This is a genomic window from Ruegeria sp. CL5, assembly GCF_056536485.1.
This window is the reverse complement of sequence record NZ_JBQFPS010000003.1, coordinates 288,358-345,538: the sequence shown is the minus strand read 5'-3', so window position 1 is coordinate 345,538 and position 57,181 is coordinate 288,358. Positions and strand designations below refer to the sequence as shown.

The 57,181-nt window shown below is 54.7% G+C and carries 54 protein-coding genes (2 of these 54 running past the window's edge); 27 read left to right on the top strand and 27 right to left on the bottom strand.

Features of this window, described 5'->3' with window-relative positions:
- A protein-coding gene (locus ACR0IU_RS07675; protein WP_480715833.1) for an adenylate/guanylate cyclase domain-containing protein crosses the window boundary here: on the top strand, positions 1-1,056 show its 3' portion. The gene continues 1,002 nt to the left of window position 1, outside the view; 1,056 of the gene's 2,058 nt are visible here — the last part of the coding sequence; its start codon lies off the left edge, out of view; its stop codon occupies positions 1,054-1,056.
- Between the two features lie 266 nt (positions 1,057-1,322).
- Here the strand turns inward: ACR0IU_RS07675 and pta are convergent, their stop codons facing one another.
- The 9 genes from pta to ACR0IU_RS07630 all read right to left on the bottom strand — a co-directional run bounded on the left by pta (position 1,323) and on the right by ACR0IU_RS07630 (position 9,721).
- Positions 1,323-2,330, bottom strand: coding sequence for a phosphate acetyltransferase (gene pta / locus ACR0IU_RS07670; protein WP_480715832.1), 1,008 nt, complete (start codon positions 2,328-2,330; stop codon positions 1,323-1,325).
- Between the two features lie 207 nt (positions 2,331-2,537).
- Positions 2,538-3,602, bottom strand: a complete 1,065-nt coding sequence (locus ACR0IU_RS07665) for an aldolase/citrate lyase family protein (protein WP_480715831.1) — start codon at positions 3,600-3,602, stop codon at positions 2,538-2,540.
- 13 nt (positions 3,603-3,615) lie between these two features.
- Entirely contained in the window at positions 3,616-4,416 is an 801-nt protein-coding gene (gene hpaH / locus ACR0IU_RS07660; RefSeq protein ID WP_480715830.1) for a 2-oxo-hept-4-ene-1,7-dioate hydratase, read from the bottom strand.
- Positions 4,413-5,267, bottom strand: coding sequence for a fumarylacetoacetate hydrolase family protein (locus tag ACR0IU_RS07655; protein WP_480715829.1), 855 nt, complete (start codon positions 5,265-5,267; stop codon positions 4,413-4,415). Before ACR0IU_RS07655 ends, hpaH begins: the two co-directional genes overlap by 4 nt.
- Positions 5,268-5,357: 90 nt before the next feature.
- Positions 5,358-6,209 (bottom strand): 3,4-dihydroxyphenylacetate 2,3-dioxygenase, encoded by an 852-nt coding sequence (gene hpaD / locus ACR0IU_RS07650; protein WP_480715828.1) that lies wholly within the window; start codon positions 6,207-6,209, stop codon positions 5,358-5,360.
- 42 nt (positions 6,210-6,251) lie between these two features.
- The gene (hpaE, locus tag ACR0IU_RS07645; RefSeq protein WP_480715827.1) at positions 6,252-7,763 is read right to left on the bottom strand and encodes a 5-carboxymethyl-2-hydroxymuconate semialdehyde dehydrogenase; all 1,512 of its coding nucleotides are present in this window, start codon (positions 7,761-7,763) and stop codon (positions 6,252-6,254) included.
- Between the two features lie 3 nt (positions 7,764-7,766).
- Positions 7,767-8,165 carry a 5-carboxymethyl-2-hydroxymuconate Delta-isomerase gene (locus ACR0IU_RS07640; RefSeq protein WP_480715826.1) on the bottom strand — a complete coding sequence of 133 codons (399 nt, stop codon included), beginning with the start codon at positions 8,163-8,165 and terminating at the stop codon, positions 7,767-7,769.
- 126 nt (positions 8,166-8,291) lie between these two features.
- Positions 8,292-9,020 (bottom strand): aspartate/glutamate racemase family protein, encoded by a 729-nt coding sequence (locus ACR0IU_RS07635; RefSeq protein WP_480715825.1) that lies wholly within the window; start codon positions 9,018-9,020, stop codon positions 8,292-8,294.
- On the bottom strand, positions 9,017-9,721 hold the full coding sequence (locus ACR0IU_RS07630; protein WP_170475285.1) for a GntR family transcriptional regulator: 705 nt from the start codon (positions 9,719-9,721) through the stop codon (positions 9,017-9,019). The genes ACR0IU_RS07635 and ACR0IU_RS07630 overlap by 4 nt, the downstream gene beginning before the upstream one ends.
- A gap of 103 nt (positions 9,722-9,824) precedes the next feature.
- Between ACR0IU_RS07630 and ACR0IU_RS07625 the strand changes: the two genes are divergently transcribed.
- Entirely contained in the window at positions 9,825-11,519 is a 1,695-nt protein-coding gene (locus tag ACR0IU_RS07625) for a thiamine pyrophosphate-binding protein (RefSeq protein WP_480715824.1), read from the top strand.
- On the opposite strand, the gene ACR0IU_RS07620 is transcribed toward ACR0IU_RS07625, so the two are convergent.
- Positions 11,480-12,400: a LysR family transcriptional regulator gene (locus ACR0IU_RS07620; RefSeq protein ID WP_170475281.1), complete on the bottom strand. Its 921-nt coding sequence runs from the start codon at positions 12,398-12,400 to the stop codon at positions 11,480-11,482. The genes ACR0IU_RS07625 and ACR0IU_RS07620 overlap by 40 nt on opposite strands.
- 97 nt (positions 12,401-12,497) lie before the next feature.
- On the opposite strand from ACR0IU_RS07620, the gene ACR0IU_RS07615 reads away from it, so the two are divergent.
- From ACR0IU_RS07615 to ACR0IU_RS07590, 6 genes are all read left to right on the top strand, one after another.
- Positions 12,498-13,631 carry an enolase C-terminal domain-like protein gene (locus ACR0IU_RS07615; protein ID WP_480715823.1) on the top strand — a complete coding sequence of 378 codons (1,134 nt, stop codon included), beginning with the start codon at positions 12,498-12,500 and terminating at the stop codon, positions 13,629-13,631.
- Complete coding sequence (locus ACR0IU_RS07610; protein WP_170774411.1) at positions 13,628-14,878, top strand: NAD(P)/FAD-dependent oxidoreductase; 1,251 nt, start codon at positions 13,628-13,630, stop codon at positions 14,876-14,878. The genes ACR0IU_RS07615 and ACR0IU_RS07610 overlap by 4 nt, the downstream gene beginning before the upstream one ends.
- Positions 14,879-14,930: 52 nt before the next feature.
- Positions 14,931-15,905 (top strand): TRAP transporter substrate-binding protein, encoded by a 975-nt coding sequence (locus ACR0IU_RS07605; protein WP_170543997.1) that lies wholly within the window; start codon positions 14,931-14,933, stop codon positions 15,903-15,905.
- Positions 15,906-15,975: 70 nt separating this feature from the next.
- Positions 15,976-16,509 (top strand): TRAP transporter small permease subunit, encoded by a 534-nt coding sequence (locus tag ACR0IU_RS07600; protein WP_170587148.1) that lies wholly within the window; start codon positions 15,976-15,978, stop codon positions 16,507-16,509.
- Between the two features lie 4 nt (positions 16,510-16,513).
- Positions 16,514-17,827, top strand: coding sequence for a TRAP transporter large permease (locus ACR0IU_RS07595; RefSeq protein ID WP_010441588.1), 1,314 nt, complete (start codon positions 16,514-16,516; stop codon positions 17,825-17,827).
- Positions 17,828-17,905: 78 nt separating this feature from the next.
- On the top strand, positions 17,906-18,766 hold the full coding sequence (locus ACR0IU_RS07590) for a hypothetical protein (RefSeq protein ID WP_480715822.1): 861 nt from the start codon (positions 17,906-17,908) through the stop codon (positions 18,764-18,766).
- Between the two features lie 609 nt (positions 18,767-19,375).
- Here ACR0IU_RS07590 and ACR0IU_RS07585 read toward each other — a convergent pair.
- Both ACR0IU_RS07585 and ACR0IU_RS07580 read right to left on the bottom strand, forming a co-directional pair.
- A complete protein-coding gene (locus tag ACR0IU_RS07585; protein WP_480715821.1) occupies positions 19,376-20,698 on the bottom strand; it encodes a UDP-glucose dehydrogenase family protein in 1,323 nt (440 codons plus the stop codon).
- A 354-nt stretch (positions 20,699-21,052) separates the two neighbouring features.
- Entirely contained in the window at positions 21,053-21,934 is an 882-nt protein-coding gene (locus ACR0IU_RS07580; protein WP_480715820.1) for a LysR substrate-binding domain-containing protein, read from the bottom strand.
- A 189-nt stretch (positions 21,935-22,123) separates the two neighbouring features.
- On the opposite strand from ACR0IU_RS07580, the gene ACR0IU_RS07575 reads away from it, so the two are divergent.
- From ACR0IU_RS07575 to ACR0IU_RS07560, 4 genes are read left to right on the top strand one after another with little or no spacing between them, the layout of a single operon-like run.
- The gene (locus ACR0IU_RS07575) at positions 22,124-24,577 is read left to right on the top strand and encodes a GcvT family protein (protein ID WP_480715819.1); all 2,454 of its coding nucleotides are present in this window, start codon (positions 22,124-22,126) and stop codon (positions 24,575-24,577) included.
- Positions 24,578-24,592: 15 nt separating this feature from the next.
- Positions 24,593-26,113: a trimethylamine methyltransferase family protein gene (locus ACR0IU_RS07570; protein ID WP_480715818.1), complete on the top strand. Its 1,521-nt coding sequence runs from the start codon at positions 24,593-24,595 to the stop codon at positions 26,111-26,113.
- A gap of 60 nt (positions 26,114-26,173) precedes the next feature.
- Entirely contained in the window at positions 26,174-27,187 is a 1,014-nt protein-coding gene (locus ACR0IU_RS07565) for an Ldh family oxidoreductase (RefSeq protein WP_480715817.1), read from the top strand.
- 11 nt (positions 27,188-27,198) lie between these two features.
- On the top strand, positions 27,199-28,437 hold the full coding sequence (locus ACR0IU_RS07560; protein WP_480715816.1) for an NAD(P)/FAD-dependent oxidoreductase: 1,239 nt from the start codon (positions 27,199-27,201) through the stop codon (positions 28,435-28,437).
- On the opposite strand, the gene ACR0IU_RS07555 is transcribed toward ACR0IU_RS07560, so the two are convergent.
- The 3 genes from ACR0IU_RS07555 to ACR0IU_RS07545 are packed head-to-tail and all read right to left on the bottom strand — an operon-like array spanning position 28,418 to position 30,996.
- Positions 28,418-29,806 carry an MATE family efflux transporter gene (locus ACR0IU_RS07555; RefSeq protein WP_480715815.1) on the bottom strand — a complete coding sequence of 463 codons (1,389 nt, stop codon included), beginning with the start codon at positions 29,804-29,806 and terminating at the stop codon, positions 28,418-28,420. The genes ACR0IU_RS07560 and ACR0IU_RS07555 overlap by 20 nt on opposite strands.
- A gap of 12 nt (positions 29,807-29,818) precedes the next feature.
- Positions 29,819-30,406 (bottom strand): helix-turn-helix domain-containing protein, encoded by a 588-nt coding sequence (locus tag ACR0IU_RS07550; RefSeq protein ID WP_010441577.1) that lies wholly within the window; start codon positions 30,404-30,406, stop codon positions 29,819-29,821.
- A gap of 11 nt (positions 30,407-30,417) precedes the next feature.
- Positions 30,418-30,996: a carboxymuconolactone decarboxylase family protein gene (locus ACR0IU_RS07545; RefSeq protein ID WP_480715814.1), complete on the bottom strand. Its 579-nt coding sequence runs from the start codon at positions 30,994-30,996 to the stop codon at positions 30,418-30,420.
- A gap of 316 nt (positions 30,997-31,312) precedes the next feature.
- Between ACR0IU_RS07545 and ACR0IU_RS07540 the strand changes: the two genes are divergently transcribed.
- The 4 genes from ACR0IU_RS07540 to ACR0IU_RS07525 are packed head-to-tail and all read left to right on the top strand — an operon-like array spanning position 31,313 to position 34,709.
- The gene (locus tag ACR0IU_RS07540; protein ID WP_311201795.1) at positions 31,313-32,059 is read left to right on the top strand and encodes an amino acid ABC transporter ATP-binding protein; all 747 of its coding nucleotides are present in this window, start codon (positions 31,313-31,315) and stop codon (positions 32,057-32,059) included.
- Position 32,060: 1 nt separating this feature from the next.
- Positions 32,061-32,903, top strand: coding sequence for an amino acid ABC transporter permease (locus ACR0IU_RS07535; protein ID WP_010441574.1), 843 nt, complete (start codon positions 32,061-32,063; stop codon positions 32,901-32,903).
- Positions 32,904-32,939: 36 nt separating this feature from the next.
- Entirely contained in the window at positions 32,940-33,773 is an 834-nt protein-coding gene (locus ACR0IU_RS07530; protein WP_010441573.1) for a transporter substrate-binding domain-containing protein, read from the top strand.
- Between the two features lie 54 nt (positions 33,774-33,827).
- Positions 33,828-34,709: an amino acid ABC transporter permease gene (locus tag ACR0IU_RS07525; RefSeq protein ID WP_480715813.1), complete on the top strand. Its 882-nt coding sequence runs from the start codon at positions 33,828-33,830 to the stop codon at positions 34,707-34,709.
- 7 nt (positions 34,710-34,716) lie between these two features.
- Here ACR0IU_RS07525 and ACR0IU_RS07520 read toward each other — a convergent pair whose 3' ends face one another.
- From ACR0IU_RS07520 to ACR0IU_RS07510, 3 genes are all read right to left on the bottom strand, one after another.
- The gene (locus ACR0IU_RS07520) at positions 34,717-35,034 is read right to left on the bottom strand and encodes a non-heme iron oxygenase ferredoxin subunit (RefSeq protein WP_480715812.1); all 318 of its coding nucleotides are present in this window, start codon (positions 35,032-35,034) and stop codon (positions 34,717-34,719) included.
- A 3-nt stretch (positions 35,035-35,037) separates the two neighbouring features.
- Positions 35,038-35,982 carry a fatty acid desaturase family protein gene (locus ACR0IU_RS07515; protein WP_170544015.1) on the bottom strand — a complete coding sequence of 315 codons (945 nt, stop codon included), beginning with the start codon at positions 35,980-35,982 and terminating at the stop codon, positions 35,038-35,040.
- A 153-nt stretch (positions 35,983-36,135) separates the two neighbouring features.
- On the bottom strand, positions 36,136-37,221 hold the full coding sequence (locus tag ACR0IU_RS07510; protein WP_480715811.1) for a hypothetical protein: 1,086 nt from the start codon (positions 37,219-37,221) through the stop codon (positions 36,136-36,138).
- Positions 37,222-37,316: 95 nt separating this feature from the next.
- Here ACR0IU_RS07510 and ACR0IU_RS07505 point away from each other — a divergent pair, with 95 nt between their 5' ends.
- Entirely contained in the window at positions 37,317-38,246 is a 930-nt protein-coding gene (locus ACR0IU_RS07505) for a LysR substrate-binding domain-containing protein (protein WP_480608038.1), read from the top strand.
- Between the two features lie 95 nt (positions 38,247-38,341).
- Positions 38,342-39,391, top strand: coding sequence for an aromatic ring-hydroxylating dioxygenase subunit alpha (locus tag ACR0IU_RS07500; protein ID WP_480715810.1), 1,050 nt, complete (start codon positions 38,342-38,344; stop codon positions 39,389-39,391).
- 35 nt (positions 39,392-39,426) lie between these two features.
- Here ACR0IU_RS07500 and ACR0IU_RS07495 read toward each other — a convergent pair whose 3' ends face one another.
- Positions 39,427-40,215, bottom strand: a complete 789-nt coding sequence (locus ACR0IU_RS07495) for a phytanoyl-CoA dioxygenase family protein (RefSeq protein ID WP_480608035.1) — start codon at positions 40,213-40,215, stop codon at positions 39,427-39,429.
- Positions 40,216-40,501: 286 nt separating this feature from the next.
- On the opposite strand from ACR0IU_RS07495, the gene ACR0IU_RS07490 reads away from it, so the two are divergent.
- The 6 genes from ACR0IU_RS07490 to ACR0IU_RS07465 all read left to right on the top strand — a co-directional run bounded on the left by ACR0IU_RS07490 (position 40,502) and on the right by ACR0IU_RS07465 (position 46,817).
- Entirely contained in the window at positions 40,502-41,752 is a 1,251-nt protein-coding gene (locus ACR0IU_RS07490; RefSeq protein WP_480715809.1) for an FAD-dependent oxidoreductase, read from the top strand.
- Between the two features lie 13 nt (positions 41,753-41,765).
- The gene (locus ACR0IU_RS07485) at positions 41,766-42,023 is read left to right on the top strand and encodes a sarcosine oxidase subunit delta (protein ID WP_319544537.1); all 258 of its coding nucleotides are present in this window, start codon (positions 41,766-41,768) and stop codon (positions 42,021-42,023) included.
- Positions 42,010-44,877, top strand: a complete 2,868-nt coding sequence (locus ACR0IU_RS07480; RefSeq protein ID WP_480715808.1) for a 2Fe-2S iron-sulfur cluster-binding protein — start codon at positions 42,010-42,012, stop codon at positions 44,875-44,877. The genes ACR0IU_RS07485 and ACR0IU_RS07480 overlap by 14 nt, the downstream gene beginning before the upstream one ends.
- 1 nt (position 44,878) lies before the next feature.
- Positions 44,879-45,376, top strand: coding sequence for a sarcosine oxidase subunit gamma (locus ACR0IU_RS07475; protein WP_480715807.1), 498 nt, complete (start codon positions 44,879-44,881; stop codon positions 45,374-45,376).
- Between the two features lie 14 nt (positions 45,377-45,390).
- Positions 45,391-45,804, top strand: a complete 414-nt coding sequence (locus ACR0IU_RS07470; RefSeq protein ID WP_480715806.1) for a RidA family protein — start codon at positions 45,391-45,393, stop codon at positions 45,802-45,804.
- A gap of 80 nt (positions 45,805-45,884) precedes the next feature.
- Positions 45,885-46,817 (top strand): AEC family transporter, encoded by a 933-nt coding sequence (locus ACR0IU_RS07465; protein WP_170774369.1) that lies wholly within the window; start codon positions 45,885-45,887, stop codon positions 46,815-46,817.
- Between the two features lie 15 nt (positions 46,818-46,832).
- Here ACR0IU_RS07465 and ACR0IU_RS07460 read toward each other — a convergent pair whose 3' ends face one another.
- From ACR0IU_RS07460 to ACR0IU_RS07430, 7 genes are all read right to left on the bottom strand, one after another.
- Positions 46,833-48,122 carry an amidase gene (locus ACR0IU_RS07460; protein ID WP_480715805.1) on the bottom strand — a complete coding sequence of 430 codons (1,290 nt, stop codon included), beginning with the start codon at positions 48,120-48,122 and terminating at the stop codon, positions 46,833-46,835.
- Entirely contained in the window at positions 48,119-49,312 is a 1,194-nt protein-coding gene (locus tag ACR0IU_RS07455; RefSeq protein ID WP_170780480.1) for a YlbE family protein, read from the bottom strand. The genes ACR0IU_RS07460 and ACR0IU_RS07455 overlap by 4 nt, the downstream gene beginning before the upstream one ends.
- Positions 49,309-49,935 carry a hypothetical protein gene (locus ACR0IU_RS07450; protein ID WP_480715804.1) on the bottom strand — a complete coding sequence of 209 codons (627 nt, stop codon included), beginning with the start codon at positions 49,933-49,935 and terminating at the stop codon, positions 49,309-49,311. The genes ACR0IU_RS07455 and ACR0IU_RS07450 overlap by 4 nt, the downstream gene beginning before the upstream one ends.
- Complete coding sequence (locus ACR0IU_RS07445) at positions 49,935-50,567, bottom strand: hypothetical protein (RefSeq protein WP_170780478.1); 633 nt, start codon at positions 50,565-50,567, stop codon at positions 49,935-49,937. Before ACR0IU_RS07445 ends, ACR0IU_RS07450 begins: the two co-directional genes overlap by 1 nt.
- Positions 50,564-51,946: a Rieske 2Fe-2S domain-containing protein gene (locus ACR0IU_RS07440; RefSeq protein WP_480715803.1), complete on the bottom strand. Its 1,383-nt coding sequence runs from the start codon at positions 51,944-51,946 to the stop codon at positions 50,564-50,566. The genes ACR0IU_RS07445 and ACR0IU_RS07440 overlap by 4 nt, the downstream gene beginning before the upstream one ends.
- Before the next feature lie 243 nt (positions 51,947-52,189).
- Entirely contained in the window at positions 52,190-53,650 is a 1,461-nt protein-coding gene (locus tag ACR0IU_RS07435; protein WP_480715802.1) for an aldehyde dehydrogenase family protein, read from the bottom strand.
- Positions 53,651-54,673 carry a succinylglutamate desuccinylase/aspartoacylase family protein gene (locus ACR0IU_RS07430; RefSeq protein WP_480715801.1) on the bottom strand — a complete coding sequence of 341 codons (1,023 nt, stop codon included), beginning with the start codon at positions 54,671-54,673 and terminating at the stop codon, positions 53,651-53,653. It lies immediately after the preceding gene.
- 125 nt (positions 54,674-54,798) lie between these two features.
- Here ACR0IU_RS07430 and ACR0IU_RS07425 point away from each other — a divergent pair, with 125 nt between their 5' ends.
- Genes ACR0IU_RS07425 through ACR0IU_RS07415 form a run of 3 tightly spaced genes read left to right on the top strand, consistent with a single transcriptional unit; the run spans position 54,799 to position 57,010 of the window.
- Entirely contained in the window at positions 54,799-55,893 is a 1,095-nt protein-coding gene (locus ACR0IU_RS07425) for a pyridoxal phosphate-dependent aminotransferase (RefSeq protein WP_480715800.1), read from the top strand.
- Positions 55,893-56,441, top strand: a complete 549-nt coding sequence (locus ACR0IU_RS07420; protein ID WP_170544048.1) for a decarboxylase — start codon at positions 55,893-55,895, stop codon at positions 56,439-56,441. Before ACR0IU_RS07425 ends, ACR0IU_RS07420 begins: the two co-directional genes overlap by 1 nt.
- A complete protein-coding gene (locus ACR0IU_RS07415; RefSeq protein WP_170475204.1) occupies positions 56,438-57,010 on the top strand; it encodes a thiamine pyrophosphate-dependent enzyme in 573 nt (190 codons plus the stop codon). The genes ACR0IU_RS07420 and ACR0IU_RS07415 overlap by 4 nt, the downstream gene beginning before the upstream one ends.
- Here the strand turns inward: ACR0IU_RS07415 and ACR0IU_RS07410 are convergent.
- On the bottom strand, positions 56,997-57,181 hold the end of the coding sequence (locus ACR0IU_RS07410; protein WP_170774352.1) for a LysR substrate-binding domain-containing protein. It continues 706 nt past the right edge of the window; 185 of the gene's 891 nt are visible here — the last part of the coding sequence; its start codon lies off the right edge, out of view; the stop codon is at positions 56,997-56,999. The genes ACR0IU_RS07415 and ACR0IU_RS07410 overlap by 14 nt on opposite strands.

Sequence of the window (57,181 nt, the reverse complement as noted above, 5' to 3'; positions counted from 1 at the left end):
ATTCTGATCGGAGTTGTCGTCGTTGCAACGGCGCTGGCAATTTGGCTTGTCCGAACGGTTGTCGCAAATCCTTTGGCACGCATCGTCGAAGACCTGAGCCGCGTTGAAAGATTTGATACTGAAAAGATCACCCGCAGACCCTCAAAGCTTCGCGAACTTTCGAATCTTTCAGCGGCAACCGCGAATATGGCGGCAGGCCTATCGGCCTTTCGCAAATATGTACCAACTGATCTTGTTCGGATGTTGGTTGCAGAGGGGATCAAAACGCAGCCGGGCGGAGACCTAAAGCGAATTTCAGTTCTGTTTTGTGATGTGGCTGGTTTTACAGGGCTTTCGGAAAAGCTGGGCCCCGAAATTGTTCAGTTAATGGCGCCGTTCTTTAGCGCTGCATCTTCCGCTATCGCCCGACATGATGGGACGATTGATAAGTTTATGGGTGATGCTGTCATGGCCTTCTGGGGTGCCCCGCGTGCCGACGCCGATCACGCCGAACATGCCTGCAGGGCGTCTTTGGATCTTGTCGAATCCGTTGCCGCAACAGGTATCAAAGATGATGAGGGGCGCCCCCTGAGCATACGTGTGGGACTAAATACAGGCGATGCGCTGGTCGGGAATATCGGTTCAGAAGAGCGATTGAATTATACAGCGATAGGCGACGCTGTTAATATTGCCAGCCGTCTGGAAGGTGCCAACAAGATTTATGGAACTTCGGTTCTGATCGGCCCGGAAACGCGCCGTGCTGCAGGTGATTCAATTGTGGTACGCGAGCTCGACACCTTGGCAGTTTATGGTCGAACAGGTGGTCTGGTGATTTATGAGTTAATCGAAATGGCCGACAGTTCTACGGGATCGCATTCATGGATAAAAGCTTACGAAGAAGGACTTGAGCACTACCGAAACCTCCGTTTCGAAGCGGCGATCCGGGCTTTCGAAGCTGCAGAACGAGGCCGGGGCGGTGATCAGGCTTCAGCTATTATGATAGAGCGCTCAAACACCTATCTGGTGTCGCCACCACCGGCAGACTGGAACGGGGTTGCTATAGCGGACTCCAAATGAATTGACCGGCTCGGGCGATCATCAAGAAATCGTGCTTACACCGCAGTTTCCAGCGCCGCCGAACTATACACCACGGTGCTGACACCAAGGTTTCGGATTTATCAGATTTCCAGCGTGCAAAATGCGACACGAAGGAGATCGTCTCCCGATGTTTCATTTTCAGGTAGGTGAGGGAGAGACGCATTGGCGGAGACCATTCAGACAGGTCCTTCAAGTGTCTTGAATGGGTCGCTAGCCAGTCAAAACTGAAGGCCAGGTGCCTGATTTTAGGATTCAAGCGCCTGAAGGATGGTCACAGCGATAATCTGTGTCACATCCTCTGCACTACAGCCCCGCGAGAGGTCGTTGGCTGGTTTGGCTAGGCCCTGAAGAACCGGGCCAATTGCCAGATAACCGCCTAAACGCTGCGTCATCTTATAACCGATATTCCCGGCATCCAGATTTGGGAAAATCTTGATGTTTGCCTGCCCGGCAACTGTCGATCCGGGTGATTTGCGTTCGCCGATCGATGGAACAAATGCGGCGTCAAATTGCAATTCCCCATCAACATTCAATTCCGGGTGTTTCGCGCGGAGTATTTCTGTTGCGTTGACTACTTTGTCGACCGATGGGTGGCGTGCGCTGCCCTTGGTTGAAAAGCTCAGCATCGCGATTTTTGGTTCTTCCCGCAGCAAGGCGCGCGCGGAAACCGCCGATGCAGCAGCAATACTCGCCAATTCTTCCGAATTCGGGTCTATTACTAATCCGCAGTCAGAATACAGCATCGCACGTGCACCGGGTTGTGCGTTTTCGGGCGGGTACATCAGAAAAAAGGATGACACCATTCCAGCGCCAGGTTTCATGCCAATGACCTGAATTGCAGTTCTGACAACATCGCCAGTTGTATGTACCGCTCCTCCCACTGTGCCTGATGCGTGTCCGAGTCTCACCAGCATCGCCGCATAGACCAATGGCGTTTCCGCCGCCTGCCGCGCCTTGGCTTCGTCAACACCCTTGTGTTTTCGCAGGTTATAATACTCGGCTGCAAAAGCCTCAGTCAGGGAAGATCGGGCCGGGTCGTGGATCGAGATACCGTCGCCTGCTGATGCGCCCGCGGCGTGCAATGCGGCTTCAACCTCTGTTTTTGGTCCGACCAGAATGATATCGGCGACACCCGCACTATGTGCCGCCAGCGCCCCTGCTACTATCCGCGGGTCTGCTCCTTCGCTCAGCGCTACAACAGGGCGGGTTGTCGGCGCATTCGCCCTCAGCAGCTCGATTGGCGTCAAGGTCATCGGTATCCGTCCTTCTCCACTAGAATTGGCAGCAACGCTCGGTTGAGGACATTGGAGTACACCAATTGGCTTGCCCGTAGTTGCACTGCGCCGGTTCGTCTCACAAACAATGGTTTTGTTCAATGCGTCAAACGGCGCGACGCTGCCGGTAAGCGACCAGAAGTGGGCCAGTTGCTGGCTCGTTGCTGTCAAATCTGCGTGAACGGATCAGGAAGAACTCTGATCCCAGATCGGCGTGCAGTCTTCGCGGAAGGCGAAGCGTAGGAGGTGTTGTTCAATAATCTGTTTCCAATGCTCCAGATCACCGCGCGCGCCCGTTGTAGCGACAATCGACAGATAGTCTTGGGTCGCCGACATCTCGACAGATTTGCCATCCGAAAAGTTGATCCGGCCGTGCGTCTCGTTGAATTCAACCTCGGCCTTGTGCGACCAGTGCTTGCAGAGTTGTTGCAGATATTTGCTGCTGTTGGCCGAGGTCATCCGCCCCGATGCTGTCTGGTCAGGAAGCAGGCTCAACGCTTGTTGCGCGCTCGTGCGAATAGCACTAGCAAATCGGGTTACATCAATGTCGGTGGCTACAAAGGTTGCACCCAGATCAAGACATTGGCGTTGCATCTCGGGGTCCGTGGTCAGAATACCTGCCGCCTTGCCAGCAGCCACTGTGCGTTTTATGGCATCAAGCACGGCGGCTTTGACCTCTGGGTGTCCCGCCTGGCCGATGTGGCCCATATCAGCAGCCAGATCTGCTGGTCCAATAAAGACCCCGTCAACCTCGGTCTCCAGAATTCCGTCAAGTGCCGCCATGCCGGCACGGTTTTCAACCTGAACGATCAGACATATCTGGTCATCTGCAGTGGTGAGATAGTCGTCGATTGCAGCGAACATCGACGCCCTAGCTAAAGACGAACCGACACCGCGTGACCCAATAGGCGGATACCGAACCGCCCGAACCAGTTCTTCTGCCTGATCCTTACTCTCAACCATTGGTACAAGGAGACTTTGAATACCCGCATCCAGATATTGCTTGATCAACCATGTTTCGCCGATCGGCAAGCGGGCGAGTGGTATGCTGTCGGAGGCTTCAATCACGCGCACCTGTTCCAGTATCGAGCGCAGATCATTCGGCGCATGTTCGCCATCTACCAGCAGCCAATCAAATCCGGCGGTTGCCGAGATTTCGGCGGCGTATGGACTTGCCAAGCCAATCCAGCAGCCCATTTGGGGGCGTTTTTCTTTTAGCGCGATCTTAAAGCGGTTTGTTGGGGCAGGCATGGCGAACTCTCTTTTAAGCGAAGCGAATGTCAACGGACCCAAACACGCCGAAATCAGCATGGATTTCGGTCCCGGAAGGGCATTCGACCGGTCGGATAAAACTACCGGACAGGATAATCTGGCCGGGCTCAATGCTTTGGCCATATGTGGCCATGCGGCGCGCCAGCCAAACAACGCTTTCGATTGGGTCGTTCAGCACACCCGCTCCCAGTCCGGTTTCTTCGATTTCACCGTTGCGGAATGTCAGAGCTCCGACCCATCGCAGATCGGCAGCATCGATCTTATGACGCGCGGCACCCAACACAATGCCAGCATTGGCCGCATTGTCACTGATGGTATCGAACACGGTTCGGGTCTTGCCGGTCTCGGGGTCTACACGCTGGATCCGCGTATCGAGAATTTCGATGGCAGGTGCGACATGGTCAGTGGCTGCAATCACATCTTCTCGGCTCACGTTGTTTCCACCCAACGGAGATTTGGTGACAAAGGCGATCTCAGCTTCGACGCGGGGCTGAATGAATCGGTCGGCAGGCACGGTTGCGCCATTGTCAAAGATCATGTCGTCAAACAGGATACCGCTGTCAGGGATATCGATGTTTAGCGCGTATTGCATCGCTTTCGAGGTTAGGCCGATCTTCCAACCAACCACTCTGCGACCCTCGGCCAACTTGGCGCGGTAGATAGCGTTTTGTACCTCATAAGCATCATCCATCCCCATCTCAGGATGACGCAAAGACAGAAGGCCGATCTGATTGCCGCAGCGTTCGGCGTCAAGCAAGTCTGCAGCGGCTTTTGCGTGCTCGGCGGGCGTCATACAATTTCATCCTCGATGCCATTGCGCAAAGTCCCAATGCCTTCGACTTCGATTTCGACCACGTCACCTGGCTTGAGGTATTTAGGCGGATCAAACCGCGCACCCGCGCCTGTGGGCGTGCCAGTGACGATGATATCACCGGGCTGTAGGGTCATGAAGGTCGAGATATATTCGATCTCGCGTCGGACCGGAAACATCATGCGGTTCAGCGTATCGTCCTGACGTACCTCTCCGTTGACGCGGGTGACGATACGGGCGTCATCCAGCTGAGAGGCGTTGGTAAATGGCACCAGCCACGGCCCGATGGACCCAGAACGATCCCAGTTCTTGCCTTGCGTGACGTTAAATTTCGCGTGCCGGACCCAATCGCGGATCGTGCCTTCGTTGCACAGTGTCAGCGCTGCAATATGGTCATAGGCCTGATCCTGAGGGATACGTCGCCCCGTTTTGCCGATGACAATCGCAACCTCGCCTTCGTAGTCCAATGTGTGGTTTTCGGGAGGACGAACGAGGTTTTGTTCATGGCCCGTAAATCCACTGGCGAAACGTGGAAACAGCGACATGTATTTCGGTTGCGCGCTGCCATCTTTGTACTCGGCATTCCGATCAGGGAAATTTACTCCAACGCACAGGATGCGCCGTGCACTGGGCATGACCATTTCATACGTGAACTCGGTGTGTGTCACAGGTTTGCCTTTGGCAACCGCCCCTAGCTGGTCCAATGCACCTGCAGCAATAACATCATACAGAGATGGCCAGTGGGGAAAATCCGGCGAAAGAGCGATCATGCCCTCATCGGTAACAGCCCCGTAGAATAGTTCTTCATTGGCTGTGTAAGTTGCATAGCGCATTGATTTTTGTCCTCGTCAGCGGGGTCCGGTCTCATGCTGAAATTCAACTGTTAGCCGCCACACTCAGGTTCTGATTCAGCAATTCGAGGGTCAAACAGGGAAGATGACATTGGTCTGTCCGGTGCCCGAGCTGGGGAAGTACTCAGTCACGACCTCGCACTTCTTGTCATAGGCATCCCATCCCAGTGCGCCATACAGCATCGCCGTGTCGTGCATCGAACCTTCACCACAGCAGAAATTGGCATAGTCGCCCAGCATTTTGAGGAATGTGGCGTGGTCGCCGTTCTTCCACATTTTAAGAACGTGCAAGTCCATCTGGCGGTTGAATTCCGAGCTGATGGTAAATGTGCCGTTATTGGCAGCGTAATCCTTGTTGGCCCAGATTTTGTGCGACAGGGAACCGGACGCGACCAGCAGCACCTTCTCATCGCTGGCCTCGACCGCCTCGCGAATGGCTTCACCGATGATCCGACTTTCGTCGTGATCGTGAACCGTGGCCCAAGCAGCGACGGAGACGACCTTCATGTCATGCTCGCGGCTCATGAACCGCATCGGGACCAAAGTGCCATATTCCAGTTCAAGACTGTCCAGATGATGCGCAAGCGTATAGGCGCCCTTATCCGATGCGATTTTGGCAATCGCATCCCCCATTTCCGGGTTGCCCCGATACGAATAAGGCAGGTTTTGAATGAACTGAGGGAATTCGTTTGAGGTGAACAGCCCCTCAAACTTCTCGTTCGCATTGATGTGGAACCCGGCATTGATAACCCAGTGGGTGTCACAAATAACCACTGTGGTTGCACCCAGCTCTTTCGCGCGACGTGCGATTTCGCGGTGACCGTCAATGGCTGGCTGACGTTTGCCTTTTATCGGCCCTTCCTGCTCGGACATAAGCAGCGTGGGTACGTGGGTCATCTTTGCAGCAAGAACGATTTCGCCCATGATCTCCTCCTGAATTTTCAGTCTTTCGAGCGGGTTGGCCAATTATAGCTTACCCAATTGCATGATTTTGTGTTGCCCTGTGGCAAACCCGATATGCTTTTGTTCCATATAGAACTCAAAGCTCCAATCGCCGCCATCGCGACCTATGCCGGATGCCTTTACCCCGCCAAACGGTGTGGGTAGGTGTCGAACGTTCTCCGAGTTTACCCATATCATCCCAGCCTCGAGCTTGTCGGTAAAGCGTAGGGCGCGGGTCAGATCGTTGGTCCAGACATAACCGGTCAGGCCATAGTCGGTGTCGTTCGCCATAGTCAGCGCCTCGTCCTCGGTCGAGAAGGGGATTGAGGTCAGAACGGGTCCAAATATTTCCTCGCGCGCAATCCGCATCTGGTTATTGGCGTTAGTGAACAGGGTGGGGCGGACAAAATAGCCTTCGTCGCCGACCTTTTCGCCACCTGCAGCGATTGTGGCACCGTCAGCCTTGGCGATGTCAAAGTAGCTGGTGACTTTGTTGTAGTGTTCTTCGGTTACAATCGGGCCAATCTCGGTTGCTGGGTCCAGCGGATGCCCGACCTTGATGTTGTTGACACGTTTAATCAAGCGGGCTTCGAATTCCTCTTTGATCGTATCTTGTACCAGCAAACGCGACGATGAAGTACAGCGCTCACCGTTGATCGAATAAATCATGAAGATTACCGCATCCAGCGCACGATCCAGATCGGCGTCATCAAACACGATCACTGGATTTTTTCCGCCTAGTTCAAGATGCATCCGCTTCAATGTATCTGCCCCTTGCTTGGTGATAATGCTTCCGGTGCGGCTTTCACCTACAAAAGCAATTGCTTTGATCGCAGGATGCTCAGTCAGACGTTTGCCTGCATCATGACCAAAACCGTTTACGGTGTTCAGAACACCTGGTGGAAGCCCGGCCTCTTCTGCAATTTCTACCAGCAGTCTTGCGGTTAGCGGGCTATCTTCGGCCGGTTTGTGAACTACGGTGCAGCCCGCAGCCAACGCAGGAGCGATCTTCCATGTGCTCAGCATGAAGGGCGTGTTCCATGGCGTGATCACACCCACAGGGCCGATCGGTACGCGGGTGGTAACATTCATCAAGGTTGGTGATTTCAACTGCTGACCATCGCGGGCCTGCACCACCTGATCAGCAAAATAGCGAAAGTTCTCGGCCCCGCGCAAAGCTGCCTTGGACATGAACCGCCATGTCTGTCCCGTGTCCCAGCATTCGCATAGGGCAATCTCTTCGGCGCGCGTCTCGATTGCGTCAGCAATGTTGATCAGAATTTTCTTTCGTTCTGTTGCGGGCATGTCCCGCCACGCTGGAAATGCGTCCTTTGCGGCTTGGGCCGCCGCATCTACATCAGTCTCGGTGCTGCGGGCCACATCACAGATGGTGCTTTTATCAACTGGTGTCGTGGATTGAAACACACCACCAGAGCCATCGTGGTCTTTCCCATTGATCCGGTTTCTGATTCCAGTTTCCTTGAAACGGGTCAGATAGCCAGCCAGTTTTTCGATATTGCTGTCCAGTGCGCTCATGTATCAGGTCTCCTGACGGGCCGCGCCCATATGGTCGCGGATCGTGCCGGTTTTTGGGGAAAGCTCAGGGTCTATGTCACGCATTTCCAGCGACAATGCGATTGAATGGCGGGCCATGGCCGGGGCCAGATAAGTACTGGCGGCCTCAAAGATACGCCGAGTGGCATCTTGTTTCACATCTTCACTGCGACCTGCGCGCAGGCGGATCGAGATATCGATAAACCCGTGGGCCGGGTTTCCATCGGCGATGGCATAATGATCGACCCGCACCGCGCGAATGCGAATTCCGGGCGTTGGGAAGGTATCAATATCCGCCGCTGCCGCGCGGAGGCATTCGCACAGACCGCTCATGTCCACGATATTTTCGAGGTTTCCCGAGTAGTCGACGTGAAAATGCGGCATAGCCCCTCTCTCTGCGATTATTTGATAAACATGTTAAGTAATATGCTCGCTGAGGTCAAGCGCTTTCCTTAACATATTAACCGTAGGGAAGGTAATATGGGCTTCCTAAGTGTGTAGGGGGAGTTCCTATGTTCTGGGACTTTTTAGGTACTCAGGCGGAGTTAGTCCGGCATGAAACCAGTTTATGAAAGACACGATGGAAAAGACGGGCAGGCCTGTCGCTTTTTGAATATCCGGCGCGTAGGGGCACATATTGGTGCATTCCAACACGATGGCGCCAAGGTCGGGATTGTCGGACTGAAGGGCAAGCGCCGCTTTGACATTGTCGGTGCGGGCTTTGTCCACATCCAATGTCAGTTTGTTTTCAAGGATCGCCGAGGTAAATTCGATGCCTCCTTCGGTTGTGCCGATTGGTGTGCCCTCGGGAACACGAGCTTTTCTTAGGTGTTCTTTGCCCAGCGTCGATGCGGAAATGGTCAGTACTCCGGCATGTTTTCCCGCAGGCAAAACGCGATTGACCATCTCAACCTGCATCAAAGAGGAGGTTGCTACAGGGACAGACACCGCTTCGGCCAGTTCTTCCTGAAACAGCGAGAGAAAGCCGCAATTGGTGGTGATCCCGTCCACCCCATCTTTAACAAGGTCTCTTGCAGCGTCGATAAACGCGTCCAGCAGCCCTTCTGCCCGTTGCCGGACCACAAGGTCAGGTGAAGCGTTGCGAACGATGCGATACAGCACCGGGAACGACCATGTCTGCGCATTCCCCATATCACCGGGAATCCGCGGAAACTGGGCGTCCAGCATGAGAATCCCGACGGATGCACCATAGATAGATTTGCCGCCCTTCGCGATCATGACTGCGCCTCCTGAATGATGCGGGTCGAGATATCTTTGGACCCTTCCATGTAGATACTGGATATCCCATGGCGCACCGCATCCTGCACCTGATCCATCCGCTTGTTGATGTGGGTGCCCAAAACCCGCGCAGCTTCATCGGCATCTCGGTCCATCAGTGCCTGCATGACACGTTTATGCTCGTCTTTCGATCGCTGAACCCGGTCAAGGCTCATGGAAATCCAGCGAATATAGCGAATGCGCTCGTTGATCCGTGTCAGCGTCTGCAGCAACTCTTTGTTTCCGGATAGTTTGGCTATTCCTAGATGGAATGCCTCGTCCCGGGTCACCGCTTCTTCGACCGTCAATCCGGTGATATCGATACCGGTTGCATACAGCTCATCATGGAGCGCCTGCAATTGTTCTGAAGAGGCTTTAGTACACGCCGCTCGAACTGCGGCGGTTTCGATGATTTGGCGCAACTCGAACAAGTCAAAAATGCTTTGGGCATCCAGAGGACGGCAAAAGAAACCCTGTCCCGGGCGAAAGTCGAACAATCTCTCTGCGACCAACCGGTTCAAAGCCTCACGCAATGGGGTCCGGCTGACGCCCAATTCTTTCGATAGTGCGACTTCGTTCAAACGATCGCCGGGACGCAGGCGGAATGAGACCGCCATCGCCTTCACCTGATCGTAGATGTCATCAACGCGTGGACCCGCCATAAGCATTTCTCCTTGATCTACAGGTGCCACACGCCGTTCTTGAAATCAATATACAAAACTGTATACAGTACTGTGTGCAGGAAGAATCGAAAGGGTATCTACCATGACGGGAACGAATTATCTGACCGGAGCCGAAGCAATGGTTCGTATGCTGGAAGCGCATGGTGTGAAGCACATGTTTGGCTTGTGTGGTGATACAACCCTGCCGTTCTATGACGCGCTGGCCCGCATGGATCATGGTATTCAGCACATTCTGACCCGGGACGAGCGTCATGCAGCCTATATGGCAGATGGTTACGCACGGGTGACTGGTAAGCCAGGTGTATGCGAAGGCCCTTCTGGGGGTGGGGCGACCTACATTCTACCCGGTGTGGTCGAGGCCAATGAAAGCTCGGTCCCTATATTGGCAATTACCTCAGATGTGGCAACGACCAGTCGGGGGAAGTATCCGCTCACCGAATTGGACCAGCCCGCATTGTTCAAACCGCTGGCTAAGTGGAACGCTTCACTGGATGATGCCACGCGACTGCCAGCCATGGTGCGTGCTGCTTTTCGAGCGATGACAACTGGAACTCCCGGGGCCACACATCTTGCTCTGCCCTTTGACACTCAGAAAGCGCCGGTCGATGAGGCCGAAATCTGGGCGGATGCCCGGCATCGCAGTTATCCAGCCGAGCGCGCAGGGCCTGATCCGGACGCGATCGAGGCGGCTGCAGAAATACTCGCGGAATCGAAATCCGCAGTGGCGGTCTGCGGGGGAGGACCTGTTTTGTCCGGAGCCACAGACGCCCTGCGCCGTGTCGCGGCGCTGTTGGATATGCCCGTTGCCACGACAGTATCCGGGCAGGGTTCCATCGCCGAAACAGATACTCTTGCCTTGGGTGTCGTCGGGTCGAATGGCGGGGTACCTGCCACCCGTGCAGTGGTGGACGCAGCCGATGTCGTTCTTTTCATCGGCTGTCGTGCAGGATCAGTTACGACTGAACGCTGGAGAAGCCCCGCGCGCAATGCCACTATCATTCATATCGACAGTGATCCGATGGTGATCGGGGCCAATTATCCGACCGAGGTTGCAATTTGTGCCGACGCCCGATTGGCGCTTGAGGCTTTGGCCCAAGCGCTGGAAGAACGGAATGATCTGCCAAAGCTTGGTGGTGCTGCCAAAGCCAGCGCCGCATGGGCGGCCAAGATGGCGGCCTTCAACTCACTCGCTGCTAGCCACAAAACACCGATCCGTCCCGAAGCGGTTATGGCTTCGCTGATGGATATTTTGGATGACGATGCGATTGTGGTCGCTGATCCAGGCACGCCATGTCCTTATTTCAGTGCACATTACCGCTGGCGGAAACCCGGTCGGCATTTCATTACCAATCGGGCCCATGGGGCGCTGGGGTATTCTTTGGGTGCTGCTATGGGCGCACATATCGGGCGGCCTTCGGTCAAAACGCTCTCCGTGATGGGGGACGGCTCTTTTGGATTTACCTGTGGTGAGTTCGAAACCATGGTGCGGCACAACATGCCGATCACATCGATCGTGTTCTCGAATTCAGTCTTTGGCTGGATCAAAGCGGGACAGAACGCGGGGTTTGACCAGCGCTACTACAACGTCGATTTCAACCGCACCGACCACGCCGCCGTCGCAAGCGCCTTCGGTGTGAAATCCTGGACAGTCAAAGACCCTGAGGATCTACCGAAAGTTCTGAAACAGGCGATTGAGCATGATGGACCGACACTGGTCGACATCCATTCCCAACAGCTTCACGAAGCGGCAGCACCAGTCTCAGAGTGGGTCGCGTAGGAGGCGATCGAAGGGGTTAGTTGGGCCATAAAATCCTGAGCAATCGTTGAAAGAGGGCGTCCTTTGGCGGTGATGATTGCCAGATCCAGCATCACGGCGGGTCGGAAAGGGCGGGTTTGATACCCGCGCTCGCCATCAAAAGTAACGGTAAAGGGGTCGATCATCGCAACCCCCATACCTTGCTTAACGAAGCTCAGCAGATTTTCGGACAGATGGGTGTGGATCTGAGTCCGCCAGGTGCGCCCCGCGGATTGGAAGATGTCCCTGGTCCGCCTGTGTGTTTGATGTTCAGGACCCATCACGATGAACGGTTCGTTTTCGAGTATCTCGGGTGTGAGCACATCATGGACAGCCAATGGGCTTCCTTCTGGGAAGGTTGCCAGCGTTTCAAACTGAAAGACTTGGTAGTTTAGCGTGTCATGCAGAATGGGCATCTCGACAATGCCGATCTCAAACAAGCCAGAGATTACCCACTCTTGAATCTTCGAGGAATATTGCGATTGAAAACTTACCGATAGGTTCGGGCGGCTTTTGGCGAAGCGAGCAATCTCACGCGGCATGAAGCCGAAGGATAAAAGATGTGGTGCGGCGATCTGCAATTGGCCGGGGTGCTTGTTCTGCAGATCCGTGACGGCCTGCGCCACGTGGTCCAGGCCTCGAACAACCGTATCAACCTCGCGATACAGCAATTCAGCTTCTGGCGTAGGCAGAAGGCGCCCTTTGTTACGCTCAAATAGAGGTAGCCGCGCTTCTCGTTCGAGTTGGGCCAGAAGGTTACTGATACCCGGCTGTGAAATTCCAAGCACCGAAGCCGCGCCTGTCACGGTTCCGGTCTCCATTATTGCATGAAAGGCTTGCAGCTGACGAAAACGCAGGGACATGTTTTACAGTATCATTTTTTCTGATGATCTCTAGATAATATAGTATTTGAAATGATAGCTCGGTCAAGGCAGGCTCTCGCCATAGGCTGGGGGCGCAATGGGCAATCTGTCACAGAAAATCATAGGCTATGATCTTTGGCACCTTGAGTTGCCGGTTACCTCGCGCCGAGATCACGGTATTGGGTCCGTTGAAGGTGTCTGCGAAGTCGTTGTTCTGCGTCTCAAGTCCGAAGACGGCAACGAAGGGTTTGGTGAAGCGTCCCCTTGGTCCGTTTTCACAGGCACCCCCGAAGCCACCTACGCAGCCCTGGATCGTTATCTGCGCCCACTCGTGGTCGGACAGGTGGTCGCTAATCGGTCAGCGATCATGGCGCGGGCGGCTTATGCGGTCGCACATTGCACCGAAGCGAAGGCCGCATTGGAGACTGCGTTGCTTGATCTTGCAGGCAGGATCAGCAGAGTTCCGGTTTGGTCCCTTCTGGGTGGGCGGTGTCGTGAGACCATCCCGCTCAGTTGCTCTATCGCGAATCCAGATTTTGTGCAGGATATTGACCTCTTGGCTCGGTTGCAGGCGGATGGTGTTCGCCTTGTGAAGCTCAAAACCGGGTTCAAGGATCACGCCTTTGATATCATGCGACTAGAGTATCTCGCTCAGAATTATCCGGAGCTTTCGGTTCGAGTGGACTATAATCAGGGGCTCAGTATTGAGGACGCTCCCGCTCAGGTACGTGATGTTGCGCAATTCGCTCCGGATTTCATCGAGCAACCCGTCCGGGCCCACCATTTCGGTATGATGGGCAAGCTACGACAAATGATCGACGTACCGCTGCTGGCCGATGAGAGTGTCTTTGGCCCTGAAGATATGGAACGTGCCGCGCGCGAGGGCATTTGTGATGGGGTATCTGTGAAAATCATGAAATCCGGTGGTCTGACCCGGGGGCAGTCTGTGGCCCGTGTTGCTGCAGCACACGGTCTGACAGCCTATGGCGGCGATATGTTCGAGGCTGGACTGGCACATCTGGCAGGAACGCACATGATTGCGGCAACCCCTGAGATCACGTTGGGCTGCGAGTTCTACCAAGCTTCCTATTTCCTGAAAGAAGACATTCTGGAAAGCCCCTTCCAAGTCAGCGGCGGCGAGGTGGTCGTCCCTGACGCTCCTGGTCTCGGCAATAGGCCAGATATAGCCAAACTTGACCATTATGCAGTGGCAAAGGCGGTGGCGGCGTGAGCGAGAAGAAGACCATAGCGATCATCGGTGCCGGGATCGTCGGCGTGTCTGCTGCGGTATGGCTGCAGAGGGAAGGACATAAGGTAATCCTGATCGACAAGGCGGGACCGGGGGAGGGGACCTCCCACGGCAATGGGGGCGTGCTGGCGTCCTGCTCGATTGTGCCAGTGACTGTTCCGGGGCTTCTCAGAAAAGCGCCCAAAATGCTGCTCAGCCCGTCGCAGCCATTGTTTTTGAAATGGGGGTACCTGCCAAAGCTGGTCCCTTGGATGACCCGCTATCTGAGTCATGCGAATGCATCAGATGTGGAACGCATCGCTGCAGCTCTGACACCAATTGTAGGCGATAGCCTGAACGACCATAAAGCGCTGGCCGAGGGCACTGGCGCTGAAAAGTGGATCGTGCCATCCGACTACCTGTTCCTCTACAAAGACCGGACGCATTACAAGGAAGACGCATTTGGGTGGGACATTCGTCGTCGGAACGGTTTCATATGGGACGAGTTGGAAGGCCCAGCCTTCCACGCCTATGATCCGGTCTATAGTGAAGACATCGGTTTTGCTGCGAAGCTCTCGGACCACGGCCATATCACTGACCCGGGTCGCTATGTCAAAGATCTGGCGGCGTATGTGGAAGCAAATGGAGGCACGATCCTTCGTGCCGCAGTCGATGATGTGGTTCAGGAGAATGGAAAGGTAACCGGCGTTCGTACGGGTGGGGAAACCATCCCGTGCGACACTGCGATCGTAACCGCAGGCGTTTGGTCAGGACCTTTAGCCAAGCGTCTGGGCATTTCTGTTCCCCTTGAGAGCGAACGCGGCTATCATCTTGAATTGGTGGAGCCTTCTGCCATGCCGCGCAGTCCGGTCATGGTGGTTTCTGGCAAATTTGTTGCCACACCGATGGATGGCCGCATTCGTTTGGCTGGCATTGTGGAGTTTGGCGGGCTTGATGCGCCACCCTCGCGCGCGCCGTTTGAATTGATGCGCAAGAATGCCCGGATGGCTTTCCCGGGTTTGACATGGAAGGAGGAAGTGGAATGGATGGGGCACCGCCCAGCACCAACTGACTCGATCCCAATTATTGGTGAGGCTCCGGGGATCAGCGGTGCGTATATGGGCTTTGGGCACCATCACATAGGCCTGACAGGCGGGCCGAAAACGGGGCGACTTCTGGCCCAGATGATTGCGGGCAGAACCCCGAACACAGACATGAGCGTCTATGCACCCTCGCGTTTCGCAATATAGAAATGACTGGCGAAGAACGCCGGCGCGTCAAAACTTAACAGGGAGAAACATGATGAAAAAACTGACAAGCCTTCTGGCGGCAACCGCTCTGACAGCTGCCGCAGCCGCACCTGCAATGGCCGAGAAATGGGATATGCCGATGGCCTATTCGGCATCAAACTTCCACTCGGCCACGGGCGCGGAGTTTGCCAAATGCGTCACCACCGGCACAGGTGGCGAGATTGAGATTGTCACGCACCCTTCTGGCTCGCTGTTTAAAGGTGCCGACATCAAGCGTGCGATCCAGACCGGGCAAGCCCCAATTGGTGAGCGTCTGCTGTCTGGTCACCAGAACGAAAACGCGCTGTTTGGCTTTGACTCGATCCCGTTCCTGGCAACGTCATTTGATGACAGCGCCAAGCTTTGGGACGCTGCTAAACCTTCGATTGAAAAGCTGCTGGCCGAGCAGAACCTGACCCTGCTTTATGCCGTGCCATGGCCACCGCAAGGTCTGTACTTCAAGAACGAAGTGAACTCGGTTGCGGATATGGAAGGGATCAAGTTCCGGTCCTACAACAATGCCACTTCGCGGCTGGCCGAGTTGACCGGGATGCTACCAGTCACTATCGAGGCGGCTGAGATCAGCCAGGCCTTTGCAACCGGTGTGGCGGATTCCATGGTGTCGTCCGGCTCAACTGGATATGACCGCAAGGTCTGGGAAAGCCTGAACTACTTCTATGAGGTGGATGCCTGGCTGCCGCGCAACTATGTGATGGTCAACTCAGAGGTGTGGTCTGGTGTTTCGGACGCCAATAAGAATGTGATCAAAGGCTGTGCGGAACTGGCCGAGTATGCCGGTAACTGGCGCGCCAAGGAATATACCGGCTTTACGCTTCAGGGTCTGCGCGATGGCGGTATGACCGTTGGTCCTGCGTCCGAGCAGATGACGAATGAGCTGAAAGAAATCGGCGTCACCATGACCAATGAATGGCTTGAGGCCGCCGGAGACGAAGGCAAAGCCATCGTCGACGCATTCAACTCTCAGTAATCATTCGAATGCGGGCGGCGGGTCATCCTGCCGCCTGCTCACAATCCACAATAAACACAGCGGGGATAGCATGGCGGCAATGCGAGGGCTCAGGTCCGTACTGGATTTCATCTATCAGGCAGCAGGGGTTCTGGCGGCGCTCAGCCTGATTGCCATTCTGGTGCTCATTGTGGTGCAAATGTTGGCCCGTTGGACCGGCGAAGTTTTTCCCGGCGCGCCGGATTATGCTGGATACGCGATGGCTGCTGCGTCGTTTCTGGCCTTCGCCAATGCCCTGAACCGGGGCAGCCATATTCGGGTTTCCATCCTCTTGAATGCGGTTCCCGATGGCTTTCGCAGAATTCTCGAAATCTGGTGCTTTGCCATCGGCTCTGCCGTCATGTGGTATTTCTGCTGGTACGCCTATCGCTTTGTGTACTGGAGCTGGAAGTTCAACGACATAAGCCAGGGGCAGGACAAAACCGCCCTTTGGATACCTCAATCAACCATGTTGATCGGAGCGGTCATTCTCGCCATCGCGCTCACCGATCACCTGTTCCACGTCCTGTTCAAGGGTGATCACCGCATCACCCGTGATCTGGCCGATCAGAGCCACGGAGAGTAAGAGCATGGAGAATATATCCGTCATTATCCTCTTCCTCTTTGTCCTCTTCACCTTGTTGGGCACCGGTGTCTGGGTCGGTCTGGCCCTTATGGGCGTCGCATGGGTCGGGATGGAACTATTCACAACACGCCCTGTGGGCGATGTGATGATCACGACTATCTGGTCGGCGTCGTCATCCTGGACGCTGACCGCCTTGCCGATGTTCATCTGGATGGGCGAAATCCTCTACCGCACGCGATTATCCGAAGACATGTTCAAAGGGCTCTCGCCGTGGATGGCACCTTTGCCTGGCGGGTTGGTGCATACGAATATCGTAGGCTGTACTGTGTTTGCTGCGGTCTCGGGGTCTTCTGCGGCCACGCTGACTACGGTTGGCAAAATGTCGATCCCGGAACTGCGAAAGCGCAACTACCCCGAACGCATGGTCATCGGCACACTAACCGGAGCGGCAACGCTTGGGCTAATGATCCCACCGTCGCTGACGTTGATCGTCTATGGGGTGACGATAAATGAATCGATTACCAAGCTGTTCTTTGCCGGTATTCTGCCTGGCCTTGTGCTGGCTGCGATGTTCATGGGCTACGTCGCCATCTATTCCAAAGTTGGCAAAGACTGGAACCCCAACGACGAGGGCAAGTTGACCTTTTCCGAAAAGGTCAAGAACTCTCGTTTCCTATTACCGGTGATCTTGCTGATTATGGTGGTAATCGGATCCATGTATCTGGGATATGCCACCGCGACCGAAGCGGCCGCATTTGGCGTGATCGGAGGTCTGTTGTTGGCCGCGGGGCAGGGGTCGCTGAATTGGAAGACCTTCACTGAAAGCCTGATGGGCGCGACCCGCACCAGCGCAATGATCGCCTTGATCCTTGCGGGTGCTGCATTCCTGTCTCTGTCGATGGGCTTTACCGGCCTGCCGCGTGGGCTGGCGGACCTAATCGCGGGGTGGGAGTTGACACGGTTCGAACTGCTGATGGTCCTGCTGGTTTTCTATGTCATTTTGGGTTGTTTTCTCGATGGGATTTCTTCGGTCGTGCTGACCATGGCCGTTGTCGAACCGATGATCCGTGACGCCGGGATTGATCTCATCTGGTTCGGGATTTTCATCGTGGTCGTCGTCGAGATGGCGCAGATCACACCGCCCATCGGGTTCAACCTGTTTGTGATGCAAGGGATGACCAACCACGAGATGAGCTATATCGCGCGTGCTGCTATCCCGATGTTCCTGATCATGGTGCTCATGGTTTTTGTTCTGATCTGGTTCCCTGAACTGGCCACCTGGTTGCCTGAAAACCTGCGCCAAAGTCCGGGCGGGTAGTACGCCTTGAACCCGCTTCACCTCGCGGCACGTCACGGCCCATATGTCTTGGTGTCGGGGCTTGTCGCAGGCCTTTTGTTGCCGGGACTGGCCGAACCAATGCGGCCGTTCCTTCCACCCTTGGTCATGGTGTTGCTTTTTCTAACGCTGCTGCGGATGAAACCAGGTGCCATTTTGGGTTCGCTGGTTGATCTGAAGCAGGTTGCCGTAACAATCGTTGCCTTTCAGCTGGCCATGCCGCTGTTGGTGGCGGGAGTAGGTATTGTTTGTGGCTGGACTGATACTCCGGTCTTTCTGTCTTTGCTAATCATGGCAGCGGCTCCATCTATTTCGGGCAGCCCCAATATGTGCCTGATGATGGGATATCCCGCAGAATACGCGATGCGGCTGGTCGTGGCGGGGACTGCTCTGCTGCCAATTACCGCCTTACCAATTTTTTGGCTGATGCCTGAATTGGGTGATATGCAGGCTGTGTTAATGACCACCCTTCGTTTGTTTCTTACCATCGTGGTCGCTATCCTCTCTGCCATTGTGTTGCGGAGGACGGTTCTTCGCGAGCCGTCAAACGCCACGCTTCTGAATATGGAAGGCGCGGCAACGATCACGCTTGCCGTATTTGTGGTCGGCCTGATGCCATCATTGAGTGCGGTGGCCATAGTTAACCCAGGTGTGGCGATATTTTGGATTGTGTTTGCTTGTGCTATCAATTTTGGTGCTCAAGTGGTCTCGTTCCGATTGACGCGCACTAGTCTCCCTCCTGCAAAGGCAACAGCGGTTTCCTTGATAGCTGGAAACCGAAACATTGCTATCTTCTTCGTCGCGCTTCCCCCCGAAGTGACTGTGCCCATCATGGTATTTATCGGTGCTTATCAGATCCCGATGTATCTTACGCCGCTGATCATGGGTCGGTTGTATCGGCAGGCAGATTCAGTGGCTTGACTTTCTAAGTTACGGATGCGGCCAGCAAACTCGTCAGAACGCTTATTCAACAATCAAATAAACGAATGTCTAATTCCAACTAAGAAATGTCGCCCATATAGCGACCAGATTTCAACGCATGCCTGATGTGCGCGGTACTTCGAGTGAAGAAGCAAATCGGAAATTTAAGTCGGATAATTTTGGAGCCTATTATTAGGGGTTGTTGCTGGCTTGATCGTTGGACCAATCGATGCGTTCGTGATTTTCTGACAGCCCGTTTAGATAGATCGCTGCGCTGCTGACACCGACCTGGTGGATTGGCCCTGAATAACCCAGCTTTATACAAGCTTGAATGGCCTCCAATTGAGCTAGGTGGATTTCATAATATCCTCTTTTGTGCCGATGCTCATCGCTCTGATTTCGTGGGCTGGCTCTCTGGGGAATGGCTCTGTGACCTCAGGCAGCCATTGCAACGGGCTTTCCGTTCGCGATTGTTCTGGCGCTGACTTGCGTGTCGATCTTCATCGGCCTGGTGAATGAACACCCCATCGCTAGGGTGTAACAAAAAATTGCCCGGCTAAATGCCGGGCAGTTTTCATTGTTAGGTATAAAATTACATCTCGTGGCTGGTCACATCTGTGTGTGATCGCCAACTCCGACGCCGACATAGGTCTCAAACCCTGAGCCTAACACCAACGCGGAAGAGTAGATGTTGCGCAGATCAACCATGCGGGCCGATTTCATAGTTTCTGCCAGGTCATTCAGATTCAAGGCACGGAATTCGTTCCACTCTGTCAGCAAAACAACAACATCAGCTTCTGCGGCCGCAGCATAAGGATCATCCAACCATTCGACACCCGGCAGCAGCGCCTCGCCTTCGGCACGACCTTGCGGATCAACCACGCGCACACGGGCACCGCCACCAATTAGGGCCGGAACGATCGTCAGAGACGGTGCATCGCGCATGTCGTCAGTGTTGGGTTTGAAGGTCACACCCAGCACCGCAACCGTTTTGCCGTTGAAGTTGTCGTCGCAGGCTTCCCGGATCTTTTCGATCATCCGCTTCTTGACCTCGTCATTGACGCGGATGACGGTTTCGGTGATCTGCATTGGATGCGCGTGATCCTGCCCGATCCGTGCAAGTGCAGCGGTATCTTTCGGGAAACAAGAGCCACCATAGCCGGGCCCGGCGTGCAGGAATTTGTTGCCAATCCGTCCATCAAGACCGATGCCACGTGCGACCTCCTTAACATCGCCACCGGCACGTTCACACAGCCCCGCAATTTCGTTGATGAAGGTGATTTTTGTCGCCAGAAATGCGTTTGCGGCGTATTTGATCATCTCGGCACTTTCCAGATCGGTGGTCAGGATCGGGAAATCCCGCAGATAGAGTGGGCGATATATTTCCGCCATAACCTCTGCCGCGCGTTCGCTTTCGACGCCTACAACAACACGGTCAGGGCGCATAAAATCATCGATTGCTGCACCTTCGCGCAAGAATTCTGGGTTCGAAGCTACATCGAAACTCGCCTTGGGATTGGCAGCTGATACGACTGCATGAACCTTGCGATTGGTACCTACCGGGACAGTCGATTTGGTGACTACAACCGTATATTCAGTGATAGCTTGCGCGATCTCTTCGGCGGCAGCCATCACATAAGTCAGGTCAGCATGTCCATCGCCGCGTCGAGTTGGCGTGCCAACTGCGATGAACACAGCGTCTGCTCCATCGACCCCTGATGTTAAGTCGGTGGTGAATGTCAGACGACCCGCAGCCACATTCTTGGCCATAAGTACATCGAGGCCTGGTTCATAAATCGGCACCTCACCGGCCTGAAGCATTTCGATCTTGCGCTCAGATTTATCGACGCAAACAACGTCGTGCCCGAAATCTGAAAAGCAAACTCCGGACACCAGGCCGACATATCCGGTACCAATCATAGCAATACGCATTAATCAAATTCCTTCTTTTTCCCGCCAGCGGTGCGCTTCCGGTTGGAACCACACACTTAACCATTGCTCAGCGTATGGGCGCAGTACCGATATTGGTGTCCGGAACATTTCACCGGGATGCAACTCTTCGCGACGGAATATGCCCTTTAGGGGGGGATGTTCAAGTGAGTTTGTTTACTCTGACGGTCGTGTCCAAACCATTGAATAAGAGCATTGGTTGTTTGTCCGGTGAAGAATGACCGATAAGTGACAATAGGGTTTTTGCTGCTGCCAATAAGGTTAGGGTGACCGACAACGATAGGTGATCGCTCAAAACAATCGGGGCATAAAGGTATCGCTCGGATCGCGGTGTTCTTAAATCGCCTCACCCAACCATTTGAATACGAGCTTTGCGCGGTCGGATGAGGTGTTGTGCAGTTTAACGTAAAAATCCAGTTGTGATGAGATGCTCTGCGGCAACAACTTAACGAGTTTGCCGGATGCGATTAGCTCCGAAGTCAAGCCCTCCCATCCTAAAACTGCCCCCATATCGTCCTGAGCGGCTTGAAGCGCAATCGTGTAATTATTGACGCGATGGGCGGAGTTCAAAGGGCCCTCATACCCCAGTTTTTGTGTCCACGCGCGCCAGTCAGTCCATCCGGTATCCGGGGCATCGAGATGAATGAGTGGAAGCCCCGCGATTTCGTCGACCCGCTCAATCGGGTTTTGTTCTGCAAACCGGGGGCTGCACAAGGCCATGATGTTGTCATGAAACAGAGTCTTGAAAATACCTGTTTCACGGCTGGAATCTCCGTAATGGATGCTCAAATCACACTTCGAAGAGTCGACGCCCAGATCTGTTACAACCTGTGTAACGGAAACATGTCCGTGTTGTTTCCAGAATTGGGCAAGGCGTGGCGTGAGCCAGAGTGAGCTTACCGCTGTTGTCGAGCGGATCGTCACTCCTTTTTTGTCGTATTGGCGCCGCAATTGCCCAAGGGCCTCGCTGATCCCTTCTAGGCTGCGTTGCAGTGAGACAAGTAGGTATGCCCCACTTTCAGTCAGTTCAACACCGCGATGATGGCGCACAAACAACCCGCATTGCAGTTCGTTCTCGAGCGCTTTGACCTGATGGCTGATCGCGGCCGGGGTGACGTTGAGTTCTTCAGCCGCCGTCTTGAAGCTGACATGCCGGGCGGCTGCTTCGAAGCTGATCAGCGAACTAAGAGGTGGTAGATCGTAGGGACGGTTGGGCAAGATGTTTTGACCTGTGATGGATCGATTGCCTGATAAATTAAAGGAGATCGTCTGGCTATAGGCTTAATTCATCTAATGCAGAGTGAATCTTTTTGCAATTGTCGGCCCGCGGTTCCCGATGAAAATGCTCCTCAACCGGTTTGCTATGCGATCCCTTGTTGGTCGTGCACAGTTTGAAGGAGTTGCGGAATGCAGTCACATGCAAAAGTCGTGGTTGTCGGAGGAGGTTGCGTAGGGGCGTCGATCCTTTACGGGCTGACCGAACATGGCTGCACAGATGCGGTAATGCTGGAACGTACAACACTAACCTCCGGCTCGACCTGGCATGCAGCGGGTCTGTTGGTGACCTTCGTGCGGTCGCACAATGTGTCGAAGATGACGATGGAAACCATCCGCATCTATACTGAGGTTGAAGAAAAGATGGGCAGCTCGGTCGGGTTGCGGAAGGTTGGTCAGCTGCGGGTCGCCAATACTGAAAAGCGCTGGGACGAGTTCCAGTCTTATATCTCGATTGCCGAGGCGGCTGGCGTACCTTGCAAGCTGCTGACCCCTGAAGAGATTGCCGAAGTCCATCCGTTGCTAAACCAGAGCCCGGACATTCGGGGTGGTATCCTGCACACCGAAGACGGGTACGTGAACCCGGCCGATATCACCATGGCACTCGCCAAGCTGGCACGCGATGCAGGTGCCAAGGTTTACCAGAACACCGAGGCTCAGGCCTATGAAAAGCTGGACAACGGCCATTGGAAAGTGACCACCAGCCAGGGTGAGATCACATGTGAACATCTGATCTTCGCCACTGGCAACTATGCCCGCGAAAACGCACGCCGTGTGGGGTTGGATCTGCCCTGTATTCCGATCGTTCACCAGTATTGGACCACCGAGACCGTACCGCTGCTGAAAGAGCGCCGGGCGGAGGGCCTGCCAGAATTCCCGATCCTGCGGGATGAAGATTACGGCGCTTATCTGCGCGAAGATGTGGGCGGCATCCAGTTCGGGCCTTATGAATTCACCAAAGACCTCAAGCTATTTGCCGAAGACCGCGTGCCACCGGAATTTGGTGCTGATCTACTGCCCGAGGATTTCGACGCCGTGGAAACTCAGTGGGAACGCGCGATTGAAAGGGTGCCCACACTGGGCGAGGTTGGGATCAAAGCCAACACCCGCGGTCCATTTCAGATGACACCGGACGAGCTGCCTTTGGCCGGTCCGGCGCCGGGACATGAGAACCTCTGGCTGGCCGAAGGCATGCCCGGTGGCATTCTGTGGGGCGGGACGGTTGGCAACCGTCTGGCCAAGTGGATCGTCGATGGCGATCCGGGCATGGATATGTCGGAACTCGATCCGCGCAGGTTCTCGGATTATGCCTCCAAGCGCTGGACCATGGATAAGGTGCGCGAGACATGGGGCACCCATATGGATGCGCATGTGCCGGGCGAGGACTTCCCCGATGCGCGTCCTATGAAGACCGTCGGGTCATATGATCTGCTGACCGCACAAGGAGCAGTCTGGACCAGCTTCAATGGCTACGAATTCCCGCGCTGGTTCGCCAAATCACCCGAAGAAGCGATCCCCGAACACAGCTTCCGTCGCACCAATCATATGGAGCGGGTTCAGGAAGAGGTGCGAACTACACGTGAAGAAGCTGGTTTCATCGAAATGTCTCCGATGACCAAATTCACCGTTCGCGGACCGGGGGCTGCACAGTGGTTAGACAGCATCATGGCCAACAAACTGCCAAAAGTGGGCCGCATGACCCTGTCGCTTATGCTGAACGACAAGGGCGGCATGGATGCGGAATACACCATCGTGCGCTATGCCAACGACGATTTCTACCTGATCTCAACACCGAACTGGCGGGCCTATAACTGGGACCAACTACAGCGCGCGCTGCCGCGCGACGGGTCTGTCGTGATCGAGGATATCTCAGAGCAGCTGGGTGTGATCGCACTAGCCGGGCCCAAGGCACGCGAAATCTTACAGCCGCTGACGGACAATGAACTGTCAAATGAAGCCTTCCCGTGGCTCTCGGCGCAGATGGGTGAGGTGGGCTATGCCAAAGGTGTGCACCTGCTGCGTGTCTCGTATACCGGAGAGCTTGGATGGGAACTGCATCACCCGGTTGGGTATAATCGCCACCTCGTTGATCTGCTGCTGAAGACCGGCGTGAAACCCTTCGGTCTTGAGGCGCTGGAATCGATGCGACTTGAGAAATCCTATCGCGCCATCAATCGCGAGATTTGCAAGGACCTGACACCCTATGAGGCCGATCTGGGCCGTTTCGTGGCGATGACAGAAAAGATCGGCGGGCAGGTGGCCGAACGTGACTTCATCGGCAAAGCCGCGCTGCAGAAGCAGCAGGCCGATGGCGGATACAACACGCTGGTCACACTGAAGCTGCCGTTCTGCGATACCTCGGTGATGTTCGACGAAGGCGTCTATGCCGATGGCAAGTTGATCGGGCGGGTCACCTCGGGCGGGTTCTCGTATTACTGCAATCACGACATTGCGATGGCACTGGTGCCACAGGACATGACGGCACCCGGCACCAAAATGCAGGTGCTTATCCACAATGAAATGCGCGAGGCTGAAGTGATCGATACCTGCGCCGTTGATCCCACCAGCGCCCGTGCGCGCGCCTGATCCGGAGGATTTGAAATGGCAGAAGTCAAAGCACGCTCGGGCCGTGGCGGTGGACGTGCCGCGCGGGTCAAGGCTCGCACCAACCCGCCCCCTATCTATCTGTCGACGCTGAACCGCAAGGTTGGTCCGATTGATCTGCTTGGCCCCGAGGGTGTTGAGAGAATCCACAACGCGGCCATGACGATACTTGAAACCACAGGGATCGAGTTCCGTGATCCGGTCGCTTTGGCCGATTGGAAGAAGTACGGCGCGGATGTGCAGGGTGAACGGGTGCGTATCGGGCGCGAGATGCTGATGGACCTGATCTCGGCTGTTCCCTCAGAGTGGGGCTATGCCGCGCGCAACCCGGAACGCTCGCTTCGGGTGGGCAATCAGCATTCTGTCTTTGCCAATGCGTATGGCGCGCCGTTTGTCTATGGTCTGGATGGTGTGCGCCGCCCTTCGATGTTGGAGGATGCGCATAACTTCTTCAAACTCAGTCAGATGAGTCAGTCGATGATGGTGCCGGGTATTTTGCCGGTTGAGCCGCAGGATGTCCCCGTACCGCAACGCCACTTGGAGCTGGTTCATGCCGCGCTGACGCTGACCGACAAACCGATCAAAGGTTCGGTGCTGTCGGAACAGGCGGCACGGGATTCGGTTGAGATGACTCGCATCGTGTTTGGTGAGGAATTTGTCGACAACAATGTGGTAATGGCGGCCCTACTGAACTGCAACACACCGCTCGTCTGGGATGAGACCATGTTGCAGAGCTTGCGCGTCTATGCCGCTGCCAACCAGCCCTGCCTGCTGTCGCCCTTTGTTCTTGCCGGGGCAAGCACACCTGCCAGCCCGCAGGGCGGTGTCGCGCTGCTGATCGCCGAATCGCTGGCGGGAATGGCTTACAGCCAAATCATCCGGCGCGGAGCACCTATGGTATTGGGCGTCGCGATCATGGGCGTTTCGATGAAGACAGGCGCACCGATGATGGGGTCCCCGGAGCCCGGCTTGATGAACCTTTTGGTGGGTCAGATGGCGCGGTTCTACGGTGTGCCGTGGCGAACCTGCACCATGTGGACCGGATCGAAATCCCCGGATATGCAGGCGGCGTTCGACACCGCAAATACCATGTGGCCGGTGCTGCTGGGCGGTGCGAACTACATCGTCCACTCCGCGGGCTTTCTTGAGGGCGCGCTTGGGGTCAGCTATTCGAAATGGGTGCAGGACGCATTGCAGTTAGAGAACTTCCACCGTTTCTTCAGTGGCCTGCAAGAGGAAAATCTGGACGCTTTGCTGGGCGACATCGAAAACATCGGACCCGGCGGACATTTCCTAGGCACCGACCACACGCGTGAGAACCCCATGCACATGAACCACTTGCAAAACAATGACAGTTTTGAACAGTGGGAAGCTGAGGGCTCGAAAACCGCCGAAGTCGTCGGCACGGAAGAGGCGCAGCGTATGCTAAACACCTATGTGCGGCCGCCAATGCCGGATGATCAGCGCGGTGCGTTGGATGAGTTCGTCGCCAAAAAGCGGTTGGAATACAGCGCTTGATTAATCTGGAAAGCGGGCGCTAACGTGCCCGGTTCATAACCCAAGGACAGGATCACGCACATGACCGATGACTCGACGACAACGCTCTCACTCGACGAGGTAAGGGAGTTGGCCAGGTCTGTGTTTGTGGCTGCGGGAGTGGATGAACACGGTACCGCAGTATTGGCCGATCTTGTTCGAATGAGCGAACGAGACGGACCACGAAGCCATGGCTTACGAATGTTGCCTGTTTATGCGCAGAGCTTTGCTTCGGGCTACGCCAACCCCGCCGCCAACCCGAGCGTTGAACGTATCGCTCCGGGTGTTTTGCGAGGGGATGGCGACAATGGTTATTACCAGATCGTGGCCGCCAAAGCGCGGACCGAGCTTATTGAGATGGCGCGCGAGAACGGGATTGCGGCACTCAGTTGTGCCAATTGCCACCATCTGGGGGCGTTACGGTTCGATACCGGTCCGTTAGCTGAGGCTGGACTGGTCGCGCTAGGTGTCGTGAACTCGCTTTCCATGGTGGTGCCACAAGGGGGCGTTCGCCCGGTTTTTGGCACCAATCCGATGTCTTTTGCCTGCCCTCGACCTGGGGGTGAGCCGGTCGTCTGGGATCAGGCATCGTCCATGGTGGCACTTATGGATATTCGCATGGCAGCTGCGGAAGGGCATGATTTACCACGTCCTGCAGGGCTTGATCCAGAGGGACAGCCGACACGTGACCCCAACGCCATACTGGAAACCCGCAGTTTGTTGCCATTTGGTGAACACAAGGGAGCAGCGATTGCATTCCTGATCGAGGTCCTCGGTGCAGCACTGGCTGGCGGAACCTTGTCCGTCGATAACGCCAAGCGCGAAGCGCACGGGGCGTTAAATATCAAAGGCGGCAACACGCTGATCGCAATTGATCCGGCGAGGTTTGGCAACGAAGCGTTCGGAGATTATGTCCAGCGCATTTGCGCCGAGATTGAAGGTAATGGCGATGCACGCGTCCCCGGAGATGGAAGGTTGAAGAATCGCGCTGCTGCCGAAGCGGATGGAGTTCGTGTCACTGCCGAATTGATGGCGCAACTGCGCGAACTTCAGTAGAGGCCGCACGAATGTCTCGGGTCGTTGTAATCGGTGGCGGTGTTGTCGGAATTTCCTGTGCTTTAACACTGCGGTCGCAGGGGCACTCTGTTACGGTCGTTGAACCCGGACCGGTGGGTGAGGGGGCAAGCTGGGCCTCCTGCGGCTGTATCGCGGTTGGCGAGATCGTGCCTTTGTCGCAGCCGGGGATGCTGATGAAAGTGCCGGGTTGGTTACTGGATTCCGAGGCCCCGCTTTCTTTGCGGCCAGCCTCGGCATTAAGGCTGATGCCTTGGTTTGCGCGGTTCACAGCCAATGCGCGGCGTTCGAAGATGCGGGCGATTACCGCCGATCTGGCACGTCTCACCTTTGCTGCCACTGATGATTTCAAAGCGCAGCTCGCGGATGTTGGTCACCCAGAGCTTTTGGTTGAGCGACCAGTGATCAAGCTGTTTGATGATGACAATGACCTTGCGACCATGCGCGCTGCCTTTGATCTCGCGCGTGAGTTCGGGTGCACCATCGACCAGGTATCAGGCCATGAAGCGCATGAGATGGACCCCGCTATTGCGCCCGATTTCAAATATGCAGCGTTGTTACGGGATTGGAGTTTTGTGACGGATCCAAAACTGTTGGTCGAAATTCTGATGCAGAGCTTCACCCAACGGGGCGGGGAGATTGTCTCGAATGCAGTGATCGACTTTACGCGTGATGATCAACATATCCAAAGCGTGCATACCGGCGACGGTCGCACGCTGAGCGCGGATGAATTTGTAGTTGCTGCAGGCACGGATTCGCGCGTCTTGGCTAAGAAGTTGAATATTCCACTGCGCATGGAGGGTGTCATGGGATACTCAACTGCTTTGCACGACAGTGGAATCGATCTGCGCCACACGGTGTTTTACGCAAAGGGCGGGTTTGGCATCACGCCTTATGAGGATGCGCTGGCCGTGGCGGGCACCGCAGAGTTTGCGGACTTGAATGCGCAGCCCGATTGGAACCGGGCCGATGTACTGGTCAAACGTGCGCACCGTGTATTGCCGGGGTTGAAGATTGAGAAATCTGAGCGCCGCATGGGTCGTCGCCCTTTTACGCCTGATACACGCCCGATCATTGGCCGCAGCAGGCGTCTGACCAATGTCACTTTTGCTACGGGCCACGGGCAACTGGGTCTGACGTTGGGAGCGACGACGGCGCGACTTGTTGCAGATGTAATCGCTGGCAGGGCACCGAGCATCAATATACAGGCCTTCAGCCCGGATCGGTTCTAAAACTAAGCCAGAGCCCGCCCAATTCCTTATGGGCGACGTAAGATGCCACCAAAAGCCCGATCATCCATCCAGTGATCACGGCACAGGCGGTTCCAAACCAGACACCGATTTCGTTGAAGCCGAGAATGCCTATAAAAATCCAGACAAAAAAAGCGACGCCAAATCCCTGACGATAGAGGCTGATCCATACTGTCCAGATTGGGCGTTTTAGCGCCTGCAGCAGCGAGTTGATTGAAAACAGCATCATATAGAATGGAAGGATCAGACTATCGACACGTAGATAGCTGAGCCCCACGCGAATAACTTCGGGATCTTCAGTAAAGAAACCCAGCAGAGACCGGCCAAATATCCACAGGATAGGGGCCGCAATAGCGGTCATGACCAGCCCGACTTTCCAGCAATAAAACAGGGCTTCACGCACCCTTTCATAGTCCCGTGCCCCGAAATTCTGAGACGCGATGGGAAGCAGCGCACCAGTGACCCCGAGCACAGGCAATAGTAGAATCTGCTCCAACCTAATAGCGACACCGAAGCCCGCAATCGCGTGCTCGCCGAAGATTTTCAACGCGAACTGCACGACGAAACCTGATAGAAGCATCACGATGAACGATGTGGCCGTTGGAAGGACTTGAACTGAGATTTCCTTGAACTTTTGCAGGCGCGGAATGAAATTTCTTGCCCGCATGCGCCTCATTCTTCGGCGTCTGAGCACCTGGCGGATCATGAACGCCATCACACCGGTTTGGCTGATTACCGTAGAAATGGCGAGGCCATCGAACCCGATGCCGGTGATCACGCCCGGGATACCAAAAATCAACAACGGATTGAGACCAATATTGGCAAAAAACGCAACGATAAGAGCGCGTTGCATCGAAACCGCGTCCCCATGTGCTTGAAGAATTCCGTTGCATCCAAAGGCCAAAAGGAACCCGGGCAGGGCCAGTAATAGCCAGTAGAAATAGCGTAATCCCGCTTCGCGATATGGTCCCGGTTCCGAAACCAATTGAATAAGTGCCGGGCCGTACCAGAGCCCTGCCAATGCCAAAACTCCGGCTGCGATGAAACCGTAGATCATCCCTTGAGCTGCAAACCGCCGTGCCGCGCGATTATCACCGGCACCCAAGGCATTACCGACGAGCGCGCTCATTGCTGCGCCCAATCCAACTCCGACTGAGATTGCAATGAAGAATGCCTGAAAACCCAATGCCAGGCCTGCTTGCGCACTGGTCGAGAGGAGCCCCGCAAAGAACATATCTACGACGTTGTAGAGCGTGTTGAACAGCATCCCAATTGCCGCTGGGATGGCTAAGGTTCGAAAATGGGCTGAGATCGGCCCGCGTGTCAGATCAATCTCGGTTGGGGCAGCCATCTCAGTAAGCCCCTAAGGGCGCTCGGCTTGAACGGTGAGGAAGACGAACTCGGGTGTCAGAACCTCTTCAAAGCCGTGGTTCAATTCCGCATCAACACTAATACTATCCCCGGCTGAAAGCGTGAACCTTGCTTCGCCATAGCGATAGACTGCCTGCCCTTCGAGGACCTGAACAAACACAACGCCGTGCCCGACATAGGTCGGCGGTTGTCCCTCATCCCGCAACAGCGTTACGCGACGAGCCTGGAAACGCAGGTCTTTCCGAGAGTGCAATGCGAGGTTGACATATTCATGCGAATGTCCGCCGGCCAAGCGAGTGGACTTCAACCCTTCGCCATGGCGCACGAGGGTATAGTCGGTGTGATCAGTTCTTGCTTCGCGAAACAGTGAAACGATGGGGACTTCTAGTGCTTCCGCCAATGCCGCAAGAGTGTCAATCGAAGGTGAAACCAGCCCATTTTCGATACGGCTGACCATCGCAGCCGAAATACCCGATTGTTCGGCAAGCCGGCGGGCGGATTGCTTCCGGCTTTGACGCAGCTCCCTCAGAGAGGCGCCAATGGCACGGTCAATCTGTCTTCCCGGCGTGTCAACTTGCATGAAACGTCCCGTCAATCTTCGCCGTAGTAGCCTACGACGTCTCCTTTTGTTGTGACACCCAGACCATTCAGCAACCGATTGGCATAATTAAAATATCCCACGATTTGATTGATTTCGAGGATCTCACCGTCTTCCCAGCCAGCATCTTTCAAGGCGTCTACATCCGATTCTTCCATGGTGCCCGGCGACAGCGTCAGCTTCTCAGCATAGCTCAACGCTTCCAGATGTGCGCCCTCGAACGCATCCTGAGGGCGATGCGCGGTAAGCGCAGCCTCAATTGAGTCGGCGCGTGCGTCGTCACCGATCAGATGACGGGCGTTTGCCCAGTGGTTGGCATAGGAGTAAGGGCACGTGTTCAGCGTGGAAACGTAGGAGCTTATGACTTCCTGAAACCACATAGGCACTGAATTGGCGTCATCATGAAGGCAGGCGCGATACAAAATGACGTGCCCTTTCATGGTGTTGGGACGTAGCGAATGGACACGCATCACGTTGTCCACTGTCCCATGCGGTGTACGCGCTAAATCAAGGGTATTCTTCAAATGTTCGTCGGCATCTTCGTCAGATATCATCCGAATCCAGGCAGACATTCATTCGTCCTTCTATAGTTTATTTTCGTATTTCGAGGCGGCGACAGAGCGCCCGTTGAGTTTTTTATTGACGAATATTGCACATTAAGCAACCATATTGATTAGCGCGCAACAGATTTGAGGATTCTGAAGCTTTGCCAGATTGCTCCGCTTTGCCAAATTCAAAGCTGCAGATGTCTTGTGCCAACAGGCATGACGACGGATCGCGGTTGATCAAATGCGCGCAAAGTCGAAATGCGCCTGGTTTGTTGACGGGCTATACTCGCAACCTCAAAGGTCAGCTATTGCGTCTGACCCGGATATCGACAGGTTCGGCATGACTCAGCCCTCCCCCATGATAGAAGTGACCAATCTTGATAAGTATTATGGCACTTTCCATGCACTCAAGAATATCGATCTGACTGTTCATCAGGGTGAAAAGGTTGTGATCTGCGGCCCGTCTGGGTCGGGAAAATCCACGCTGATCCGTTGTTTCAACGGGTTGGAATGGCATAACTCTGGACGTCTCGTGATTGATGGCATCGAAGTTTACAAAGACGCAAAAGAAATACGTGAGTTGCGGCAAGAAGTCGGAATGGTGTTTCAGCAGTTTAACCTGTTTCCGCATTTGACCGTGCTTGAAAACCTGATGATCGGGCCGATGAAGGTGCGAAAGATTTCTAAAGCTCAGGCCGAGGAAACCGCACGCAATTATCTTGATCGTGTTCACATTCCCGAGCAGGCCGACAAGTATCCGGCGCAATTGTCGGGTGGGCAACAACAGCGCGTTGCCATCGCGCGGTCCTTGTGCATGGAAACCCGGATCATGCTGTTTGATGAGCCGACCTCTGCGCTTGATCCAGAGATGATTAATGAAGTGCTGGATGTGATGGTGGAACTTGCCGATACAGGTATGACCATGGTTGTTGTCACCCATGAGATGGGGTTTGCCCGTAAGGTCGCTGACACTATGGTCTTCATGGAGGCCGGGCAGATCGTGGAAATCTCACCCCCAGAACAGTTCTTTACCAACCCGTCCAGCGAACGCTGTCGCCTGTTCCTGAACCAGATATTGGAGCACTGACGTGACCGATCTGGGCATATCACGGGGAAAAGGGCAGTCGTTGCCGAAACCGCCCTTCTATAAGCGGTTCTTTGGCTCGGTGTTTGTCTCGGTCGCGATTTACGCAATCATCGTTGGGCTAATTGCCTATGGCTCGTACGTTGGTGCTCAGGGAATGGGGTATAACTGGCAATGGTACCGGGTGCCTCAGTTCCTCTACCGCAACACAGAAATCGGCTTTGAGTGGGGTGAGATACCCATAGGGTTGGTCGCCACGATCAAATTGTCTGTCATTTCGTTCCTGTTGGCCACTGCTATTGGACTGCTGGTCGCGTTGCTACGTCTATCCGGCCTGGTAATTGGTACGGCTGTAGCAGTTGGCTTCCTTGAACTTATCCGAAACATTCCTCTGCTGGTTCTGCTTTATCTGTTCTACTACGTGCTGGGTCCGATCTTCGGTTTTGACCGGTATACCGCCAGTATTCTGACCTTGGCGGTGTTTCATTCGGCGCTGATATCCGAAATTCTCCGGGCTGGGATTAATGCCGTCCCTACTGGTCAGTGGGAGGCGGCTAAATCCATCGGGATGACCCCCTATCAGACCTATCGTTACATCATCCTTCCGCAATCTGTTCGGTTTATGTTGCCGCCGATGACGGGCGAAGTTGTTCACCTAATCAAATCCTCGGCTATTGTCAGCGTCATTGCCGTCGCCGAACTGACCACCTTCGGACGCAACATCATATCCGACACTTACATGAGTTTTGAAATCTGGTTCACCATCGCACTGGTCTATCTGGTGGTGACCCTGATCCTGTCGATCGGCGTAAGTTATCTGGAGAAGAAATATGCCGTCGACCAATAACCACAAGAATTTAACCGGACAACAAGGAGAACCAAGATGAAGTTATCTCGCAGAATGCTCGGGGTTGCCCTGGGCGCGGTCGTGGCAACTGGCATGGCGACCTCAAGCTGGGCGCAAAGCGCAACTCAGGAACTGTCCAGCGAAAGTGTAATTGAAACGATCAAACAGGATGGGGTGATCCGGATTGGCCTGTCGCTGTTTGTACCTTGGTCGATGCGTGACAAGAACGGCGATCTGATCGGGTTCGAACTGGATGTTGGCCGAAAATTGGCCGAAGACATGGGCGTTGAGGTCGAATTTGTTCCAACTGCCTGGGATGGTATTATCCCGGCCCTTGTGTCTGGTAATTTCGACGTGATCATCTCGGGCATGTCGGTGACTGCTCAGCGGAACCTGACGATCAACTTCACTGACCCTTATGCCTATTCTGGCTTGGCCATTCTGGCCAACAAAGAGTTGACTGCAGGTATGGCGCGTGAGGACTTGAACTCATCTGACGTTACCTTTGCTGCGCGTCGTGGCGCAACGCCGGCAACCGTGATTGCCAAGGCATTCCCTGAGGCGAATCTGCTGTTGTTTGATGAAGATGGCGCATCGACTCAGGAAGTGCTGAATGGCAACGCCCACGCCACAATGGCATCGCAGCCAACCCCCAACCGCGAGGCGGGGCGCAATCCGGAAACACTGGTTGTGCTTGAAGGTGAGCTGTTTGATCCACGTGGTGAGGCGTTTGGGATGCGCAAAGGAGATCCCGACGCGATGAACTTCTTTAACAACTGGATTGCACAGAATTGGCGGTCCGGCTGGCTAGAAGAGCGCCACAATTACTGGTTTGCCACTGAAGAGTGGGCCGACCAGGTCGCCCAATAACCACTCTGACTGGGGGCGGACCCACCGCCCCTGGTCCTTATGCGGAGCGCTTTGGTGCAGGAATTCATTAGAAAACTCAGATGGCCTGACTATGTGATCGTGGCAGTTTTGATAACCTTCTTTGGGTATATCTGGCTGTCGATCGAAGGTACGCTGAATTACAAATGGCGTTGGGAACTGATCCCAAGCTATATTGTTGGCTGGCATTCCGGGCGCGAAGAGTACTTTGCAAATCTGCTGCTGCAGGGTTTAGCAGCGACGGTTCGCATCAGCATCTATTCGGGTATTCTAGCGCTCATTCTTGGTACAATACTGGGAATTGCACGCTGTTCGGCCAATCTGACCATACGCATGCTGGCGCGCACATACCTCGAGTTTCTGCGTAATGTTCCCCCCGTCGTCGTTGTTTTCATCTTTTTCTTTTTCTTATCTCAACAGCTGATCGATGCGTTGAACCTTGAACGTTGGGCTCGCGGTATTGCTCGGCAGGAAAACAACCAGATCTGGACCTTTTTCTTCGGCGAAATGCGTCGCTTTCCTTCGCTTGTTTCAGGCGTGATCGTTCTGGCCCTGTTTGAAAGTGCGTTTGTCGGCGAAATCGTGCGTGCCGGAATTCAGTCGATCCCGAAGGGTCAGCGCGAGGCGGCACGCTCGATCGGGATGAGCCGCATGCAAGAGCTGCGCTACGTAGTGCTGCCGCAGGCGATGAAAAAGGTTGTGCCACCTCTGGCCAACCAGTTCATTTCATTGATCAAGGACAGTTCGATCCTGTCGCTGATCTCGGTGCAGGAACTGACTTACAAAACCGTCGAACTGGTCGCCTCGTCCCGGATGATCTTCGAGGCGTGGATCACAACTGCGGCGTTCTATTTTGTTGTCTGCTTTGGCCTCAGCCGTATCTTTGCGCGGCTCGAGAAGCGATCTGAAAAGCGCTAGGTTCAGGTCACATTCGGACCTGAACCATCCCGTCTTGCACCCGTGTTTCAAATACGCGCATTGTGCGGGTTGCCGGTGCTGAAACGGGCTTGCCGTCCCGGACATCGAATGCACCCTGATGTAATGGGCATTCGATCACGTGGCCATCAAAATAACCGTCGCACAAATCGGCCCCACCATGGTTACACAAAGCCAGTGAGGCGTAGACACCACTGGGTGTATCGTAAACCGCAATCATACGAGGCCCGATTTCCACGCGCGTGACCCAGTTCTGCTCTAGCTTTGAAACTTCGATCACATCGCGCCAGGGTTTTTCTGTTTTCATCACTCAGGCCCTTGCATTCCGCTGCATGATCTGACGCAGAATGTCGCGATGCGCGGCCAGGTACCCGCCTTTTTCGACGAAGATATGATCCTTTAGCTTTTCATGCAGGCGGGGTAGAGCGTGGAAAGGGACCGAGGCGACATAGTGATGCTCGGCGTGATAGTTCATGTTCCAGCACAAAAAGGACATAGGTTTTGACACCAGATTGGTGCGGGTGTTTTCTGACATCTGCGCCACGGTGGGCCGCCCAACATGTTCAGTCATGCGCACAAAGCGCATCACTGGCTCACCCAGAAACAGTGGTATGATCCAGTACCAGATCAAGCCCCACCAACCAGTGACCGCCATGGCCAGCAATATCGTAGCGTAGATGGCCAACATCCGGCGCGCGTCCCAATAGACCGATTGATGTTCTTCTTTGGGAATAAATCGCAGTTCAACGTCGCTGAGTTTGCCAAAGGCATGCCGGAACAGTTCAGTGAATTTGCCGCGCCAGTAGGGTAGGGCAGATAAATACAGAAAATACTGACCAAGTGTTTTCGGAAGCGGGATCAATTCGGGATCTTCTCCGGTCAGTTGGGTATAGGTGTGATGGTCACAATGCTCGTACCGAAAGAACCGGTGTGGCAGGATGATAATCAGGCCGCAAATCTGCCCGACCAGATCGTTCAGCCAGCGGGTACGAAACACCGTGTAGTGGACACACTCATGTTGTAGTGAGAAATGGTGAACCAGGACGACGCCCTGCAGAAACATCGCGGGCCAGATCAGCCAACTGTTCCAAGCCAGGGTGATCAGAGTTGTGGTGCAGGTCAGTACCAAAATCCAAAGTGCAAGATGACGCAATCCAGGCGCGTTCGAGCGTTGCATGAATCCTTTGAGTTCTTCGCGCGTCAGTTTTCCTTCGGCCAGTGCCTGAGTCAGCGGCGTGACGATAGCTTTTGACATGTGATTTCCATGAGTTTGCCGGAGCGGGGGTCTTGCCCTCTACGCGTATTCCGGCACCGGAGACGGGAGTGCTCCGCACCATAGGACCAACTCGATCAGGTCCTATTAACAAGATTATTTCGACAGGTGATGATTCGATCAAGCCGCGATTGATCAGCTCGCAACCCTTAATCCGATATCAGGGTCGGGATATTCGAACAGGCTTGCGGCACAAGGGTATTGATCCAAAATGGTTTGCCCGTTGGGCAACCGATCCGCATGAAAAACGCCGTTGTTCCAGTAGGTCACGCCGTCAATCTCGATTGTCGGGTCGATGACATTCCAGCTGATTTCACCGGGCGCGTAGGCCCCGCAAGTGTGGAAGTGCAGGATGCGCGGGTTGCCAAAGGCAGACCCGCCCCAGCGTTCGTAGTTGTCGCGCATGTCCCAAGGATAACCACAGCCTGGGTGAATGCCTGCATGCCAGGAATGAACGAAGCTACGGTCGATACCTAAATCTCCTGCGACCCGGTCATAATGTGCTTCGGCCTTCGACGTATTGGTAGGATCGCCTTCGAAGCGAAGCAACCGCCCGTTCTCCATTATCGCAAAGACCGGGCGGTCAAATTCAATCGTATAGTCGTCATAGTATTTCGAACCTGTTCCCGTCAGAAAACTGATAGCTACGTGACCTGAGAAACTGTAAGCCGGAACCGGGGTAAAGACGGACATTGGAAAGCGCAGGATCGAGGTGTCACCTGTTGGTTTCAGGTTCATAATCGGTCGGCCACGAACATCAGTGCCCAGCGGGCAGGTCAGGCGTACCTCAGTCGATGAGTCCAGTACCGCGTTGATATCGGCCTTAAGCTCCATAAACGCATCGTGGTGGCCATTAGAAAAGCCCGAGCCCAGCATCTCTTTGGACAATGCAAAGCTGACGATAATCTTTTTGCCCTGCGGCATATCCGAAAACCGCAACTGATCCCCAAGCCGGGCAAGGAACAGAATAATGTCTGCTTCTTCGAACCGGGCCATAAGATCAGGTGTCAGATGCGGATTGTCGGGGTTAAAGCCGACATCGACGGTATCGACGGTCATTCCCAGATTATGGGCTACTCGGCTCACGACATCTACGCATTCGGCATCGAAGTACCCAAACTCAGGTGGCTCATATGCAATCAACAACTTGTCGCCCGTAGATGCGCGGGCGCAGTTGATCAGCAGATTTTGAGCGCCCCGCTCCGGCGTCATATCAGACATCGACACATCCTGATTGCTTAGTATCTCAGATTTACGACCCGATGCGGGAGCTAATCCATTTGAAAGTATTAATGGCTCACATTAGGGTCACTAATATGATCCTGAACCTGCCCTATTCTGCATTGCGCGCCTTCGAGGCGGTTGTGCGCCATTCCGGATTTTCTCCTGCCGCCGACGAGTTAGGGGTCAGTCAGAGCGCGGTTAGTCAGCATGTCAGGACACTGGAAGAGTGGTTGGGCAGGGATTTACTCGTGCGCGGTGCGCGGCAATCGCGTCCAACCCGGGAAGGCGAACAACTAGCGCTGGCTATTGCAGAAGGATTGGGACGCATATCAGAAGTGTGCGCCCAATTGCGGGACCGCACACGCTCGGATCGAACAATAGTCATCTCATGTCTTCCTGGATTTGCTTTTAACTGGTTGTTTCCAAGGCTACTGCACTTCGATCTGGCGCATCCTGACCTTTCAATATCAATTGCGACTGACACCGGTTACCACCCGTTCTCCGGAGCGGATTCAGATATCGGCATCCGATACGGGCTTGGAGAATATCCGGGGTTGGAAGTTGATTTGCTGATGCGGGAAAGGCTGTTTCCGGTTTGCGCCCCTTCACTTGCCTCATCGCTGACAAGCATACAGGATTTGGCGCAACACACGTTGCTTGTTGATGAAAACCTCCATCACGGCACATCCAGCCCTACTTGGGAATTCTGGGCACGGCAGAGTGGCTTGACCATGCCTTCATCGCCGCGGACACGCCGATTGGGGCAGTCAAACATGGTCATTCAGGCCGCTATCGAAGGGTTGGGCGTAGCGTTAGGCCGCGAGCCATTGGTCATTGATGCACTATGTGATGGCAGGCTGGTTCGTCCGTTTTCGGAAATGACCTTGTCGCCTTTATCATATTGGCTTGTGCGACGCCCAGAGACAAAGGATAGCCAGAAGGTCAACGAGTTTCTGAACTGGATAAAAGCCGAAGCAGCAGCCCAGCCAGACTTGCCACCGCTTGCGCCAAATTTGAATTAGCCCACCTTATATCTTTTATTACCAATCCGGCATGGCGTATTGCCAATCGAATGCCATAATGCCCCTAGCTACCGGATCGATAAGGAGAGCAGCCCATGTATCTCAGGAATTGTTGGTATGTCGCCGCCTGGAGCAGGGATATCGGCCGTGAGCTGAAAGCGGAAACCTATCTGGGTGAAAATGTTGTGCTTTATCGACAGCAAGATGGCACTCCGGTCGCGTTGGAAGATGCTTGCCCACACCGTAAGCTGCCATTGTCGAAAGGGAATCTGATAGGAGACACCGTAGAATGCGGCTATCACGGGTTGACCTTCGATTGCTCGGGGAAATGCACGGATAGCCCGACACAGCGCGGGATGACGCCCCGTCGCGCGGTCGTGAAATCCTATCCGGTTGTTGATCGCTATCGCCTGCTTTGGATTTGGATGGGCGATCCCGAGTTGGCCAACCCTGATCTGATTTTCCCTATCGAGAACTTTGACAACCCAACCTGGGGCATGACCGATGGCGGCGTGATGGACATCGATTGCCACTACCTTTGGGTCTGTGACAACCTGCTTGATCCCAGCCACGTGGCCTGGGTTCACGTCTCTTCATTTGCAGGGGCCGGAACGGATGAAGAGCCCCTGAATGTTGAAAAAACCGATCGAGGCGTGATCGTTTCTCGCTGGATCGAGAATAAGCCGCCGTCGCCTTACTACTCCAAGCTGGTCGCATTTGAAGGCGAATGTGATCGCCTGCAGCATTATGAGATGTGCCTCCCGGCGATCGGATTGAACAAATCCATCTATACGCCGGTCGGCACCGGCGGCTATGACAAAGATCCGGTCGAGCAGACCTTTATCAATATTTCGTACAATTTCATGACACCGATAAACGAAGATGAAACCAGATATTTCTGGTTCCAGCATCGTAATTCTGACCCTGACAATGCAGAGGTTTCGAAATTCATGAACGATGGTGCCCGGATGGCATTTATTGAGGATAAAGAAGTATTGGAAGAGGTGCACAAGGGCATGAAGAACGCAATGACGCCTCATATCGATCTGGGCCTGGATGCCGGAGCAAAGATTTATCGGCGCGTTTTGGATCGGGCGATTGAAGCTGAAACAACGGTAACCGAAAGCGCGCTAAAGCAAGCTTGATTTCTGGTTCGGGGCCGGATCGCGGGCCCCGTATCTTAGGCAGTTTCATAGATGATTGGATACCGGCCCCCTGCAAAGGGTGCGCCGGGTTTCAAACTATCGTCATGTAGCCATTCTGTAACCGAATCCCGAGGTTCATAGGTCGCACCTTCGACAGCAAATCGAATTGCGTATCCGCGCCTGCGACGTGTCGAAGTCCGATTGCCCATAGCCGAATGTACGGTCATTCCGTCAAAGGCGAGTGCGTCGCCTGGTTTCATGTTTTCAAAGTGGAAGATGTCATATTGGGCACGGTCGGCCTCAAAATCCGGCATGTCTATGTAATCCGGATTATCTTCTTCCAGATAGTGCAGGAAACCGCCTTGCTGATCGGTTTTGAAAGGCCGGTATTTTGCGCCCCATGCATGTGATCCACGCACAAATTCCAGTGCTCCATTGTCGGGGTCAACCGGGTCAAGTGCGATCCACATTGTCATGATCGGTCCTGCCACGGGCCAATAGGGCTGATCCGTGTGCCATCCGGTTTGAGTCCGCGTTCCCGGCTCTTTTACGAAAATCTGGTCATAGATTAACGATGTCCACGGACTGCCTGATACCTCAGCTACGCGTTGTCCGATATCCGATGTCAGGCAATAGTCCTGAAAAGTGCCGGGGTTTTCGCGCATATTTTTATACGCAAAGTAACGGTCTCCTTTTGTGACTTCGGTATCAACTGCATCCTGTAATTTGCTTAGCCAGTCGTCTGACAGGATGTTCTTTAACAATACGACGCCGTCGCGCGCATAAGATTCCTGTGTGTCCTTAAGTTCATTTGGCTTGGTCATCCGATCCATCCATTTAGTTTCCACTCCGTTTCCGGGCGGGTTCGTAAATTGGCGCGAAGCGCCGCGATCCACGTGGTGTCAGTAAGATGGTGAACTGCGGCAATTGATGATGAAACAAGGCCACCGCGACCGGGCAGACCATTTGCCAGCGAGGTTCCGGTGAAACAGTTTAATGCGGAAGTTCATGACTCACCGTACAACAATTTGGTCAAACGGCCAATAGTTTTGCGTGATGGTAAAATAATTTATTGACCGTACATTGCTTGTGGTCAATATTGGGATCACCATGCAAAAATATTCTGTGTTCTCGCTCGCCCGGAATGCACTTTCAGGGCACCGAAACTGGTCGCGGGCTTGGCGTTCCCCCCCGCTCAAAGACCAGTACGAGGTTGTTGTGATAGGTGCTGGGGGGCACGGTCTTGCGACCGCCTATTATCTCGCCAAAGAATTCGACATTACAGACGTCGCTGTGGTTGAAAAAGGTTGGCTAGGTGGTGGCAATATCGCTCGTAATACGGTGACCATCCGATCCAATTACATGCGGGACGAGTCGATCCCCTTCTACGTCAAATCCGTCGCCATGTATGAGGGTCTGACGCACGAACTGAACTTCAACATGATGCATTCGAAGCGCACCATGGTGGATGTTGTGCAAACTTGGCCCAAGTTGCGCGAGCTCAGGCGACGGCAACTGGCGATGGATATTTATGGATCGACTTACGAACAGATATCGGAGATCGAACTGCGTAGAAGAATACCCGCGCTGACCGGGGGCGGCCCGGATGCGCGTTTGCCTGTAATTTGCGGCATGGTGCATACGGATGCTGGCGTGAACAGACATGATGCAGTGGCGTGGGGATATGCGCGCGCGGCTGATGCGCTTGGGGTCGAGATACACCAGCAAACCGCAGTTCAATCTCTGATCCGCGGGGCTGATGGCCATATCAGCGGTGTCGAAACCAATCGCGGTAGGATTCGTGCCAAAAAAGTTGTTGTCGCCGTCTCAGGCCATACCACAACGTTGACCGAAACCGTCGGGCTGAAGCTTCCTTTGCGCACGATGAACCTGACGGCATTTGTGTCCGAGCCGGTGAAACCATTAGTGGACGTCATAGTGAACTGCCCTGACAGCGGGTTCTATTTCAGCCAATCCGACAAGGGAGAAATGGTGATCGGTGGTGCACCGGATATGGGTCAGAGTTTCCGACGCGATATTAAGCAGAACGTGTTTGAAGACACGGTAACCGCGATGCTTTCCCTGTTCCCGTCGTTCAAGAAACTCAAACTTATGCGTCAATGGGGCGGGCATCTGGACATTGCTCACGATGCCTCACCCATTATGGATCAGACAGACTTGCCCGGTTTGTTTGTGACAGCCGGTTGGTGGGGCGGATACAAGGCCATCCCCGCAGGTGGGTTGACGCTTGCCCATCTGGTGGCCAAGGGCGAGCCTCATCCACTGATGTCTTCGTTTACGCTCAACCGGTTTCGCCATCTGGATTTTGTGATGGAAGCCGGGACAACCACGGCGCGTTAGGAGGGTATGGTTCATGATGCTAATTCCCTGCCCATTCTGCGGCAAACGTAATGAAAGCGAATTTATCTTTGGAGGCGCGGTCGGTGCAGACCGCCCCGACCCGAACAGCGTTAGCGACGCGGAATGGATCGAGTATCTGACCGTGGTGCCAAACCCCTTAGGCCCAGTTCTGGAACGGTGGTGGCATGCGCGAGGCTGTGGCGAGTGGGTCACGATTTGGCGTGATACCCGGACCCATGACATCGTGGAGGCCCCAGATGACTCAGAATAACCGCTGTGCATCTGGTGGGCGGATTGATCGAAGCCGAACTCTGCGATTTACCTTCAATGGCAAATCCTATGAGGGGTTTGAAGGCGATACTCTTGCCTCGGCCTTATTGGCCAACGGTGTTCGTGTTACGGCGCGCAGTTTCAAGTATCACCGCCCTCGTGGCATTGTTGGTCATGGTCCCGAAGAACCCGCGACACTGGTGGAGCTGGATGGGGAGGATGCCTCGGGAAACCGCCCGGCAACCACCGTCCCTTTGCGCGACGGGCTAAGCGCGCGTTCGGTGAATTGCTGGCCATCGCCCGAGTTTGATATTGGCGGTGTAAATCAACTGCTCAGCCGTTTCATACCGGCCGGTTTTTATTACAAGACGTTCAAATGGCCCAATTGGCATCTTTTTGAGCCTTCAATCCGCAAAGCTGCCGGGTTGGCTGCTGCACCAGCTCAGCCACCATCCTCGGGGCATTTCGAAGCGCGCCACGCCCATGCTGATGTCTTGATCGCAGGCGCAGGCCCCGCCGGACTGAAGGCAGCGCTTAACGCAGGACGGGCGGGTAAGCGCGTATTCCTTGCCGACGAAGGCTCTGAGGCAGGCGGCAGCCTGTTGAACCGCAATCTTTCCATCGATGGGCAACCTGCACTGGGTTGGGTGGAAGATGCCGTTCAGGAGCTGCGCAAGATGGCCAATGTCACCCATCTGCAGAATGCGACTGTCTGGGCATATCGCGAACACAATTTGCTGATTGTAAATGAGCGTAATCCTGTACAGGGAAGCATCATTGAGCGTTCTTGGCGCGTGAGGGCGGGGGAAGTGGTTATCGCCACAGGCGCAACCGAACGCGCCATGGTCTTCTGCAACAACGACCGGCCCGGGGTTATGTTGGCATCGTCGGTACAGGCTTACTGCAACCGATGGGGGGTTACCCCCGGAAAAAGAGTGGTCCTGTTTACCAACAACAACAGTGTATATGCAGTCGCCTCTGATCTGATCGCGGCAGGGGTGCGGGTTGAGGCTATCCTCGACAGTCGCTCAAGCGTACCTCAGGCCGCACTGGAATTGGTGCCCGAAATCACTGTGCAATCTTCAACCGTTGTTGGAGATGTGCGCGGTCATAAAGGGGTCAAAGCAGTAAAAGCCGTTTCCTCATCGGGTTCTGTAAACTGGATTGAATGCGATTTGCTTGCGCATTCAGGGGGATGGAACCCGACTGTACATTTGTGGTCTCAATCTCGCAGCACTCTAAGGTTTGACGAAGATTTGGCTGCCTTTCTTCCTTATCAACCAGTGCAGAACTGCACAGCGGTTGGCGCTGCGGCTGGGCAACTGACACTTGATCAGATTATCGATGGGGGCGAGGAGCTTGCATATGAGATTGAGCCACTTTGGCGGGTAGACCTGCCTGGCCAGCGCGGAAAGGCGTTTCTGGATATTCAGAACGACGTGTCTGTCAGTGACGTGCATCTGGCTCTGCGTGAGGGCTATGACAATGTCGAACACGTCAAACGCTATACCACCGGCGGCATGGGTATTGATCAGGGTAAGACCGGCAACATCAACATCATCGGCACTGTTGCGATGCAAAAAGGTGTGCCGTTGCAAGAGGTCGGAACAACCACTTTCCGCTCGCCCTACACACCTGTGTCCTTCGGTGCGATCGGCGGGCTACGCGAGGATTCGGTTCTGTTCCCCTATCGGCACACGCCAGTCACCCAGTGGAACAAAGACAATGGCGCGGTCATGTATGAGGCCGGTGCGCGTTGGCATCGCCCGGGCTATTTCCCTCAACAGGGTGAAGGCCTGCAAGACGCAGTGAGCCGTGAATGCCGTGCCGTTCGGGAAGGCGTTGGCGTCTATGATGGCTCACCGTTAGGGACATTCGAGTTGAAAGGCCGCGATGTCCCGCAATTCCTGGATTTTATCTATGCGAACGTGATGTCTTCGCTGACGCCTGGCAATGGTCGTTACGGGCTGATGCTATCGGATGATGGGCTGATCCTGGATGATGGCGTGGTGTTCCGGCTTGATGAACACAGATGGCTTGTTTCCACCTCTACCGGTCATGCGGATTCAATAAATCAGCATATGGAAAAGCTGCTTCAGACAGAATTCCCGGATTGGCAGGTGATGATCACGACGGTGACAAGCCAATGGAACAACGCCACGATTTGCGGCCCGCGCGCGCGCGATGTGATGCAGGCTATTGGCACAGATGTCGACCTGTCGCCCGAGGCGTTTCCATTCATGTCTTTCAGGGATGGGACCTTCGCAGGTTTTCCCGCGCGCATCGTTCGCGTCAGTTTCACGGGTGAACTTTCCTTTGAAGTCAATGTTGCCCCACGCCACATGGCAGCGTTATGGGCCAAGGTGATGGAGGCAGGTGCCCCCTTTGGTATCCTCCCGGTAGGATCGGAATCGAGCCACGTGCTGCGTGTCGAAAAGGGCTTTCTGTCGCTGGGACACGAAGTCGACGGCACAGTGGATGCCTATGACCTTGGGATGGGTTGGGCAATGTCGAAGAAAAAGACAGACTATCTTGGCAAACGCTCGATACAGCTGCGTCGCGAAGGAACGGCAACTCGGCGGGAGTTGGTGGGCATTCTACCCGAAGATCACAACAGGCAAGTGCCAGAAGGCGCGCCGCTAACCCCCGGAGGTCGTAAAGAGGCCACCGAAGGCCTTGTAACTGCCTGCGTCTGGAGTGTTGTGAACGATCGCTGGGTCGGGTTGGCATTGCTGAAGAATGGTCATAGCCGACACGGGGAAACTGCTCATGTCCGCCTGAAAGATGACGTGATCCCGGTCAAAATCACCAAGCCGGTGTTCCACGATCCCGACGGCAAGCTCTTGAGGTCCTGAGATGACTTATGACGTGGCAATAGTGCGCCAACCCCTAAACGCGCTGTTTGATCTCAAAGGGAGTCCAGCTGCCATTCAAAACTGGGCAGCTGATGTTCTGTCGACACTGCCAGAGCGACCAAACTCTCGGACAGGTCAAGCTTCAGTCGAACTGTATCATGTCGGGCGAAACCAGTGGATCGCGCGCGCTCCGCTGGAGCAGGAAGCCGAACTGGAGAAACGTCTCAGCCCAACCAATTGTCCGGCGGAAATCAGCATCGTGCGGATTTCGGATACGCTGACATTTTTTCGAGTGACCGGTCCGCAAGCGGATGAAGTGATGTCCATTGCGTGTCCGTTGGATATACATGAAACTGAGTTCGGCGAAGAAACCGTAACCTATACTGAATTGTTTGGCCTCAAAGCACTAATTGTGCGGTGTGAAGATGGTTTTGAATTTGCCGTAGAGCAGAGCTTTGGCGATATGGTCGAGGATTATCTTTCCCGTGCCGTCGCCTAGAGGGAAAAAAGCGAATGGCACGAACACATATTCACAAATATCAAACCCGCTATCACGCTCAGGCGACCTATTCCAAGGCGATCCGGGCGCGGGGCGATTTTGTCTTCATGCAGGGCCAAGTTGGAACTTTGCTGGATGGGACACTCGTCGGCGAAGATGATCCTGGTGCCCAGGCGGATCAGGCCTGCCGCAATATTCAACGCTGGATGGAAGAGGCCGGAGGTAGCCTTGCCGATATTTGCAAGCTGACGGTCTATGTCACTGATATTTCCTACCGGCCAGCGGTTTACGAGGCGATCAACCGCTGGTTCGAGGGCGTGCATCACTGTTCGACCGGGGTTGTCGTGCAAGGCTTGGCCGACCCTTCACTGTTGGTTGAAATTGATGCAATGGCTGTGATCGACGAAGACACGGACGAAAGCGCTTGAATGGGTGGCGGTCGAGTTGTGTCGAATATCACTGTATGACAGTATATCGAAGTGCAGCCCAGATTTATTATTGATTTTAGATGCTTACAATTCTGACTTCGATATTACCGATCTTTTTGATTATCGCGTTGGGTCTGGCCCTTCGTAAAGGTGGAATTCCCAGCACCGATTTCTGGAACCTGAATGACAAGCTGGTTTATTGGGTTTTGATGCCCTGCCTGTTATTCACGAAGATCTCGTTATCGCCGTTAGATAAATCTGCGCTTGGCCTTTATTCGATGACCATATTGGGTGGGTTTTTGGCGGCGCTGGTGTTTGCAGTCATCAGTGCCCGTCTGATGGGATATGCGGCACCGCAGGCGACGTCGATCTTGCAGGGAAGTGCGCGACATAACTCATTCATAGGCCTTGCGCTTGCAGCCAATCTATACGGTCCAGTGGGGTTTGACATCGCTATTCTGGCGACAGCCATACTGGTGCCTATCACCAACATCGTCATGGTGGTCATGATGGTGGGGGCATTGAAACAGGATTCTGCGACCCGATTGCCGATCGCTATCCTGCGTGAGCTTGGGCGAAATCCCTATGTCATCTCGATCCTATTGGCGATTGGGGCCAACCAGATGATCGGTGACCGCATTCCTGTTGTCCACGAGGTGGCTGACATTCTTGGGGCGGGCGCATTGCCCATTACTCTGCTGGCTGTTGGCGCAAACCTGCGTGTCCGGGCGATGGCGGCGAGTGCGCTGCCTCTAATGCTGGCTATTGTCGGCAAGATGATGGTGTTTCCGGTTGCTGCGCTCTGTATCGGAATACTTGTCGGGTTACCTCAGGATGTTTTGCAGATTGCAGTGGTCTATTCCGTGGTGCCTACGGGGGCTTCATCGTACACTTTGTCCAAGCAACTAGGCGGGGACGCGCCTTTGATGGCCGCAATCGTCACGCTTCAGACATTGATAGCAGCCGTTAGCATACCAATTTCGTTGGCGATATTGTTGCCGTTAATCGGTTAGACGAACCGGAAAAATTCAACTCAATGGGTTTAGGATGTTACTGACCCATTGCGCAATATCCAGTAGCCGGGCGTCATAGCCCTTTGGCGCGACAAGCTGTATCCCTAATGGCAATCCATTTTGGTCGGTCCCAAATGGGATGGCGATCGAAGGAACCTGCAAAAGGTTCCACATGCGCGAGAACAAGGGATCTCCAGTCGCTTCAAGGCCCACTGGGGCCGAACCTGGCGCAGACGGCACTAGAAGGGCATCGGTATCCCCAAAAATCTGTTCCAATACTAGTCCAGCGCGATCACGGAGGATCAGAGCATGCTGGTAATCCACCTCGCTGATCTTTAACCCGGCTTCGATCAGCGCGTGAAATTGAGGACTGATCGCGGGCAATCCCATTTCGAATTCATCGCGGCGTAATCGTGCGGTCTCATATGCCATTACAGTGTGATGTGCCGAGGTGAGTTCAGAAAAAATAGCAGGGTGGGCAATTTCGCCAGATTCCGATCCTGCGGCTGCAATGGCGGACATAGCACGGGTGCAGGTGTCACGCATCTCAATCGAGCCATCCATCCAGTGTGGTCCGCGCATCAGGCTGATCCGCGGCAAACTGTCCTCAAAACGCGCTCGTTGAGGCGGCTCGATGCCGCGTAGAACCGCATCGGTAAGTGCAAGATCATATGGATGACGGGCGAGTACCCCGAGCGTATCAAGGCTTGGCGACAATCCCATCACACCAGAAAGCGGGTAGCCATGGATCGTAGGGCGAAATCCATGTACTCCGCAATATGCAGCCGGTCGGATCAATGATGCTGCCGTCTGTGATCCAAAGGCCAGCGGCGCCACGAAATCAGCGACAGCAGCAGCAGAACCCGATGATGAGCCGCCCGGAGTATGGCCTGGATTGTGCGGGTTCGCAGTTTTGCCGGGCCGGAAATAGGCGAACTCGGTCGTAACTGTCTTGCCGATAGGAATGGCGCCCACATCGAGAAGCATTTGAACGCAGGCCGCGTTCATTACCGGTTGTCGATTAGAATACAGGTCACTGCCCCAACCGGTCGGCATGTCATCGGTATCGATGATATCCTTGATTACGAATGGGACACCATGGAGCGGCCCGTCAGATTGCCGATTATCGGCAGCCAGTGCCCGATCCATGGCGCGATCTGCATCAAGGTGCTGAAATGCCCCGAGCACAGGTTCGCGAAGTGCGATCCGTTCGAGATGTGCCTGCATGACCTCCGATGGCTTGACTTCTCCTATCCGGATCAGTCGGGCCAGTTCGTGCGCGCTGCGGCGACATAAATCACTCATGCCTTGAGTGCTTTCACAGCAGCTGAAAATGGATCGACCGGCATGTCATAGATGCCACCACCCAACCGACCAGCCTGACCCAACCTATCAAGTATGCCAAGCCCAACTGCTGGACCAGAACCTTGCGCCACCGCTCCGCGCGCAGTTGAGCCAAGCCGAATATCCAGAGAACGAAAATAGGGATGAGAACCTGCTGACAGACCTGTTACCCGTGCGTTGGAATTGTCAGGTAGATAAGCGCCGAGAACCTTTTTCTGCTCGGGGCTAAGTTCGATGGCCATGGCACCAAGGCCAAAGGCCTCGACCACGGCGCTGTCTCCGATGGCACCCAGGGCGCGGTCTTCGGGTAAGTCGGTATCTAGGCGACCCTTGGGCGGTGCTGCGGGAACAGTAAACCACCGTCCCGGTAGGCCCGAGATCTGAATGCCAACCTCGCGCCCATTTCCACCTGCTGCCGTCACAAAACTGGAGCCTTCGACACCTTCGGCAAGCTTCATCATTAGCTTGGTCGCCGCCATCCAGAGGTTCAGGAACAGCGAAGGAGAGTTCGCCATGAACTCCAGAACATCTTCGTCATTGATGCCACCGGATGTGCGATCCTTAAGTTCATCAACCAACGCTTCAGTTGCGACGGGTGTGCGCCCGTGGCAATCATCGCCACCTACCAACCCCGTAACCGCCAATGGAACCAACGCAATCCCTTCGGCCAGACCGTTTTGCAGCACATCCAGAAAGCGCGTGTTCAGCCAGCGGATGTGTTCGAGAACAGCGTCCGAGCGCAGACCCAATCGCAGCGACGGGCGTGCCCCACCATTGATCGGGGAAAAAACCCTCGTCTGACCGCGCCATGCGTCGTAGACCGAATGCAACGGCATGGAGGCGGACACCACGGCTGCCAGCGGTGTGACGACGTCGTGCTCCTGTGCCGGGCGTAACGCGATCTCACCTGCCATGATCATCGCTTCGGCCTGATCAAAGTCACGGGACAGACCTTCCCAGACTGCAGCAACACAAGCTGAATTGAGGATCGGAGCGGTGATATCCGCGGGGCGCGAAAAGGCTGGACCTGCGTGCAACAGTACATTTTCTGGCAGGTCAAGCGCGTCAGCTGCGGTATTGAATCGATTCCAGACCGGCTGTGTGACCATCGCCCGATCAAAGGCCAACTGGTCTGACGGGTGTAGGGTCATGATCCCTCCGGAGGAATGATCCAAGTTTCCGAGAAGTAGAGAAATGCGGTCGTGGTCTCATACCCGGCCTGCACGCGCGTACCCAACTTACCCGGCAGCGTGTGGCCATTGACGATGATCTGGGCCGCATGGGCAGGAACCAGTAGCGAGAACATGTTTTGCTCACCCGATGCGACCTCATGCGGGGACAGTTCCAATGCACGAGGTGCTTCGAAGCCTTCCCAAACCAGTTCAACCGTCAAAGGTCCGCCTGCGATTGTTTCGGTATACCGATGGCTCATTGGGTCGCCCGAACTGCGCACGGCATGTGCCCCAATTTCAGGCAGGGTTGCGAACGAGGGCGCATTGGCAAAAGCAGCCAGTTTACTGATAAAGTTCTTTTTAAGGAACGCGGTTAGTTCGGGATTGTCGCTGAGGATGACATTTGGGGCATTCGGTGGACCCTCAACCTGATCAGGCGATCCCAGAAGCAACAGCACCTGCCCCTGACCGACCGGAGACCAAGCCACCCGAAAGAATAGCGCCAAGGCGCTAAAATTGCCATTCTCGTCTTTAAGCAGGATGCCCGGGTTTTCGCCTGTCCAGTCAACAACGCCGGGGGTGATGGGCTCGTTCAGGGGCATCAGGTGTCCTCCGCAGGGGTAACCCAGGTTTCCGAGAAGGCCAGAAAGGCCGTGCTCATCGTGCGTCCAAAGAATTGGCGATCTGCCACCTGACCGCGCAGGGCGGTGCCGTTGATCCTGACCTGAGCCTGTTTGGCCTCAAGAAATACGGAATACATCTCGTGTTCTTTGGTCGCCGAGTTTTCGCGTGTGACTTCCACCGGCAGCGGTGGCCCCATATCCTGCCAGATCATGTCCAATGTCACACCCGAACCACGCAGGGTCTCGGAATAGCGTGTCTTGAGGTCACCGGGCCGCTTTTCAACGCTATCACAATCCAGCCAGGTCATGGCCTGCAGGCCGGGTTTGCCAACAAATGTTGGCATCTTGGATACCCAGCCTTCAACGATCCAGCGCATCATACGCTGGTTGTCGGTCATGATCAGGTTTGAGACTTTCGGCCAGCCGCTGGCCTCGTCTGGCGCGCCCAATACAATTGCTGCATGACCACGACCATATGGGGACAGAACCACGCGAAAGAACAACGCCAGCGTATCGTAATGGGCCTGATCGGGCTGCTGTTTCAGATAGATGCCCGGGTTCTCGCCCGACCAATCAACCCGCCCCGGGTTGTGAGGGATTCGCGTGCTCATGACCAGCTTGCCTCGTATTCTTTCAAAGCATTTTCGATGAAAGTGCGGCGCTCAAACCCCTGCAGATGATCGCCGGACTTCAGAATATCAGCAACCTTGAACGAGACTTCTTTCTGCAGGGCGCCATCATCACGACCTTCCTGCAACGGGATTTTCAACACGGTATCCCCGGCATAAGTCGGGACTATACCCTTGAAATTGTCAGTTGGCTGTGCAGGTGGAGTTCCATTTGCCAGGGCCCGGATCGCATTGCGCAACATCCGGCGCGCCTTGGCCACGCCACGATCTGTGAATGACAGGTTCTCTCGGGCATGGATGTTGATTGGGCCCTGGCTGACCCAGGCATCATAATCACCGGGATCGCGTTGCCGCATTTCATAGGGGCGATCCGGACCCTGGCCGTAGAAATCGGTTTTGCCAAAGCCCACTTCGTCCCGATTGGTCATGCCGCGCGGGTCGTCGTTGAACCGCTCCTCCCGAAAGTGACGCCATGCGATGACCATGGTGTTGGTGTCATCAATCGGAGTGATCCATCGTGACAGCCCACCGCGTCCAAAGTACCTTGATCGATCCGGAATTGGGAAATGCCCGCCATTCTGAGTGAACGATGGCAACATGTGGTCATGTACTCGCACCCAGATGAAATCACCATCCCGACGCACATTGGTATAGAAATCGCCGGTCTGACTATCGTGAAACTCAATCATCGGCATATGCGCGAATGCTTCGTGGAACTGCACCCGCGCAGCCTTGGTGTGCAGATAGACCACATGAAACGGGTCCCACGCGTTCTCCATCACCTGTAGCCAGTTGCAGGGTGACTTGATGAGATACGGTACCAGTTCATCACCTTCATCATCGAAAGTATCCATAACCGGGAAAGGCGGTGTCTTATCTGCCGGACCCATATAGGCAAAAGCCAACCCTTTGTATTCGATGATCGGGTACGCCCCGAGACAGGCCTTTTTCTTGACCTGAGACGCAGGGGGTTCGCATGGTGTTTCCAGAACTGTCCCATCCAAACCATACTTCCAGCCATGGTAAGAGCAGCGAATGCCGCCTTCTTCCACGATGCCGAATTCCAGGCTCATGTTTCGGTGGCAGCAATGCAGATGGGTGCATCCCAGCCTGCCATTTTTCTTTTCGCGAAACAGGATCAGATCCTCGCCCAGAATTCGGAGGCGATAAGGAAGATCTCCAATTTGATCAGTCATGGCGACGGGCATCCAAAACCGGCGCAGATACTCGCCGCAGGGTGTTCCCGGACCAACCTCGGTCAATTCCGGGTCGTAGTTTTCTGACCAGACACCTTGCTGATCGTGACCGCGAAAATTCCCTTTTGGAACCGTGAATGGGCTGTTGTCAGATGGGGTGTTCATTTTTGGCCTTCCAGTCGTCGTGGCTTACGCACCCAGCGATTGGCTTCTGCATGTCTCGAGCTTCCACTCGGGAATGACCTGCCGATGTCTCATGCCGGATATGGCTGGACGCTGCAGTGCGCGAATGCTCTGCAAATCTAGCGCTCTCTAATACATCATATTTTTTTATTGATAGTGCCATCCATATGTCAATTAATTATTTCTTCGCAATTCTGCGTCCTGCCAATTTTTCGGCCAACACAATTAAAGGAACGGGTTGGATACAGGTGTTGTTCCGGTCCAGATTGACTTGACCTGCAGGAAATCGGTGATTGCGCCCGGTCCCAGTTCCCGCCCATATCCCGACAGTTTGACGCCACCGATCGGGCTACCTGGATCAACGCTGCGGTAGTGGTTGATGTAAACGGTGCCCGCACATATCGCTTCGGCAACTCGGGCGGCTTTCGCTGCATCCGTGGTCCAAACCCCGGCGGACAGTCCATAGTCGCTGTCATTAGCGAGCGCGATGGCTTCGTCCTCGGATTCAAAGGTGGTGATTGAAAGCACAGGGCCGAAAACCTCTTCTCGCCAGATCTGCATGTCCGGAGAGACCTGATCAAAGATCGTTGGCCCGACATAGTAGCCGCCAATCCCTTTCACTGTTTGGGTGCCGTCCAGCAGGCAATTGGCGCCATCTGCCTTTGCTTGTTCGATCATCGTAGTAACCTTTCTCAGATGCGGCTCATTGGCGAGCGGTGCAATCTGAGTGTTCGGGTCAAATGGGTCGCCAGGTATCAGTGAACGGGATCGTTCCAGCAGTCTCGAGATCATTGCGTCTTTGATCCGGGCTTCGACAATTAGCCTAGAACCTGCGACACAAGTCTGGCCATTTGACAGGAAAATGCCGGACATAACCCCGTTGATCGCCGAATCCAGATCACAATCGGCGAACACTACCTGAGGCGACTTGCCGCCCAGTTCGAGCGTTGTGGGCACGACCTGACCCGCGGCAGCCTGAGCGACCCTGCGGCCACCGATATCTGAGCCGGTGAAACTTACTTTGCGTGTCAACGGATGCCGAACAAGTGCCTCGCCAATTTCGTTGCCCCATCCCGTCACCACGTTCAACACACCCGGTGGAAGACCCGCCTCGCGGGCAAGTCGGGCGAATTCCAGGGTTGAGGCTGACGCCATTTCCGACGGTTTGACCACAACCGTATTTCCCGCGGCCAGAGCCGGAGCCAGCTTCCATGCCAGGATCATCAGGGGCGAGTTCCATGGTGTAATTGCGACCACCACACCGTAGGGCGACCAATGTCCTTCGCTTGTGACCCCAAGCGTGGAATTACTCTGCGGAACAGGGGCTAGTTTGCGCGCTTCGGCAGCAAAATGACGATACCAGGTATGCAATCCAGAAAATTGACCACGTACCTCGGTAATGCGCTTGCCATTATCCAGAATCTCCGGGTCAACAAGTTCTTCCCAACGCTCCTCAAGCACATCAGCCATAGCATCAAGCATGTCGGCGCGCCCTGATGCATCTAACTGAGCCCATGGGCCTGTGCGGAATGCAAGGTCGGCATCTCGTATCGCTACATCTGCCTCGGATGTGTCGCACTTGGCGATATGGCTCCAGACCTGTCCGGTTGCAGGGTTGATACTGGGTATGGTGTCCCCTTGCCAATCTATGAACTTGCCTGAAATGAATGGAGTGTAGGATCGCATTCAGTCTCCTTTCGACGCGTTCTGAGCTACCAGCGCCAGCAGATCGCCGCGACACACCATCCCGCGATTGCCATGCGCGAGCACAAATCCGCTGTTGGGAAAATTTAGTTTCAGAGCGGGTCGGCCAGGATTATCGGGAAAACGCAGATGCCCCGCCAAACCACCCGCCTGAACTTCTTGCCCAGCACAAACATATCGGTCGAATAAGCCATTTTCGGGGGCATAGAGTGAGTCATGCGGGGATGCGATCTCAACCTGCCGCGGGGGTGTTCCAATACCAGAGCTGCCTTCTAGAAGCCCGAGTTCGGTTAGGCAGCGCATCAAACCTGTTTCTGCGGCATCTACAATTTCGGGTGTAATATTGCCGCCACCGCCTAACTCGGTTGCGATCATAGGAACACCTGCGCGCTCTGCTGCTGCGTTGACTGAACGATTGTCATTATGTGCGCCCAATACCCAGATCAGCGGCAATCCGAACGCGCTGGCCAGATCAAGGTTCGCTTTGGTCAGCTTGGGGTCAGCACAGCGCGACGCCAGTGCGCAAGGTGTAAAGACCGAAGCCTTGCCGCCCGAATGCAGGTCGATTACCGCATCAACACGTGGCAGCAGCACTGTTTCCACATAGTGCGCCAACATCGCCGTTGGCCCGCCATCGGGGTCACCGGGAAAGGCGCGGTTCAGGTTTTGTCCGTCCAGCGGAGATACGCGTGAGGAGCTGGCGACTGCCGGAGCGTTCAGGGCTGGTATCATGATGATCTGCCCGGCAATCTGTGAGGGGTCCAGCCGCTCGGCTAGCCGCAATATTGCAGCGGGGCCTTCGAATTCATCACCATGAGTTCCACCTAGCAGCAGAACCGTCGGGCCGTCAGATCCGCGAAGACTGGCGATCGCAATGGGGTGATATCCCAGTGGCACGGTGTTGTCTGACCACTTCAGCATTAAATCCCCGGTCTGTTTGCCCGGGGAATCCAGATTGATGGTTGCATGCACTCTGCTGGGTTGCGTTTGTTTCGCCTCTGCCATGGCAGGTCCTTTGTTCAATATGCTCCCCATATACCATAATATTTTTGCAAGTGAATTGGCATATGAATAATTATGTGTGATATATTGAGTTGAGCAGCGTGATTGATCCGTTTCGAGGAAGCAATATGACCATAGTTCTGGCAAAATCTGGAATCGAAAACATCAAGCCACATATGGTGGGTGCGCCGATAGAAGCCGGGCAACCTGCGACCGTGCTGTTGAATTCCAACGAAAGTGTTTTTGGACCCAGTCCCAATGCGCGTGCGGCGGCGCGCGCCGCCATGAGCGATATTGAGCGCTACCTAGAGAACCCTGATCGTGTTCTTGCGCCCGCTATCGCGCGGCATTTCGATCTGGACGAATCTTGGATAACAACGGGACAAGGTTCGGATGATTTGCTGGCCCGATTGGCCAGAGCCTATTTGGGGCCAGGCACCGAGCTGATCCGAAGCGCAAACGGATATCTAAAAGTTCCAAACTACGTTTACGCAAATGATGCCGATGTAATTTCAGTCGCTGATGACGGCTTCAAGCCCTCGGTTGATCGAATGATTGATGCCGTGACCAATCGAACGCGGATTGTATATCTTGCGAACCCGGAAAACCCCGCTGGAACCTATTTGAACGGATCTGAGGTGAGGCGACTACACGCTGCGTTGCCCAAGGACGTGTTGCTGGTGATTGATGCGGCATACGAAGAATATGTCGACGCCGAAGACTATGAACCAGCGCACAAGCTGGTGGAAGAGGCCAGCAACGTTGTTATGTGCCGGACATTTTCTAAGATCTACGGCTTGGCCGGAGCGCGGGTAGGATGGGTGTTTGGCCCTCCGGATATCCTGGATAGTATTCGTCGTATTGCCTTGACTTTTCCCGTTGCTTCACCTTCGGCGGTTGCTGCGATTGGAGCGCTTGAAGATCGGGCGCACACACGCTTTGTGTTTGATGCCAATCAGCGTGGGCGCAAGTGGCTTTCGTCGGAAATGCAATCGCTGGGTTTGACGATAGTCCCAAGTCAGACCAATTTTCTTTTGGTCCATTTTCCTGATCCAGTGAAATCTGCAGAAGGGGTCGACCTCTTCTTGCGCCGGAATGGTATTGCAGTAAGGCGTTTGGCATCGGCGGCCTACAAGGATTATATTCGCATAACCATTGGGCGGCCCCATGAACTGCAAGCTGTGCGAGATGGTATTGCTGAATTTTTGAATGGGGCGGGCTAATGGGCGGATCACTTCAACCTGCCGCAAGTGCTCGGGATATTGCCTTTCCGTCGGGGGCTGGCATCATCGCCTGCATAAAGCAATCGGATATTCGGGAAATTGTTGCCCTGCCGGATATCGTCACAAGTGACGGCCTACTTTGGCCGATTTCGAAAGATCCCGATTTTCGCCTGACCCGCATCTGTAAAGAAGATGAGGGTGTTAGCATCTGTGGGGCGATGTCATACAACGGCACTCGGGCATTATTGATGATGCAGCAAACCGGGTTGATGGATTCTCTGAACGCCATTCGGGCAATTGGCATGGACTATGAGTTGCCCATCGTCATGATGGTCGGATTGCAGGGAAAAGAGCCCGATGTGCAACCCGACCAATCAGCTTCTTACGGGGTGCGGATTATCCAACCGGTGCTGGATGCGATGGAAATATCGCACTCACTGATCGAAGAGCCTGAAGATATTGATCATATTCCGCAAGCCGTCGATGAGGCATACAACGCGTCGTGCCCCCATGTATTCCTGATTGGACGGAGCCCGGAGGCAACATGATCATTGACCGTGATGATGCGCTTGCTGCGTTGATACCCCATGTGAATAAACGGGATATCGTTGTGGCCGTATATCAAAGCTGCTTTGATTGGCTGCAACTCAATCCTCGTGACCTGAACTATGTAGCGGTCGGAGCAATGGGTCAGGCCAGTTCGCACGGATTGGGGCTGGCGTTGGCAAATCCAGACAGGCGCGTGATTGTCTTGGATGGTGATGGCAGCCTGTTGATGAATCTGGGTTCTCTGGTCACGATAGCAAACTCAGGCGTAACCAATTTGTATCACTTCGTGGCGGCCAACCGGGTGTATGAGGTGAATGGTGCGCATCCGCTGCCCGGCGCTGATCGGGTAGATTTCGTCGGATTTGCGCGTTCAGCCGGATATGCCGGGTCGCAGGGTTTTCGCGAGCTGAAACTGTTTGCAGACGCGTTACCATATATTCTGAATACGCCGGGCCCTCAGTTTGTTTCGATGGAGATTCAGCCGGGCAAATCCTATCCACGTGACTATGACTATATTCACAGCGCAAAGGCGCGACAAAGCTTTCGGGATGCGCTCAATCGGAGCTAAGCGTGTCCTTCGCTATTTCGAGAAAGATATTTGCAACAGCGGATAGTGGTCTGTTGTTGGACCAGAAAAGCACTGTTTGAAAATTTAGAGGTGCAGCAAATGGCAGTACAGCGCATCCTGGAACGGTTTCGGAAAGGCCTTTGGACATTCCAACAATCGACACTCCAAGCC

Excerpts from the sequence above, each read along its gene's own strand:
- pta (WP_480715832.1), bottom strand. The coding sequence starts at position 2,330 with ATGACCTTGACGCCAATCGAGCTGCTGAGGGCGAATGCGCCGACAACC.
- ACR0IU_RS07665 (WP_480715831.1), bottom strand. The coding sequence starts at position 3,602 with ATGCCTGCCCCAACAAACCGCTTTAAGATCGCGCTAAAAGAAAAACGC.
- hpaH (WP_480715830.1), bottom strand. The coding sequence starts at position 4,416 with ATGACGCCCGCCGAGCACGCAAAAGCCGCTGCAGACTTGCTTGACGCC.
- ACR0IU_RS07655 (WP_480715829.1), bottom strand. The coding sequence starts at position 5,267 with ATGCGCTATGCAACTTACACAGCCAATGAAGAACTATTCTACGGGGCT.
- hpaD (WP_480715828.1), bottom strand. The coding sequence starts at position 6,209 with ATGGGCGAAATCGTTCTTGCTGCAAAGATGACCCACGTACCCACGCTG.
- hpaE (WP_480715827.1), bottom strand. The coding sequence starts at position 7,763 with ATGAGCGCACTGGACAGCAATATCGAAAAACTGGCTGGCTATCTGACC.
- ACR0IU_RS07640 (WP_480715826.1), bottom strand. The coding sequence starts at position 8,165 with ATGCCGCATTTTCACGTCGACTACTCGGGAAACCTCGAAAATATCGTG.
- ACR0IU_RS07635 (WP_480715825.1), bottom strand. The coding sequence starts at position 9,020 with ATGATCGCGAAGGGCGGCAAATCTATCTATGGTGCATCCGTCGGGATT.
- ACR0IU_RS07630 (WP_170475285.1), bottom strand. The coding sequence starts at position 9,721 with ATGGCGGGTCCACGCGTTGATGACATCTACGATCAGGTGAAGGCGATG.
- ACR0IU_RS07625 (WP_480715824.1), top strand. The coding sequence starts at position 9,825 with ATGACGGGAACGAATTATCTGACCGGAGCCGAAGCAATGGTTCGTATG.
- ACR0IU_RS07620 (WP_170475281.1), bottom strand. The coding sequence starts at position 12,400 with ATGTCCCTGCGTTTTCGTCAGCTGCAAGCCTTTCATGCAATAATGGAG.
- ACR0IU_RS07615 (WP_480715823.1), top strand. The coding sequence starts at position 12,498 with ATGGGCAATCTGTCACAGAAAATCATAGGCTATGATCTTTGGCACCTT.
- ACR0IU_RS07605 (WP_170543997.1), top strand. The coding sequence starts at position 14,931 with ATGAAAAAACTGACAAGCCTTCTGGCGGCAACCGCTCTGACAGCTGCC.
- ACR0IU_RS07600 (WP_170587148.1), top strand. The coding sequence starts at position 15,976 with ATGGCGGCAATGCGAGGGCTCAGGTCCGTACTGGATTTCATCTATCAG.
- ACR0IU_RS07595 (WP_010441588.1), top strand. The coding sequence starts at position 16,514 with ATGGAGAATATATCCGTCATTATCCTCTTCCTCTTTGTCCTCTTCACC.
- ACR0IU_RS07585 (WP_480715821.1), bottom strand. The coding sequence starts at position 20,698 with ATGCGTATTGCTATGATTGGTACCGGATATGTCGGCCTGGTGTCCGGA.
- ACR0IU_RS07575 (WP_480715819.1), top strand. The coding sequence starts at position 22,124 with ATGCAGTCACATGCAAAAGTCGTGGTTGTCGGAGGAGGTTGCGTAGGG.
- ACR0IU_RS07570 (WP_480715818.1), top strand. The coding sequence starts at position 24,593 with ATGGCAGAAGTCAAAGCACGCTCGGGCCGTGGCGGTGGACGTGCCGCG.
- ACR0IU_RS07565 (WP_480715817.1), top strand. The coding sequence starts at position 26,174 with ATGACCGATGACTCGACGACAACGCTCTCACTCGACGAGGTAAGGGAG.
- ACR0IU_RS07560 (WP_480715816.1), top strand. The coding sequence starts at position 27,199 with ATGTCTCGGGTCGTTGTAATCGGTGGCGGTGTTGTCGGAATTTCCTGT.
- ACR0IU_RS07555 (WP_480715815.1), bottom strand. The coding sequence starts at position 29,806 with ATGGCTGCCCCAACCGAGATTGATCTGACACGCGGGCCGATCTCAGCC.
- ACR0IU_RS07550 (WP_010441577.1), bottom strand. The coding sequence starts at position 30,406 with ATGCAAGTTGACACGCCGGGAAGACAGATTGACCGTGCCATTGGCGCC.
- ACR0IU_RS07545 (WP_480715814.1), bottom strand. The coding sequence starts at position 30,996 with ATGTCTGCCTGGATTCGGATGATATCTGACGAAGATGCCGACGAACAT.
- ACR0IU_RS07540 (WP_311201795.1), top strand. The coding sequence starts at position 31,313 with ATGACTCAGCCCTCCCCCATGATAGAAGTGACCAATCTTGATAAGTAT.
- ACR0IU_RS07530 (WP_010441573.1), top strand. The coding sequence starts at position 32,940 with ATGAAGTTATCTCGCAGAATGCTCGGGGTTGCCCTGGGCGCGGTCGTG.
- ACR0IU_RS07520 (WP_480715812.1), bottom strand. The coding sequence starts at position 35,034 with ATGAAAACAGAAAAACCCTGGCGCGATGTGATCGAAGTTTCAAAGCTA.
- ACR0IU_RS07515 (WP_170544015.1), bottom strand. The coding sequence starts at position 35,982 with ATGTCAAAAGCTATCGTCACGCCGCTGACTCAGGCACTGGCCGAAGGA.
- ACR0IU_RS07510 (WP_480715811.1), bottom strand. The coding sequence starts at position 37,221 with ATGTCTGATATGACGCCGGAGCGGGGCGCTCAAAATCTGCTGATCAAC.
- ACR0IU_RS07505 (WP_480608038.1), top strand. The coding sequence starts at position 37,317 with ATGATCCTGAACCTGCCCTATTCTGCATTGCGCGCCTTCGAGGCGGTT.
- ACR0IU_RS07500 (WP_480715810.1), top strand. The coding sequence starts at position 38,342 with ATGTATCTCAGGAATTGTTGGTATGTCGCCGCCTGGAGCAGGGATATC.
- ACR0IU_RS07495 (WP_480608035.1), bottom strand. The coding sequence starts at position 40,215 with ATGACCAAGCCAAATGAACTTAAGGACACACAGGAATCTTATGCGCGC.
- ACR0IU_RS07490 (WP_480715809.1), top strand. The coding sequence starts at position 40,502 with ATGCAAAAATATTCTGTGTTCTCGCTCGCCCGGAATGCACTTTCAGGG.
- ACR0IU_RS07485 (WP_319544537.1), top strand. The coding sequence starts at position 41,766 with ATGATGCTAATTCCCTGCCCATTCTGCGGCAAACGTAATGAAAGCGAA.
- ACR0IU_RS07480 (WP_480715808.1), top strand. The coding sequence starts at position 42,010 with ATGACTCAGAATAACCGCTGTGCATCTGGTGGGCGGATTGATCGAAGC.
- ACR0IU_RS07475 (WP_480715807.1), top strand. The coding sequence starts at position 44,879 with ATGACTTATGACGTGGCAATAGTGCGCCAACCCCTAAACGCGCTGTTT.
- ACR0IU_RS07470 (WP_480715806.1), top strand. The coding sequence starts at position 45,391 with ATGGCACGAACACATATTCACAAATATCAAACCCGCTATCACGCTCAG.
- ACR0IU_RS07465 (WP_170774369.1), top strand. The coding sequence starts at position 45,885 with ATGCTTACAATTCTGACTTCGATATTACCGATCTTTTTGATTATCGCG.
- ACR0IU_RS07460 (WP_480715805.1), bottom strand. The coding sequence starts at position 48,122 with ATGAGTGATTTATGTCGCCGCAGCGCGCACGAACTGGCCCGACTGATC.
- ACR0IU_RS07455 (WP_170780480.1), bottom strand. The coding sequence starts at position 49,312 with ATGACCCTACACCCGTCAGACCAGTTGGCCTTTGATCGGGCGATGGTC.
- ACR0IU_RS07450 (WP_480715804.1), bottom strand. The coding sequence starts at position 49,935 with ATGCCCCTGAACGAGCCCATCACCCCCGGCGTTGTTGACTGGACAGGC.
- ACR0IU_RS07445 (WP_170780478.1), bottom strand. The coding sequence starts at position 50,567 with ATGAGCACGCGAATCCCTCACAACCCGGGGCGGGTTGATTGGTCGGGC.
- ACR0IU_RS07440 (WP_480715803.1), bottom strand. The coding sequence starts at position 51,946 with ATGAACACCCCATCTGACAACAGCCCATTCACGGTTCCAAAAGGGAAT.
- ACR0IU_RS07435 (WP_480715802.1), bottom strand. The coding sequence starts at position 53,650 with ATGCGATCCTACACTCCATTCATTTCAGGCAAGTTCATAGATTGGCAA.
- ACR0IU_RS07430 (WP_480715801.1), bottom strand. The coding sequence starts at position 54,673 with ATGGCAGAGGCGAAACAAACGCAACCCAGCAGAGTGCATGCAACCATC.
- ACR0IU_RS07425 (WP_480715800.1), top strand. The coding sequence starts at position 54,799 with ATGACCATAGTTCTGGCAAAATCTGGAATCGAAAACATCAAGCCACAT.
- ACR0IU_RS07420 (WP_170544048.1), top strand. The coding sequence starts at position 55,893 with ATGGGCGGATCACTTCAACCTGCCGCAAGTGCTCGGGATATTGCCTTT.
- ACR0IU_RS07415 (WP_170475204.1), top strand. The coding sequence starts at position 56,438 with ATGATCATTGACCGTGATGATGCGCTTGCTGCGTTGATACCCCATGTG.